The sequence below is a fragment of the Mesoterricola sp. MK458 genome (assembly GCF_055384935.1).
The window spans coordinates 3,712,732-3,768,485 of record NZ_AP045075.1 but is presented as its reverse complement, the minus strand read 5'-3'; the positions used below and the strand labels follow the sequence as shown (position 1 = coordinate 3,768,485).

Below are 55,754 nucleotides of genomic sequence, written 5' to 3'. Positions count from 1 at the left end.
GAAGCACTTCTATCTGGAAAACCAGGTGCTCTTCCCCAGGACGCGCTAGATGAACCAACCCCTGGACGGGAGGCTCCGGGAGTGCCATGCTTGGGCACTCCGGGTAGGGCCCGGTTTTATTTACTAACTCTTTATTTTATAGAGAATTATATGAACACGACATCGCCCCTGGCCCGGCCTACGGCCTTGGCCGGCGCCCATCCCGACCCCGAAACCCCCGTGCCCTACGCCTTCGAGCGGGTGCAGCGGGACAGCGACGGCGGGGAAGTGGCCCGCCTGGAGGCCCAGAACCTCCTGTTCGAGAAGGCCCGCCCCCTGGACCAGCTGCCGCCCACGCCCCGGGACGGGGCCATCCTGGACCTGGGTTCAGGCACCGGGTTCTGGACGGCGAGGCTGGCCGCCCGGGTTCCCGAGGGGACCCTCACCTGCCTGGATCGCTCCGAGGAACTCCTGGCCCTGGCCCGCACGCGCCTGGACGCGCCCGGGGGCCCCCGGGCCGCCTTCCTGCACCAGGACCTGCGGGCGCTGGACCTGCCGGAGCGGGCCTACGACCTGGTGTTCACCTCCATGACCCTCACCCACGTGCGGGAACTGGGGGAAGTGCTCGCCCGCCTCATCCGGGCCCTGAAGCCGGGCGGATGGATCGCCTGCTTCGAGCCCGTGCAGCAGGCCCGGCGGTTCAGCGACCTCCATCCGCCCTGCCCGAACCTGGAGTTCCTCATGGACCGCCTCCTGGACGTGGTGGAGGGGCGGGGCTCCGATCTTTCCGTGGGCCTGAAGATCGCCCACCACCTGGAGCGCCTGGGACTTCAGGACACCGAACTGCGCGACTACGGCTCGGCCATGCACGGGGAGGACGCCCGGGTTTGCATCCGCGAGGTCTTCCTGCCCCTGGCGTGGGCCTACCTGCGCCACCGGTGGGAACCGGGCCTCCTGGAGCGCCGCATGGAGGCCGCAGCCCGGGAAGTCCCCGCACCGCACCTGTGGCTGGACTTCAGGCGGGCCGTGGTGCTGGGGAGGCGCCCGGCGTGAACGGGATCGCCAACTCCCGGCTGGCCCGCGCCCGACCCGGGGCCGGGGTCTCCGGCAGGATGAGCACCGGGAGCCCGGCCCTTTCCGCGGCGGCCTTCTCCCGGGCCATGCCGGCGGTGAGCTCGGCGCCGCAGAGGATCAGCGCATCGCATCGCCGGAGCAGCGCCTCGCAGGCTTCCAGCACCCGGCTCCGCACGCCCAAGCCGCCGGGACCGGATTCGTCCACGAAGGCGAAGTTGGCGTGGGGGACCACCAGGACGGCCGATGGCAGCAGGTCCTGCACCAGCCGCGCCCGGGCCAGCATGCGCACCTGGTTCGCCCGGATGGCCTCGGGCGACCCGTCGCCGCGCAGGGGGCCGGCCAGGTATAGCACCCAGGCGCCCTGGCCGAAACGGGCCTGCAGCTCGCGCCAGGGGTCGCGCAGGGGGAAAGCGGGGATCGGGGGCATGGGGTCTCCTCGGACCCAGGATGGCGCGCACCGCGCGACAGTTCGTGTCCATCCGGCTTACACTGGGCCCATGCAGATGACCCGCCGCCGGTTCGAACATGTCGTTGTCCGCGCCCTCGCGCTCATCCCCGAGGCCTTCCAGCCCTACCTCGAAGGGCTGCAGGTGGTGGTGGAGGATGAACCTTCCCTGGAACTCCTGGACGCCATGGGCATTCCGGAGGATGAGACCCTCCTGGGACTTTTCAGCGGACCCGCCCTGGATGAAGAGATCCCGGGGTCCGGAGAACTCCCTGCCCGGATCACCGTCTACCGTCTCCCCCACCTGGAGGAAGCGGATAACGTCCTTGATTTGGAACGGGAAGTGGCCCGGACGGTCCTTCACGAGGTGGCCCACCGGTTCGGCATCGGCGAGGACCGGCTGCGGGATCTGGGCCTGGACTAGAACTTTCTAAAATATTTCCTTTGCATTGCCGACATCCGGACTTATTCTCAGCGGCGCCATCAAGTTCTTATAGCCTTTCCCTCCCTCCCTTCCCTCCATCCCAATCCCGGGCTGGAGGGATTTGACGTTCACTACCCTGAGGAGTCGCGCATGAGTGAACAGGCCGCCGCCCATCTGGACGCTCCGGAGGTATTCACGGACAAGGCCACCCTGCGAAGGGTGATCACGGCCTCGTCCCTGGGCACCCTTTTCGAGTGGTACGATTTCTACCTTTACGGAAGCCTCGCCGTGTTCTTCGGGAGCAAGTTCTTCCCGGCCCAGAACGAGACGGCGCAGCTGCTGGCCAGCCTCGCGACCTTCGGCGCGGGCTTCGGCGTGCGGCCCCTGGGCGCCCTGGTCTTCGGCCACATCGGCGACCTCATCGGGCGCAAGTACACATTCCTGGTGACCATGGCCACCATGGGCCTCTCCACGGCCCTGGTGGGCCTCCTGCCCACCTACGACCACATCGGCATCTGGGCCACCATCATCCTCGTGTTCCTGCGCCTCCTGCAGGGGCTGGCCCTGGGCGGCGAGTACGGCGGCGCGGCCACCTACGTCGCCGAGCACGTCCCCGACGAGCGCCGCGGCTACTACACCAGCTACATCCAGACCACCGCCACCCTGGGATTTTTCGCCAGCATGGCCATCATCGGCCTCACCCGGTGGGCCCTGGGCGAAGAGGGCTTCAAGACCGGCGCCGGCCACCTCATCGCGGGCTGGCGCATCCCCTTCCTCATCTCCTTCGTGCTGCTGGCCATCAGCCTCTACATCCGGGTGAAGATGCAGGAAAGCCCCCTGTTCACCAAGCTCAAGAAGGCCGGCTCCATCTCCAAGAACCCCCTTAAGGAGAGCTTCACGAACCCCGTGAACCTGCGCTACGTGCTCCTGGCCCTGTTCGGCGCCACCGCGGGCCAGGGCGTGGTGTGGTACACCGGGCAGTTCTACGCCCTCACCTTCCTCCAGGCCGTGCTCAAGGTGCACTGGCTCCCCGCCTACCTCATCATCTCGGTGGCGCTGCTCTTCGGGGCGCCGCTGTTCCTGTTCTTCGGCCACCTGTCGGACCGGGTGGGCCGCAAGAAGGTGATGCTCTGGGGCTGCCTGCTGGCCGCCCTTACCTACGTGCCCATCTACATGGCCATGCGCCACTTCGTGCCGGCGCTTCTTCCGGGCCAGAAGGTCGTGGAACTCGCCGCGCTGCCTGTGTTCAACCTGGTCATGCTCATGGTCCTGGTGTTCCTCCAGATCGTCTACGTGACCATGGTCTACGGTCCCATCGCCGCCTTCCTGGTGGAGCTGTTCCCCACCAACGTGCGCTACACGTCCATGTCCCTGCCCTACCACCTGGGCAACGGCTGGTTCGGCGGGTTCCTGCCCCTGATCGCCACGGCGCTCACCGCCTCGGGCATGGCGAAGGAAGCCTTCGGGAGCGGCGCCATCTACGCGGGCCTCATCTATCCCATCGGCATCGCCCTGCTGACCCTGGTGGTGGGGGCTCTGTTCATCAAGGAGACCCGGGGCCACAAGATCGACACCGCCATCCGGGTGGACGCCACCGTCCAGGAGCTCTTCGACTGGGTGGCCGTGCTCGCCGCCATGGCCATCGGGTTCATCCTGCTCCTGCAGTGGAACAGCGACTTCCTGGTGGACATCGCCGCCCACAAGGGCATCTTCCAGTCCCTGTGGAACAACCTGTGGTATCCCCTCATCGGCGCCATGGCGCTGTGGGCCCTGCCGGTGCTGTTCTTCCGGCTCGAGTTCAATCGGCTGCCCGCCCTGGGCATGGTCCTGGCCTGCCAGGCGCTCACGGCCCTCTTCTCCTACCGCCTCTACCTGGCCTTCACCAGCATGGGCGGCATGTGGAAGTTCTTCGCGTTCACCTTCGTGCTGGGCATCTACACGGCCGTCCTGGCGGGAGGCTACGCCTTCGGCAAGGGGCGGCCGAGAATGGCCTCCTGACCGGCGCGATGGTACACAAGAAGGGGCCGCGTTCGCGGCCCCTTTTTTTACGCCTCGGAGAAGAGTGGGTGGGTGAGGTAGCGCTCGCCGGTATCGCACACCACGGCGACCACGGTCTTGCCCGCTCCCAGTTCCTTCGCCACCTTCAGGGCGGTGAAGACGATGGCGCCGGTGCTGATGCCCGTGAAGATCCCTTCCTCGCGGGTGAGGCGGCGGGCGATGGTGATGGCGTCCTCGTAGCCCACGTCCTCCACCCGCTGGAAGGCGTCCCGGTTGAGGATCTTCGGCACGAAGTTGGCGCCCAGGCCCTGGAGCTTGTGGGGGCCGGCCTTGCCCTGGGTGAGGAGGGGGGAATCCACGGGCTCCACCGCCACCACGAGGGTGCCGGGCTTGCGCTTGGCCAGGATCTCGCCCACGCCGGTGATGGTGCCGCCGGTGCCGATGCCGGCCACGAAGGCGTCCAGCTCGGGCACCTGTTCCAGGATCTCCTCGGCGGTGGTGCGGCGGTGGACGTCGGGATTGGCGGGGTTGTCGAACTGGCGCACCACCCAGTACTTGGGATCGGCCGCGGCCAGTTCCTCGGCCTTGTCCACGGCGCCCTTCATGCCCAGGGGGCCCGGGGTCAGGATCAGGGTGGCCCCGTAGGCCTTGAGGATGGCCCGGCGCTCCAGGGTCATGGTCTCGGGCATGATCAGGGTGATGGGGTAGCCCTTGGCGGCGGCCACGAAGGCCAGGCCCACGCCCGTGTTGCCGCTGGTGGCTTCCAGCAGCTCCATGCCGGGCTTGAGGGTGCCGGTGCGCTCGGCATCCTCGATCATGCTGAGGGCGATGCGGTCCTTGACGCTGCCGCCGGGGTTGGCGCTCTCGAGCTTGAGGTAGATGGTGGCGCTGCCCTTTTCCGCGATGCGGTTCAGGCGGACCACGGGGGTGTTGCCGATGAGCTGGTAGGCGTAATCCACACGGTTGGGACGGGGCATGGGGCTCTCCTTTCGGGGTTGGGGGACCTGCGGAGTCCAAGGATGAAAGGTTCGAAATTAATTGTCAAGTTTTTCCATGGACAATAGGAAGAATACCCGGCTCCCCCTATACTGGAGCCTGGAGGCAAGCGATGAAGGTTTCCACCAAAGGTCGGTACGGGCTGCGGATCATGGTCGAACTGGCCGTGCAGCACGGGTCGGGCCCGGTCCAGGTGACCACCATCGCCCAGAACCAGGAGCTCCCGGGCAAATACATCCACGTGCTGGTGGGGGGCCTGAAGGCCGCGGGCCTGGTGACGGCCGTCCGCGGCCCCAATGGCGGGCTGGAGCTGGCGCGGGACCCCCGGACCATCACCCCCCTGGACGTGGTGGAGGCCCTGGAGGGACGCATCAGCGCCGCGGACTGCACCCAGGATCCCGCCCTCTGCCGCCGGGCGGCGGACTGCGTGACCCGCGACGTGTGGTGCGAGCTGGCCGCGGCCATGGAGGACGCCCTGCGCCGGCATACCCTGGCCGACCTGGCCGACCGCGTCAGAGCGGGCGGCGGTGCCGCCTACGTGATCTGACCGGCTAGGATGGAGACAACCCCCGGAGTCCCCATGGCAGAGCAGGTCTGGAAGCGCAGGATCCTGACCCCCCTGCAGGTGCTGCTCTCCCTGGCGCTGTTCGCCGAGGCGGCCCTTGTCCTCGGCCTGGCGGCCTTCCCCGCCATCAAGCTGGTGGTGTGGGCCCAGGGCCTGCCCCTTTCCGGCAACCTCCACGTGCTGGCCCTGGGCATCGCCCTGGGGGCGGCCTATTTCGTCTTCGGCATCACCCTCATGGTCCTGCTGCCCATCGCGCGGTGGGTCACCTTCGCCCAGGGCACCCCCGTGGGCACGTTCACCTACGTGTCCTGGGAGGGCTGGCGGTGGGCCAGCTACAACGCCCTCACCCTCTTCCTGCGCTTCTCCTTCGTGAACTGGGTCCGCCTCACCCCCTTCCTCCCCGCCTACCACCGCCTCATGGGCATGCGCATCGGCGCCCGGGTGCAGATCAACACCGCCGTGGTGTCCGACCAGAACCTCATCACCATCGGGGACGACACCGTCATCGGCGGCGACGTCACCCTGGTGGCCCACGTGGCCGAGCGGGGCCGCCTCCACGCCGCCCCCGTGGTCATCGGGCGCAACGTCACCGTGGGCCTCATGGCCGTGATCTTCCCCGGCTGCGTCATCGGCGATGGGGCCGTCCTGGCCGCGGGCTCGGTGCTGTCCAAGGGGAGCCGGGTGGGCGCCGGCGAGATCTGGAGCGGGGTGCCGGCGCGCAGGGTGGGAAGGCGGCACGGGGCCAGGCACTCATAGGCTGCGCTGGCCGGGCCTTCCCACGGGGTCGTCCTGCTCCGCCGTGCCGGTGACGAAGGTGGAAAAGGTGGCGAACCGGTTCCTGTCACTCCTGCCGCAGGGCCTCGGCCGGGTCCACCCGGGCGGCGCGCACGGCGGGCAGGGCGCAGGCCAGGAGCGCGGTGGGCACGAGGATGGCCAGGACGCCGATGTGGATGGCCGGGCCCGCCCCGGCCAGGCCGAAGAGCAGCGGCCCCAGGATCCTACCGGCCTGCCACCCGAACACGGTCCCCAGGCCGAGGCCCAACCCCACCGTCACGCCGGCGCCCGCCAGGATGCCCCCCACCACCTGGAGGCGGGTGGCGCCCAGGGACAGGCGGATGCCGATCTCGCGCCGCCGCTGGAGGGTAGTCTGGGCCAGGACCCCGTAGAGGCCCACGCCCGAGAGCAGCAGCGCCAGGAGCCCGAACACGGTGAACAGGATGCCCGCCATGGTGCGCACGGCCATGCTCTCCTTGAGCGCCTCGCGCAGGGGGCGGGGTTCGGGCAGCGCCAGGCCGGGATCCAGGGACCGGAGGACGGCCTTCACCTGGGCGCCGTACCGGGCGGGGTCGCCTTGCACATTCAGCGCCACCACGGGCCCTCCGAAGAGTTCGTGGAATTCGGCCGGCACGTAGATCTGGGGAGCCTCGGGCTGGTCGAGGCGATTCTCCGCGGTGTCTCCCACCACCCCGGCCACCCGCACCGGGGCGAGGCCGTCGGAGTACAGGGGCCTTCCCACGGCGTCCTGGCCCGGCCAGAGCTTTTCCGCCAGGCGCCTGCTGATCATGCAGGTTCCGGGGTCCGCCGGGGGAAAGGTTCCGCCCGCCAGAAGGGGGATTCCCATGGCCTTGAAATAACCGGAGGTCACGACATGGACGCGCACGTAGACTTCCGACCCCTGGGCCCGCCCGGGATCCGCGGTGACGCTGCCTCCATTGGTGGCCTTGACGAAGGGGAGGGTGTCGTTGACGCCGGCGCCCGCGACGCCCGGCAGGGCCGTCAGCGCGGGTTCCAGGCGCGCCAGGAACGCGCGCTGCGCCTTCAGGTCGTACCGCGCGGGCGGAAGGGGGACGTTCACCGTCAGCACGGGCCCGGCCTCGAAGCCGGGATGCACGCGCTGGAGGTTCACTAGGCTGTGGATCAGGAGGCCGGCCCCGGTGAGCAGCACCACCGACAGGGCCACCTCCGCCACCACCAGGCCCTTGAGCACGCGCCAGTGGCCGCGGGAGTGGCTGGCGCCGTACCCGGCCTTGAGCACCTCCACCAGGCGCGGGCCGCGGGCCATGAACCAGGACAGGAAGGCCAGGGCCAGGCCCGTGGCCAGGATCAGGACCAGGGCCGCCGCCAGCAGCGCGGGGTACACCGAGGGCGCCGGCATGGGGAGGAGGTCCTCCAACAGCCAGCGGAGCCCGCCCTGGATGAAGTAGCTCAGCACGATCCCCGCCGTGCCGCCCACGGCGGCGATCATCAGGCTCTCGACGAGGAAGAGCCGCCCCATGCGCCCCCGCCCCGCGCCCAGGGCCTGGCGGATGGCCAGGTCCCGCCCCCGGGACACGTCCCGCACCAGTTGGAGTCCGGCGACGTCGAAACAGGTGATGAGCAGCACCAGGGCCACCGCGCCCTGGAGGAGCAACAGCACGCGCCGGTAGTTGCTCACCGTCTCCTCCAGCAGGCTCGAGGCGCGCAGGTCGAACCGCGGGTTCTGCCGACGGGCATCCATGCCCGCGGCGAGGGTGCGCACCTGGGCCTGGGCCTGGGCGAGGGGAACGCCCGGGTTCAGCCGGCCGATGGCCAGGAAGGTGCCCATGCCGGGACTCCGCTTCCCGAACGGCGCCGCCTCCGGCACGAACACCTGGGAGTCGGAGATCCGGCGGTGGAACCGGAAGTCCGCGGGCAGCACCCCCACCACCTGCACGGCCTGACCGTCCAGATCCAGGGTGCGGCCCAGCACCCCGGGGTCACCGCCGAACCGCGCCATCCAGAAATCGTGCCGCAGCACCCCCACCGTGGCCGGCAGCACCTCCTCGTCGGGACGGAAGGCGACCCGCCCCAGGGCGGCCCGGACGCCCAGCACCTCGAAGAAGCCCGCCGTGACCATCCCAACGTCCACGCGCAGCGGCTCGGCCAGTCCCGTCAGGGTGCGCGTCCGCGCGGTGCAGGCCGCCAAGCCCTTGAACCCCCTGGCGTTGGCCTGGACCTCCAGGAAGTCGGGCATGGTCATGGGCCCGGTCTCCCCGGTCTGGGCGTCCGCGGGATCCACCTCCACCAGCCGGCCGCTGTCCGGGAAGGGCAGCGGCCTGAGGATGAGGCGGTCCACGTGGGAGATCACCGCCAGGTTCGCGCCGAGGCCCAGGGCCAGGCAGAGGGTCGCGGCGGCCAGGAAGCCCGGAGCGCGGAGAAGGCTCCGGAACGCCTGGCGGATGTCGATGAGAAGACCTGTCATGACGCTGCTCCGGGGAATCCGGTCCAGGTCAGCCAAAGGGGTGCCAAAATCAAGCCCTTGTATTCCTACCTCTTGGGTTCATGACGCAGGGCGAGGGCGTCCCGGAATCGGGATCCGGCGTCCCACCACCGGACATCACTTCCCTTCCGGGGCGGGACGGATGGCCCGGTTCCAATCCAGGCTGCGGGTCCCGAGCATCACGCCGGCCAGGAGCACGAAGAGCAGGATGGAGCCCAGCAGGAGCGCGTTGTCCTCGGACGCCAGGAGGCCGTACAGCGCCGCGTAGAGCAGGCCCAGCCCTCCCGTGAAGAGCAGGCCCTCCCGGCGGTTCCCGAGCGCGGCGCAGAGGTAGGCGCCCAGGAGCCCGAGGTTGGTGGCCGTGGCCAGCGCGTATGCGGCGGGGAAGCCCAGGTGTTCCGAAAGGCTCAGGAGCAGGAGAAAGAAGATCGCGATGGACAGGCCCACCAGGAGGTACTGCACCGGGTGCACCGGCAGGGACCGCAGCAGCTCCCGCAGGAGGAAGGCGGCGAAGGTGAGCAGGACGAAGAGGAAGCCATACTTCACGGCCCGCTCGGACTGCAGGTGGACGTTGACCGGATCGATGAAGGCCACGCCGAAGTCGAGGGCGGTCGACTTCGGGCCGCCGGCGAGCAGGGTGTCCAGGTCCCGGCTCAGGCTGGGAATCTTCCACAGGGCGGAAAAGCCCTTGGCGGACCAGGCCCGCTCCAGCGGCGCGAAGCCGCCTTCGAAGCTGGGGGCGGGCCAGGCCCCCTGGAGGCGGACCTGGGTCTCCTCCGCCACGGGGGCCACGCGGATGGCCCGGGTGCCCATCAGCTCCAGCGGGATCTCGAAGGCGAGGTTCCGGGCCCGGCCCAGGTCCAGGCCCGGGAGGTCGGCGTGGACGCCCGCGGCCGGGTAGTCGCGGCGCGTGCCGGGAAGGAATTCCTGGGTCCTGCCGTCAACGGCGAGCGTCATCCGGTTCAGGATGCCCCGGGTGTCGCTGATGCCCAGGACGACCCTGGGCGTGCCCAGCCGGAGGTTCCTGCCGGCGCGGATGCCCGCGTCGGCTTCCAGGGAGAAGTGGCCCTTCAGGGGGCCCGTGAGGCGGTAGACCTGGGTCCTGTAGAGCCCACGCCGCCGGGCTTCGATGCCGATCCCACCGTCGAGCTCAAGCTCCCTGGGGACGAGGCAGGTTTCTCCCTGGCGTTCCTCCCATACCTCGCGCAGTTCCCCGGTCTTCTCGCTTCTTTCGGTCCGCTTCTCGTCCACCGTGTATGGGATCACCAGGAGGGGCCCCACGAGTGTCTGGGGGGATGCGGTGAGGCGTGCCACCTCGGCCTCGGTCTCGCCTTGGCGCGCGTTGCGGGCCGCGACGAGCTCCCGTGTCCAGGAAAGAGGGATCAGCAGGAGCAGGGCCAGGCCGAGCACGGCCAGAATCTTCAGGACGAACGGGATCCTCATGGGGGCCTCCAGGGTTGATGCCTGGAGGATCCCCGGGTTCCGTGAAGTCCATGAGAAGCCCCGTGAAGCGGGTGTGATTCAGCGGGGCAAGGTGATGCGGGCCACGGCACCGCCTTCGGGATGGTTCTCCAGGGAGGCGGTCCCTCCGTGAAGCAGGGCCACCTCCTTGACGAAGCAGAGCCCCAGGCCCGTCCCCCGGGATCCGCCGGCGGGCCGGGGAAGGGAAAAGAAGGGCGTGAAGACCTTTTCCAGGGCGAAACCGGGAAGGCCGGGGCCCCGGTCCCGGACCGCCATCACGAGGGTGTCGGGTCCCGTCTCGAGGGTGACCTCCACGGCGCTGCCCCGGGGGGCGAAGGACAGGGCGTTGTCCAGGAGGTTTCCGAGGGCCTGCTCCAGCAGGAAGGCTTCCCCCGTGACGGGAGCGGGCCGGTCCGGTCCCACCCGGAGTTCCACACCCAGCCGCGCGGCCTCCTCCTGCCGGCTCGCGGCCACCTTCCGCGCGAGGGGGCCGGGCTCCACCGGCGCGGGGGTCTGGAGCTGCTGGCGGTGCCGGAGGCTGGCGAGGGTGAGCATGCGCTCCACCAGTTCCCGCATGCGCTTCTCCTGCTCCAGGATATTGCCCGTGAACCGGGCGCGGTCCGCCTCGGGGAGGTCCTCCGAGAGCAGTTCCGCGGCGCCCCGGATCGCCGAGAGGGGGCTCTTCATCTCGTGGGTGAGGGTGTGGATGTAGTGCTCCACATAGTCCCGGCCGTCGATGCGGGCGCGCATGGCCTCCAGGGCCGCACCCAGCTCCCGCAGCTCGGGGGCGCCCAGGGCCGGCAGCGGGGTCTTGCCGTCCACCCCCACATCGCGGGCGTAGGCCTGGAGACGGGTCACGTCCCGGGTGAGCCACCAGGTGAGGACCAGGCCGATGCCGAGGGAGGCCGCGACCAGGATGGCCCCGGCCACCCGGATCCGGTGCTCGCTGCGTTGAGCGAAGGGCTGCACGAGGGCCGTGGGGGCCACCACGGTCAGCACGCCCACGATCCGGCCCTCCCTGCGCACCGGGGCGGCCACGTGCATGGCCGCGGTCCCGGGGTTTCCCGGGTCCAGGCGCGTCACCCGGGCCCCGTACTGCCCCCGGAGGGTCAGGGCCACGTCGTTCCACCGGGAGTAGTCCTGGCCCACGGCGTCCCCGTCGCTGTCGAAGCGGACGATGCCCTCGGCGTCGGTAACGTAGAGGCGGAGCCCGGCGCCCGTCTTCGTCATCCACCCGATGCGGGCCCGGACGTCCCGGGCCTGGTAGTTCCGGAAGGCCTGGGCCAGCCTTCCCTGGACCAGGGTCCCCCGGGCCATGTCCTGGGCGGCGAGCTCGGCCAGCAGGTTCGCCGTGTCCACGAGGGCCACTTCCATGCCTTGCCGGACCCCGGGCTTGACCTCCCTGGAGAAGGTGGAAAGCCCAACGTAGGCCGCCATCCCCACGATGAGGAAGACGCCCAGCAGGAGCCGGAACCCGAGCCTCACGGGACGTCGGCGCTGTAGCCCACGCCCCGGTGGGTCTGGATGGGGTCGGCCGCGGGGTCCAGGGCGCGGATCTTGCCCCGCAGGGTCTTGATGTGGGTGTCCACGGTGCGGTCCCCGGTCTCCTCGGAGCCCGCCCAGACCGAGTCCATGAGCTCGGCCCGGGTGAAGACCCGGCCGGGCCGGGCCAGGAGGGTGCGCAGGAGCTCGTATTCATACCGGGTGAGGTCCAGCCACTGGCCGCGGAAGGCGATGCGGCGGGACCCGGGTTCCGCCAGGAAACCCGCGGGGACCGGCGCAGGCCGGGCGCGGCGGAGGATGGTCCGGATCCGCGCGGCCACCTCCCGGGGACTGAAGGGCTTGGTGACGTAGTCGTCCGCCCCGATCTCGAGTCCCACGATGCGGTCCACCTCCGCGTCCCGGGCCGTGAGGAACAGGACGGGCACCTCCGAGAAGGTGCGCAGGGTCCGGCAGACCTCGAAGCCGGACACGTCCGGCAGCCCGATGTCGAGGATCACCAGGGCCGGGGGAGCCCGCCGCACGGATTCGACCGCCTTCATGCCCAGGTCCACCCACTCGGGATCGAACCCTTCGGATTGAAGGACATACACCAAGGTGTCGGCGATGGCGCGTTCGTCCTCGACGATCAGGATCCGTTCGGGCATGGGAGGAGGGTCCGGCTTGGCAGGAAGTGGGAAACCAGAGGAGAGGCAGGCGCCCATGATACCCAACCCGGCGCGCCCCGGCGGAACGGGAAAGGCCCCGGGAGCGGGACTCCACGGGGCCTGTCGATGTGGGGCGGATGACCGGATTTGAACCGGCGACACCTGGAATCACAATCCAGTACTCTAACCAACTGAGCTACATCCGCCGTCGGGTCCATCAGAATAGCCGCAACCGGCTCCCCAGGGAAGCGCCATCTCCGGCTGGGGGGGCCGGGCGATAAACCCGCGGCTTTTTTCATCGTCTATACTAGATGCCGCAACGGGTTCCCGGCGCGGAACTAATTGATCTTTTACATCATATAGAATCCAGACTCACCACCTGGCCCGGGTCGGGCTTTTTTGACGAGGGAAAACCTATGAAACGTCAGATCAAGCAACTCTTCATGCTTTCCGCCTTCGCGGGCGTCTGCATGGCCGTGGGCATGGGGCTCAGCTACCGCTGGGTCGCAAGGGCCCAGGAGGAGCAGCCGGTCACCGTGGACGCCAGGGGTCTCGACCGCCTCCCGCCCATCGCGGACGTGGCGGAAAAGCTGAATCCCACGGTGGTGGCCATCACCAACACCAGCTTCGTGAAGAACCGGGGGCGCTTCGAGGGCGAGTCGCCCTTCGGCGACGACTTCTTCAACTGGTTCTTCGGGCCCCAGCGCCCGGGCACCCGCAAGCCCCAGGAGGAGGAGCAGCGGGTCCAGGCCGGCGGCAGCGGCGTCGTCATCTCGCCCGACGGCAAGATCCTCACCAACAACCACGTCATCGACGGCGTCCGGGGCGGCGACACCACCATCGAAGTGAAGATGGCCGACGGGCGCACCTTCAAGGCCACGATCCTGGGCAAGGACAAGGAGCTGGACATCGCCCTCATCAAGATCGACGCCAAGCACCTGCCCTACGCCAAGCTGGGCGACAGCGACGCGGCGCGCATCGGCGAGTGGGTGGTGGCCATCGGCAACCCGCTGGGCCTCGAGCACACCGTCACCCAGGGCATCGTCTCCGCCAAGGGTCGCCAGCTCACGGGCCCCGGCCTTGAGTCATTCATCCAGACCGACGCCGCCATCAACCGCGGCAACTCCGGCGGGCCCCTGCTCAACCTCCGGGGCGAGGTCATCGGCATCAACACCGCCATCCGCCCCGACGGCCAGAACATCGGCTTCGCGGTGCCCGTGAACATGATCAAGCGGGTCATCGCCGACCTCGAGAGCGGCAAGCCCGTGAGCCGCGGCTACCTGGGCGTGAGCACCCGCAACCTGGACAACGAGTTCCAGTCCAGCCTGGGCATCAAGGAAGGCGCCGTGGTCTCCAACGTGGACCGGGGCACCCCCGCGGACAAGGCCGGCATCCAGCGCCTGGACGTCATCACCGCCGTGGACGGCCAGAAGGTGCGCAGCGGCGACCAGCTGGTGGCCGCCATCGCGGGCCGCAGGGCCGGCGAGTCCGTCACCGTCACCGTGTGGCGTGACGGGGCCTTCAAGGACATCAAGGTGACCCTGGGCGACCGCAAGGAGCTGCAGAAGGGCGAGGCCCAGGACGGCGAGGAGGAGGATTCCGCGCCCAGGACCGACCCTGACAATCCCAAGCAGCTGAACCTCGAAAAGTCCTACGGCTTCTCCGTGGAGGGCCTTTCCGCCGCCAACCGCCACCAGTTCGGCGTCCCCGCCGACGTCAAGGGCGTGGTCATCACCTTCGTGGCCGCGCGGTCCGGCGCCGCGGAGAAGGGCCTCCAGCCCGGTCTGGTCATCACCGCGGTGGGCCCCAAGGACGTCGACGGACTCCAGTCCTTCCAGGCCGAGGTGAAGAAGGCCGGCGGCAAGAAGCCCCTGCTGCTCCTCGTCAGGCCCCCCAGGGGCAGCGCGCAGACCATCGCCATCCCGCCCCGCTAGGCGGCACGAGCACGAAGGCTGCCGGGATTCTTTCCCGGCAGCTTTTTTTCTGGGTTATCGTATAAGTCCATTTGCAAGGATCGAACATGGGCAAGCGTCTCCTCGTCGTGGACAGCGATCGGAGATTCATCCAGGACCACAAGTTCCCGCTGGAATCCGCCTTCGAAGTCGACTTCCTCTACACCACCGAGGGGGCCCTCACGCGCCTGGAGTCGGGGCAGTACGCCGGGATCCTCCTGTGCGTGGAGACCTCCGAGAACAAGGGCTACGCCCTGTGTTCGGCCATCCGCAGGGCCCCGACCCTCGGGGACCTGAAGATCGCCCTCATCAGCGCCAAGGCCTCGGAGGAGGAGTACGCGCGGCACCGCGGCACCAAGGGCAAGGCCGACCTGTACCTCCACAAGCCCATCAACACCACCGCCCTCATTCCGGCGCTGGCCGAGGTGGTGCCCATGAAGGAGGACGATCCCGACAACCCCCTGGGCGACCTGGCCGGAGCCGACCTGGGCGACGAATGGCTGGAGAGCCTGCGCACGGAGCTGGAGACCGAACCGGTCCCCGCCCCCCGGGCCCTCGCCCCCGTCGCGGGTTGGGCCGCGGAGCCCCTGCCCACCCCCGACAAGCCCGTTCGCAACCAGGGCGAGATCGAGCTCCTGGAATGGCGCGTGAAGGACCTGGAGCTCAAGCTTTCGGCGCAGCACGACGAGCTCGAGCGCAAGACCCGGGAGATCGAGGAGCTCATCCAGCGCAACGCCGCCGTCACCCGCAACCTGGACGAGGTCCAGCAAAGCCAAGGCGAGGCCGAGGCCCTGCGCCATTCGCTCCAGGAGCGCACCGCCACCGAGGACGGACTGAGGGGCGACCTCCAGGACGCCCTGGACGAGCAGAAGCGCCTGGTGGACCAGCTCGACCTGGTCAACGCCCTCCTTGCCGAGAAGAGCCAGCAGAACGCCGAGCTCCTGGAGTCGCACCAGCTGCTCCAGGCCCAGCTCGAGGAGGCCTGGGAGGCGGGAGGCCAGGTCAAGGGCCTGGAAGGCACCCTGTCGGAGACCCGTGAGACCCTGCGCACCGTCGAGGCCCAGGCGGCCCTGACCGAACAGCACCGCTCGGACCTCCTCCTGGAACTCGAAGGCGTGCGCGCCGACGCGGCCGTGAAGCAGGCCCGCATCCAGGAACTGGAAGGCGCCCAGGGCCGCATCGCGGAGCTGGAGGCCGAACGGGATTCGGCCCGGGAGCAGGTGGCCTTCCAGGAGGCGACCCTGCGCGACCTCGCCGAGGCGCGGGCCCGGCTCCAGGCCGAGTGCGCCGCCAAAGACGACGAGCTCACGGAGCAGGCCGGGGAGATCTTCGTGCTCCAGGAGAAGCTCAGCCTCCAGGAAGCCGCCGTCAAGGACCTGGGCGAGGAGCGGGACGCCCTGGGCGGGCTCAGGGAGCAGCTGGAGCGCGCCGCCAACGACCTCCAGGGGCGCCTGAACACCGCCGAGGCCGCGGGGGAGAGCCAGCGCCGGGAGTTCCTCGCCGGCATCGAGGAGCGGGAGGCCAACCTGGCCCGCCTGCAGGCGGACCTGGAAGCCGGGCAGGACCGCATCAGCCAGCTCAACCGTGAAAAGGCCGACCTCGCCGCCGACCTCCAGGGCCGCCAGGACCGTCTGGATACCCTCGGCGCCGTGCTGGCCGAGCTCGAGGACAAGGCGCGCCAGGCCCTGGACCTCGCCAAGGGCTGAGGATGCACACAAGCGCTCTGATCGCCACCCCGGCGCTCATCCTGGCCACGGGGTTCTTCGTCTGCGCCGAGTTCGCGGCGGTGCGGGTGCGCGGCACGCAGCTGGAGTCCCAGCTGGACGCCGACCCCCGCGCGGCCCAGGCCCTGGAGGTGCACCGCAACCTGGACCGCCACCTCTCCAGCATCCAGGTGGCCATCACGCTCCTCACCATCAGCCTGGGCGCGGTGGGGGAGGACGTCTTCGTCAAGGGGTTCCAGGCGCTGTTCGGGGCCACGCCCTGGCCGCGGGTGGGGCTCGTGCTGGGCTCGTTCCTGGGGATCATGGCGATCACCCTGCTGCAGGTGGTGCTGGCCGAGCTGCTGCCCCGGGGCGTGGCCCTGCGGTCGGCCGAGATGTGGGCGCTGCGCACCGCGGGGCCCCTCCTTTTCTGGTCCCGGGCCATCTCCCCCGTGACCCGGACGCTGACCGGCCTCACCCACGCGCTGGAGCGGGCCCTGGGCGTGCCCCCCGCCGTGGAGCACGCGCCCACGGAGGACGAGTTCCGGCGCATGCTCATGAAGAGCAAGCTGGAGATCTCCCGCAAGGACCTCATCGCCAACCTCTTCGATTTCTCCAAGCGCACCGTCAAGGAGATCGCGGTGCCCCGGGCCCAGGTGGTCCACTTCGACCTCCAGCGCACCGTCGAGGAGAACCTGGCCCTGGCGCGCACCTGCGTCAACACCCGCCTGCCCCTGTGCGACGGCGACCTGGACCACGTGGTGGGCGTCATCCACCTGCGCGACCTGCTTTGGGCCCTCAACGACCAGGGCCCGGACCTGGACTTCCGCAAGCTGGCCCGGGCCGCGTTCCTGGTGCCCGAGATGCGCCTGATCCAGGACCTGCTCCTGGACTTTCAGAAGCAGAAGCAGCACCTGGCCCTGGTGGTGAACGAGCACGGCGGGGTGGACGGCCTGGTGACCCTGGAGGACGTGCTGGAGGAGCTGGTGGGCGAGATCCAGGACGAGTTCGACCGGGAGGTCATCAACCTCCGCCGCACCCGGGGCGGGGCCTGGCTGGCCCAGGGCAACGTCACCCTGGAGGAGCTGGAGGACCACCTGGACCTGCACCTGGAGGTGGAGAAGGGCTCCGTGAGCCTGGGCGGGCTGTTCCAGGAACGGCTGGGGCGCATTCTCCGGACCGGGGACGAACTGCGCATCCAGGGCTGGCGGATCCGCGTGCTCGAGATGCGAGGCATGGCCCCGCGGAAGTTCCTTCTCAAGCCCGTGGCCACCGAGGAGCCCTGTGAGGATTGACGGGTTCATCCTAGCGGCGGGACTGGGAACGCGCATGGGACCCCTGTCCCGGGCGCTGCCCAAGCCGGCCTGGCCCTTCAATGGCCGTCCGCTCATAGCCCTGGCCGCCGACGGCCTTCGCCGGGCGGGCATCCAGAACCTGGCCTGCAACGCCCACGTCCTGCCGGACCGCATCCGGGAGGCCACCCGGGGCACCGGCATCGAGGTGTGCCCGGAACCCGTCCTGCTGGGCACCGCCGGCGGCCTGCGCCACGTGCGGGACCGGGCCTCGAGCGAACTGGCGGTATGGAACGGGGACATCCTGGCCGACCCGCCCTGGGCGACGTTCCGGGAGCGCCACCGGGCCCTGGGCTCGGACCTGAGCTGGCTGCTCATCCCCCACCCTGGCGGCCCCTGGAACCCGGTGTGGCTGGACCGCACGGGCCGCATCCTCCCCCCGGGCGAGACCGGCGAGGGGCCCTACCATTTCGTGGGCCCCGCCTTCTGGGGTCCCCGGGCCCTGGCGCTTCTGCCGGACGAGGGCCCAGCCGACGTGAAGGCCCACGTGCTGGCCAACCTGGACCGGGCCTTCGGCGTGGTGGTGGACCCCTTCCCCTTCTTCGAGATCGGATCGCCGGACCAGCTCATCGAGGCGGCCGCCCGGGTGGCGCCGGGGGCGGAAGGCCGGCTTCCCGGCTGCTATGTGCACCCCGACGCCCAGCCCGCCGGGTCCCTGGAGCGCTGCGTCCTGGGTCCCGGGGCCCGGCTCCACCCCGCCTTCCGGGACCGGGACGCGTTCTGGTTCGAGGAAGAGGGACACCTGGTGCGCCTGGCGCTATAGACTGGAGCGATGAGCACCCAACTCCAGACCGTCCTCGATCGCTGGGGCTGCAGGAACCCGGTCCTCCTGAACGGGGACGCCGGACTGCGGCAGTACTTCCGCGTGGAGCACCCGCACCTGGGCAGCGCCCTGGTGGTGCTCTACCCCAACGCCGATCCTTCGGGCGCCGACGATTCGTACTTCGAGTACCGCGCCCTCCAGGCCTACCTGGATCCCGTGGTGCGCGTGGCCACCATCATCCAATACGACGACGAGCTGCGGGCAATGCTGGTGGAGGACCTGGGCTCCACCACCCTGGAAACCCGCCTGATCGCCCACCCCGAGGAGGAGTTGGCCTGGGCGAAGGATGTGGGGGACCTCCTGGCCACCTGGCTGGGCCTGCTCACCGAGGGCGCCCCGCCCCGGGCCTTCTTCATGCTGCGCCGCTTCGACCACGCCAAGTTCCAGTTCGAGTGGGAATTCTGCAAGCAGCACTTCTTTGCGGACTTCCTTGGCAAGGAAGCGCCGCTCTGGCTGGACCGCATGATGGAGGACGTGCACAACGGCCTGGAATCGCGCACCCATTCGCTCGCCCACCGCGACTTCCACGTGCGCAACCTCATGGTGCACGGCGACCGCCTGGTGACCCTCGATTTCCAGGACGCCCGCAAGGGCGCCGCCACCTACGACCTGGCCTCCATCCTCTTCGACGGGTACTGGGACTGGTCCGCGGAAGCCCGCGCCATCATGGTCCGCAGCGTGGAGGAGGAGACCGGCTGGAGCGAGACCCTCCTGTGGGAGGAGCTCAACCTCAGCGGCATCCAGCGCAACCTCAAGACCCTGGGCACCTTCGGCAACCAGGTGGTGAACCGCGGCAAGGCCCATTTCGCCCCCGCCATCCCCCGCACCATCCGCCACCTCCTGGGCCACTTCCAGCGCATCCACCACGGCGAGGGCGTCCTGGCCGCGGAACACTGGCTGCGCCTGGCGGAAAAGCGCCTCCTGAAGGCCGCCGGGGACGTCGACTAGCATGCGCCTGCGCCCGGCCCGCGCGGAGGACGTGCAGTCCGTAATGGCGCTGGTGCGCCGCGCCGTGCCCCTCATGCGCCAGGCCGGAAACCTGCAGTGGGACGACACCTACCCCAATGCGGAGGTGTTCGCCGAGGACGTCGCCAGAGGCCAGCTGTGGATCGCCGAGGAGGACGGGCGCGTGGCCGGCGTGGCCGCCATCACCGAGGACCAGGAACCGGAATACGCCGACGCCGGGCTGGATCCCGCAGAACCCGCCATCGTGGTGCACCGCCTGGCCGTGGACCCCGCCTTCCGGGGCCGGGGCGTGGCGGCGGACCTCATGCGCCAGGCCGAGGCGGTGGCCCGCGCCCGGGGGATCAAGGCGCTGCGCCTCGACACCAACACCGAGAACGAGGCGACGCGGCGCCTGTTTCCCAAGCTCGGCTACGTCCTCGCCGGGGAGATCGGCCTGGCCTTCCGTCCGGGAAGGCGCTTCCTGTGCTACGAGAAGCGGCTCGATTAGGTTTCGGTTCCGATCCCATGCGTGATGCTCTGGTGGCTGAACGCCGCCCAGGCCAGGTCCCGGAAGCGCTCCGTGTGGCCCCAGTCCACGCCCTCCATCCACAGCTTGTAGTGGATGAGCTCGTGCTCCAGGATGCGGCGCACCACGTCCTCCGGGTTGCGGCAGTTGCAGCCGCAGACTTCCACGGGCCAGGGCCGGTCCCGGCGGCGCAGGAGGGGCGTCGACAGGCGGATCTCGGGGCGCCACACGCCGCGGCTGTCCTTCTCGATGACGAACAGACCCGCGCAGCGGCTCATGCGGGGGGACCACACGATGGGACAGGGCGCCAGGTCCCACCCGGCCTGCCGGAGGATGAGGGCGGCCTGCTGGCGGAGGGTGGTGGCGCGCGGGGGTAGGGGATCCGCGAAGCCTTCGGCGTCCATGGGCGTGCCCAGGACGCGGGCGGGAGGCGTTCGGTCTTCCATCCCTCCATTGTGCGGCATGCCGGGACCCTCCGCCGTGGCCCAATGCGGGGAGGGCTCCGGTTCTGGCTATCATCTCAACCAGGAGGCCGCCTTGGACGTGGCATGGTACTACTCGACCGGAGGACAGGACAGGACGGGCCCGGTGGCCTGGGCGGACATCGAGGCCGCCTACCGCAGCGGCGTCATCGGCCCCGCTAGCCTGCTGTGGGCCTCCCACCTCGCGGGCTGGGTCCCGGCCGGAACCCTCCTGGACGCCCCGGCACCGCCGCCCATCCCCGCCGCGCCCGCCACCGCGCCGGGGGCCCGGGCCGCCTTCCACTGCGGGCTCTGGTCCCTGTTCAGCATGTTCCTGTGCTTTCCGGTGGCCCTGGGGCTGGCGGTGGCGGCCATCGTCCAGAACCAGAAGGCCCACCGCCTGGCCCGGGAGAACCCCGGCGCCTACCGGAAGCCGGGCAGCAGCGGGCTGGTCATGGCCATCATCGCCCTGGCCATCCTCCCCCTGCTGGCGGTCCTGGGCATTGTCAGCGCCATCGCCATCCCCGCGTTCCTCGCCCAGCGCGAGCGGGCCCGGGCCAGGGGCGCCGTCGTCGCGGTGGATCCGGGACCCCGCGCGCCCTGGTCGGGGAGGGCCTGAGCGTCACCGGGGCAGGTCCTCGTGGCGGAAGGGCCGGGCTCCGGGCCCGGCGTAGTCCGCCACCACCTGGCCGGTGCCGTGCAGGAGGTACTTCACGGTGACCAGGCCCTGGATGCCCACGGGACCCCGGGCGTGGATGCGCGAGGTGCTGATGCCCACCTCGGCGCCGAACCCGTAGCGGTAGCCGTCGGCGAAGCGCGTGGAGGCGTTGTGGTAGACGCCGGCCGCGTCCACCTCCCGCAGGAACCGCCCGGCGGCCTCCGGGTCCTCCGTGACGATGGCCTCGGTGTGGCCGCTGCCGTGGGCCCGGATGTGGGCCAGGGCGGCGTCCAGGTCGTCCACGATCCGCAGGGCGAGGATGGGCGCGCCGTACTCCGCGTCCCAGTCGGCTTCGGAGGCGACGGCCAGCCCCGGCGCCAGGGCGAGGCAGTGCGGACACCCCCGCAGCTCGACCTCCGGCAGGCTCCGGACCAGGAGGGGCACAAGGGCGGGAGCGCAGGCCCGGTGCACCAGCACCGTCTCCACGGCGTTGCAGGCGGCGGGGTACTGGAGCTTGCCGTCCCGGGCCAGGGCCACCGCCATGGCGGGGTCCGCGGCGGCGTCGATGAAGAGGTGGCAGACGCCCTCCGCGTGGCCCAGCACGGGAATGCGGGTGCGGGCCTTGATGGAGCGCACCAGGGCCGAGGATCCCCGGGGGATGACCAGGTCCACGTCCCCGTCCAGGGCCAGAAGCCCGTCCACGTCGGCGCGGTCCCGCAGGAGCTTCAGGGCGTCGGCGGGAAGGCCCCCGGCCTCCAGGGCCCCGCGCAGGATCCCCACCAGCGCCCGCACCGACGCGTCGGCCTCGCGGCCGCCCTTGAGCAGGGCGGCGTTGCCGCTCTTGATGGCCAGGGCCCCGATCTGCACGGCCGCGTCGGGGCGGCTCTCGAAGATCACCGCGAGCACCCCCAGGGGCACGCTCACGCGCTCCAGGAGAAGGCCCTCGTCCAGGAGCCGGCGCAGGTCCACGCGGCCAAGGGGGTCCTCCAGCCCGGCCACTGCTTCCAGGCCCCGGGCCATCTCCTCCACCTTGGCTTCGTCCACTTTAAGACGCTGGAAGGCCGACGGGTCCAGTTCCCCCGCGGCCACCAGGGCCCGGGCCGCTTCCATGTCCAGGGCATTGGCCGCCAGGAGGGCCGGGGCCGCCGCCCGCAGGTCCCCGGCGGCGCGCCGCAGCGCCCCGTCCCGGGCCTGGACAGGAGCTGCGCCCAGGAGGTTCGAGGCGGCCCGGGCCCGCCGGGCCCATTCGCGCACGGGGGTCATGGCCGGTTCTCCTCGAGCCAAGGCCCCAGGGGATCGCCCTTGGGCCGGGGACCCGCCAGGAACCGGGTGCAGGGCGCTTCGCCCGAGACCACCCGCTCCAGGGTGCCGCAGCCTTCACCCCGGGCGATGACGACGGCCACGCCGGAGGCCATGCACAGGCGCGCCGATTCCAGCTTGGTGGCCATGCCGCCCCGGCCCCGGACGCCCGAGCCCTGGGCCCGGGCCAGGATCTCCGGGGTGATTTCCGCCACCTCCCGCAGGAGCGGCGCCCCGGGATCGTGGTGGGGGTTGCGCTCGTGGAGGCCGTCCACGTCCGACAGGATCAGCAGGAGGTCGGCGCCCAGGCCCGCGGCCACCAGGGCCCCCAGCCGGTCGTTGTCCCCGAAGACCTTCATGCGGCCCAGCTCCAGGGTCGCCACGGTGTCGTTCTCGTTGATGATGGGGATGACGCCCATCTTCAGGAGCTTTTCCAGCGTGGCCCGCAGGTTGGCGCGGCGCTCGGGGTCCGAGAAATCCTCCTGGGTGAGGAGCACCTGGGCGCAGACCGTGTCCAGGCGCCCGAAGGCGGACTGGTAGAGGGCCATGAGCTCCCCCTGCCCCACGGCCGCGCAGGCCTGCTGCAGGGAGAGCGTGCCGGGCTTGGGCGGCAGCCCCAGGCGCCGGGCCCCAGGCCCACCGCGCCCGAACTCACCAGGAGCACCTCCCGGCCCTGGCGGCGCAGGGACGCCAGGGACTCCACCAGCGCGAAGATCCGCCCCAGGGAAGGCAGACCGTCCTCCGCGAGCAGCACCTGGGTGCCGGCCTTGACCACGATGCGTCGGGGGGCCGCCTTCCTCATCGGCCCAGCCCGCTGGCCACCTGGGAGGCGCGTTCGACGCCCCGGGCCATGACGGAACGGATGCGCCCGTCCTCCAGGGCCAGGAGGCCGGCGATGGTGCACCCCGCGGGGGTGGTCACCTCGTCCTTGAGCGCGGCGGGGTGGCGCCCGGTCTGGAGAACCATGGACGCGGCGCCCACCGTCATGCGCGCCGCCAGTTCCACCGCCACGCCCCGGGGCAGGCCGCACTGCACGCCGCCTTCGGCCAGGGCCTCGAGGATCACGAAGATGAAGGCGGGACCGCTGGCCGAAAGCCCCGTCACGGCGTCGAAGTGGCGCTCCTCCAGGTCCAGCACGGCGCCCAGGGGCTCGAAGAAGGAACGGGCCGCGGCCAGGTGCGCCTCCCCCGCGTGGGCCCCGGCGGCCAGGACGACGGTGCCCATGCGGATGCCGCAGGGGGTGTTGGGCATGGCGCGGATGACCGGGGTGCCCGCGGGGACCCGGGCCTCCAGGAAGGCCAGGTCCGTGCCGGCGGCGATGGAGACCACCAGGGGCCGGTGGTCCAGGGCCCCGGCGGCGGCCAGCGCCTCCAGGAGCGGGCCCAGGTCCTTGGGCTTGACGCACAGCAGGACCGCCTCGGCCTGGCGCGCGGCCTCGGCGGCCGTGGCCGCCCAGCCCACGCCCAGGGCCTGGGCCCGCGCCTTGGCGCCCTTGCCCTTGCCGGCGGCGACGATCCCTTCCGGAGGGAAGCCGGCGGCCTCCACCAGGCCGCCCGTGATGGCCTGGCCCATGGTCCCGAACCCGATCACCGCCAAGGGGATCGTCATGTGTGCCTCCGGAAAGAAAAAGCCCCCGGATTCTCGGCCGGGGGCGGGTGGAAAGCGGGTGGGGTCGACGCTCAGCCGGCCCCAGGGCCATCACCCACCCCGGTAGGGCGCGGGCAAAGGGAAGCCTTGGTGGCGAGCGTCAACATGGACGGAAGTATGACCCGGGAAGTCATCCTTCGCAAGGGTCAGAGGCGGGTGGTCTCCACCTTGACCACTTCGCCGTCCAGCACCAGGGTGCTGGTGGAGGTGGGCGCGTTGGCCGTGAGGGTGCGCAGGGCGCCCAGGGGGGCCTGGTACTCGGCGGGCACGCTCTCGAAGAACATGACGCCGGCCTTCCACTGCTGGGCCTGCTCGATCTGGATGCGCAGGTCCTTGAGCTGGCGGGGGTCCACCGGCGCGGGGGCGCTGGTCATGAGGCAGCGGGCCTGGGCGGTCTTGGGGAAGGCGATGACCTCCCGGATGTTGGTGGCGCCCACCAGGAGCATCACCAGGCGGTCCAGGCCCAGGGCGATGCCGCCGTGGGGCGGGGCGCCGTAGGACAGGGCGTTGAGCAGGAAGCCGAACTGCTCCTGGGCCAGTTCGGGGCTCATGCCGATGGCCTTGAACATGCGGGCCTGGGTCTCGGCGTCGTGGATGCGGATGGAACCGCCGCCCAGTTCGAAGCCGTTGAGGATGACGTCGTAGGCCTGGGCCCGGCAGGCACCGGGGTCGGTGTCCAGGAGGTCCAGGTCCTCGGGGTGGGGGCTGGTGAAGGGGTGGTGGCAGGCAACGAAGCGGCCTGCCTCCGGGCTCCACTCGAGCAGGGGGAAGTCCACCACCCAAAGAAATTCAAACTTGGATTCGTCGATGAGCTCCAGGGCCCGGGCCAGGCGCAGGCGCACTTCGCCCAGGACCTTGGAGGTCTGGTCATCAGGCCCCACCGCGAACACCGCCAGGCCTTCGCCCTTGACCCCCAGGGCGGCCTTGAGGGCTTCCTCCTGGACGGGATCCACGAACTTCTTGAAGCTGGAGCCGAAGCCGTCCTTGCCCCACTTGGCGTAGGGGAGCCCGCCGGCGCCCAGGTGCTTGGCCACGTCCTGGAGCTCGTCCAGCTGCTTGCGGCTGTAGGCCCCCGCCTGGGGCCCCTCGAAGAAGAGCGCCCGCACGCGGCGCTGGCCGTTGCTCTCGGAGGCCGCCCGGAAGAGGTTGAAGCCGCTGTCCGCGAAGAGCGCCGTCACGTCCTGGATGCGCACCTTGCAGCGGGTGTCGGGCTTGTCGGACCCGTACCACTCCATGGCGTCCTTGTAGGGCAGCCGCGGGAAGGGGGCCTCCACCTTGCGGCCCACCAGGGCCGCCAGCTCCACCAGGAGCGGCTCCATGAGGTCCTGGATGTCCTGGGCCCGCACGAAGCTCATCTCCACGTCCACCTGGGTGAACTCAGGCTGGCGGTCGGCGCGCAGGTCCTCGTCGCGGAAGCAGCGGCAGATCTGGATGTAGCGCTCGAATCCCGCCACCTGCAGGAGCTGCTTGTAGAGCTGGGGGGACTGGGGAAGGGCGAAGAACTCGCCCTGGTGCACCCGGCTGGGCACCAGGTAGTCCCGGGCCCCTTCGGGGGTGGACTTGCCCAGGATGGGCGTCTCGAATTCCACGAAGTCCTTGGACCGGAAGTAGGACCGCACCAGGTGGGCCACCTCGCTGCGCAGCGTCAGGCTGCGCTGGAGGCTTTCCCGGCGCAGGTCCAGGAAGCGCCATTTCAGGCGCAGGTCCTCGTTGGCCTCGGCGGCGTCGTCCAGGGGGATGGGGGAGGTCTGGGCGGTGTTCAGGATGCGCAGGGCGGTGAGCCGCACCTCGATGTCGCCGGTGGGCATGTTGGGGTTCTTCTGCTCCCGTTCGGCCACCACGCCCTCGGCGGCCAGCACGTACTCGCTGCGCACTTCCTTGAGGCGGGCCAGGAGCTCGGGGGGCACCTCGGTCTCGTTGGCCACCAGCTGCACCAGGCCCCAGCGGTCCCGCAGGTCGAGAAACACCAGGGAGCCCAGGTTCCGCACCCGCTTGCACCACCCCAGGAGGCGCACCTCCCTGCCTGCGTCGGGGAGGCGCAGGTCGCCGTTGCGGTGGGTACGTTGGAAGTCGCCGAGCCGATCGAGTTTCATAGCCTACTAGAATCGCATCCGGGGTCCGGTTTCTCAAGGCTTGGGTACGCGCCCCGGGCCTTTGCCGCTGGCCCCGCCGAAGAAGGCCTCCCAGGAGACGAAGCCCGGGCTGGGCTTGAAGTCCGGCCAGGCCGCGGTGTCGAAGCCCGCCGCCAGGGCCGCCGGCGCCAGGCCGGGGTTGGCCTTCACATGGGCCTGGGCGGCCCGGAGGAAATCCCGCAGGCGCAGCAGGTCCTTCTTCCCCGCCACGGGGCCGTGGCCAGGGAGGACCTTCACCCCGTCCGGGAGCCAGGCGGCGAGGTCGTCCAGGGTCGTCACCAGGCCGCCCAGGCTGCCGCCGCTCTGGGTGTCGATGTAGGGCAGGAAGCCGTGGAAGAAGAGGTCCCCCATGGCCAGGACCAGCTCCTGGGGAAAGCCCACGAGGGTGTCCCCGTCCGTGTGGCCGGCGGCCACGTGGAGCAGGTGGTAGGCCGACCCGCCCAGGTGCAGATCCATGCGGGCGCGCACCGCCGGGTCCGCCTCGCCGTAGCAGATGGACGGCAGCCCCGCCTGCTGGGTTCGGGCCAGCCTCGCCCGCACGTTGGCGTGAGCCACCAGGACCAGGCCCTGCTTTTCCATCCACGCGTTGGCCCCCACGTGGTCCCGGTGGACGTGGGTGTTCACCAGGTACCGCAGAGGCTTGTCGGTGACCGAGCGAACGGCCTTGAGCAGCCCGGGCGCGCCGGCCTCGAAACGGCCGTCCACCAGCAAGGCCGCGTCGTCGGCCACGAAGAGGCCCACGTTGCCCCCTTCTCCGAAGATGGCGTAGGCGTGGTCCGAGAGCTTCTCCACCCGTTGGGGCGCAGGCTCGTTCGCCAGGATCGGAAGGAAGGCCAGGGCCACCAGGAGCGAACCAAAGGACAGGAATCGCATAACGCCTCCGGATCCGCCATTATAGGCCGGTCCGGAGGCGTTGGCGGCCCAGGGGGCCAGGAGGTTCTAGGAGACCGAGGGCAGCTTCCCGGCCGCGTCCGCGACGTGGGGGGGCCGGATGGGGACGCCGGGCAGGTCGGTGGCGACCATGGCGTCCAGGTTGCGCATGTACTTGCAAAGGAGGTCCCGCAGGGTGGTGGTCTCCTCCTCGGTCATGTTCTTTTCCGCCTGGCCCCGGAGCCCCTCGCCGATCTCCGCGAGGTTCTCGCACAGGGTGAGGCCGCCCGGGGTGAGGCGGATGCGGATGCGCCGACCGTGGTTGGGATCGGGGCCCACCGTGAGGTATCCCCGCTGGGTCATCTGCTGGACCATGCGGGAGACGGTGGGGTTGTCCATCCACATGGCCCGGGCCAACTCACCCAGGGACAGGGGCGCCGCCTTGGAAATGACCAGGAGCATCCAGAAGTGGTGCGGGGTCAGGTCGAGCGGCACCACCTTGCCCGCCACGAGCTGTCGGATGGAGCGCCGGGCCGCCACGATCAGCATTCCGATGTTCGAAATCGCCAGTCCAATTTCCGATGAGTTAGACATTTCCCAAACCTCCCATTGATGAGGGATCCAACGTCTTAAATTGTCTTCCCAAACGGACCCTTGTCAATGAAATTTTAATGGTAAATTTTACCCAGGCTCCAGGGAGAATTCATTTTTGAGATTCCGAACACCCTTAATCGAATTGAAATCGACAATGATTAACCCACTATCTCTGATTGCCTATTGCTAAATTGAGCCATCTTTGATTCATCATGAGTCTCATTCGAATTGCAATTTGTAGAATATTTCATCTTGCAACCGCGCCACGCGGTGCCGCGCCCGGGAGGTCGGGCCGGCTGAAATCGAGAATGAATTTTATATTATTATTAAGTGCTTATTTTATTGTTTTTAGGATCTCAACGGTCCCGTCCATCCAGGCCTTCGGCCGGCCCCATCGTGACAATTAACCTGCCATTTGTCAGAGGCGCCGGGCCCCCTTCAGCGGCGATCCAGGAGGCGCTGCTGGACGGTGTCCAGGGCCCAGGTCTCCTGGGTTCCCGCGGCCAGGTCCTTCACCGCCACCACGCCCTGCTCCAGCTCCCCGTCGCCGAGGATCAGCGCCAGGGGCGCGCCCTGGCGGTTGGCGGTGGTGAGGGCGTTCTTCAGCTTGGCGCCCCGGGTCTCCAGGACCACCTCCAGGCCTGCGGCCCACCAGGCCCGCGCCAGTTCCAGAGCCTTGAGGGTCGCCGCCGGGCCCAGCGGGATGAGGACAGGCGGGGCCTGCCGTGGGGCCTTGCCGTGCAGCTGCTGCATGAGCGTCACCAGGCGGTCCAGGCCGATGGACCAGCCGAAGGCGGCCACCTGGGGGCCGCCCAGCTGCTTCACCAGGCCGTCGTAACGCCCGCCCCCCAGGAGGGCCGACTGGGCCCCCAGGTCCGTGGAAAGGACCTCGAAGGCCGTGCGGGTGTAGTAGTCCAGGCCCCGAACCAGCCGCGGGTTCTCCTCGAAGGGCAGGCCCAGGGTGGTGAGGATCTCCTTCAGGCGCTCGTGGTGCTCCCGGGAGGCGGGGTCCAGGAAGTCCACCAGCACCGGGTGGCCCTCCAGGGCGGCCTGGCAGCGTGCGTTCTTGCAGTCCAGGACCCGCAGGGGGTTCTCCTCGATGCGGCGGTGGCAGTCCTCGCAGAACTCCGCCTCGCGGGCGGCGAAGAAGGCCCGGAAGGCCTCGTGGAAGGCCGGGCGGCACTCGGGGGTCCCCACGGAGTTGATGCTGAACGTGAGCTGGGTCAGGCCCAGCTCGCGCAGGAAGTCGTAGAGCATGACCAGGGATTCGGCCTCGGATTCCGGCGTGGAGACCTGGAAACTCTCGGCGCCGATCTGCCAGAACTGGCGGTATCTTCCCGCCTGCATGCGCTCGTAGCGGAACATGGGGCCGATGTAGTACAGGAGCTGGGGGTCGCTGGTGGCCAGCATCTGGTGCTGGATCACGGCCCTCACGACGCCGGCGGTGTTCTCGGGGCGCATGGCCACGTGGCGCTTGCCCTTGTCGAAGAAGTCGTACATCTCCTTGTGGACGATGTCGCTGCTTTCGCCGACGCTGCGCTTGAAGACCTCGATCTCCTCCAGGATGGGCGTGCGGATCTCGGAATAGCCGTGCCGGTGGAAGGCGCGCCTTACGGTATCCTCGATACGCTGGAACCAGTCCAGTTCGCCACCAAACAGATCACGAGTGCCTTTGACGGATTGAGCCATCTTGAAACTCCACGGAATCCTGCCGCTCCTGTTCCCTAGCCTACTGGCACTGGCCCAATCCCCCAAGCTTCCTTCCGGGGAGGGCCGCCTCCTGGTGTGCGTGGACCCGGGCCACGGCGGCGAGGACGTGGGCGCCAAGGGGGCCCGGGGACTCAAGGAGAAGGACGCAGTGCTGGACCTGGCCGCGGTCCTGGTGCGCGAACTGGAGCGCAGCGGCATGGAGGCCCGGCTCACCCGGAAGGACGACACCTTCGTGGGGCTCTGGGACCGGGCCCGCTTCGCCAACCAGGCCGGGGCCGACCTCTTCATCAGCCTCCACCTGAACGCGGCCCGGGCCCGCCAGGCCAAGGGCTCCGAAGTCTACTTCCTCACCCTGGGCGCCGGGGACGGGGCGGCGGCGGAGATCGCCGCCCAGGAGAACGGGCCCGAGGCCCGCGCCGGCCACGTGGACCCGGACCACGTGGTGGCCGGCATCCTGGATACCCTGAGCCAGGAAGCCTTCCTGCGGGACTCCGAACGCCTGGCCGTGGCCATCCAGGGCCAGCTCAACAAGCTGGGCGGCATCCGGCAGCGCGGGGTCAAGCAGGCCCCCTTCGTGGTCCTCAAGGGCGCCGCCATGCCCGCGGTGCTGGTGGAGACGGTCTTCATCTCGAATCCCCGGGAGGAGGTCAAGCTGAGGGACCCCGCCTTCCTGCGCAAGGTGGCCCAGGCCATCACCCAGGGCGTGCGGCACTACTTCGCGGGCGCCGAAGGCACACCGCGAAGGAAGGCCGTGGCCGAGGCCAGGCCGCCCCGGCCCTGAACCGGGGGTTCATTCGTACCTCAGGGCCTCGATGGGATCCTGCTTGGCGGCCTTGAGGGCCGGCCACATGCCGAAGCCCAGGCCGATGGCGGTGCTGATGCCGAAGCCCAGGACCACGCTCCACATGGGCGCGGCGGCGGGGAAGTCGAAGGTGAAGCGCACCAGGAAGGCCACGCCGAAGCCCACGGCGATGCCCAGCGCGCCCCCGCAACAGGTGAGCGTCACGGCCTCCACCAGGAACTGGGCGGCGATGTCCTTGCGGGTGGCGCCCAGGGCCTTGCGCACGCCGATCTCCCGGGTGCGCTCGGTGACGCTCACCAGCATGATGTTCATGATGCCCACCCCGCCCACCAGGAGCGCGATGCCGGCGATGAAGATCATGGCGACGGCGATGGAGCCCGTCACCTGCTGGAAGGTCTGCAGCGATTCCTCGCTGGTGAAGATGGCGAAGTCGTTGGGCTGGTGGGCCCGCAGGCCCCGGTGCTGGCGCAGGATGGCCACCTCCTGGTCGGTCATCTCGTGCACGAAGGCGGGGTCCTTGGGCACCGTGGCGATGTGGAGGGTGTCCCCGTTGCCGTTCTTCACCTCGGGGAACATCTCGTCGAAGACCGAAAGGGGGATGAGCAGGAAGTTGTCGGCGCTGCCCCCCATCTGGGAGCCCTTCTTCTCCAGCACGCCGATGACGTGCAGGGGCACGCCCTGGAGCAGCACCTCCCGGCCCACCGGATCCCGGCCGGGGAAGAGGGCCTTGACGACGTCGTAGCCGATCACGCAGGTGTGGGAGGCGTGGGAGACGTCGGTTTCCGAGAAGAACCGGCCGTCCTCCAGGGTGGAGTTGTTGGCCAGGAGGTAGTCCGGGACCACGCCTGCGATGGTGGGGCCGTTGGCCTCGGCGCCCTGGCGGTTCTTCACGGAGGTCGTGGCCGAGGAGGCGCCCAGGTAGCGCTCCGGGGACACCGCGGCGGCCAGCGTCGCCAGGCGCTTGAGGGCCGCGGCGTCGGTCAGCGTGAGGTTGCGCCTGCGGCGCTGCTCCTCCGGGATCAGTTCCGGGGGCCCGCCGAAGCGGGGCTCGAACTTCTGGAACTGCACCAGGGTGGTGCCGAAGGTCGAGAAGGCGCCGGTGATGGCCTCGTTGAAGCCCGCCACGAAGCTGACCATGGCGATGACGGTGGCCACGCCGGCCACGATGCCCAGGAGCGTCAGGAAGCTCCGCAGCTTCTGGGTGATGATGGCCCTGAAGGCGAAGAGCATGTTCTCCTTGCCCAGGGCATGGACGAAGGCGCTGTTCCGGATGAAGTCGAGCATGCGCCCCTCCTATTCGGCCCGGAGGGCGTCGATGACGGGCAGGTTCGAGGCGCGCCGCGCGGGCAGGAAGCCCGCGGCCAGGCCGATCAGGGTCGAAACCACGACGCTCGAGACCACGATGCCCGGGGTGATCTGGGCGGGGAACCCGCCCACGGTGCGCACGAGCCAGGCCACCAGGGCCCCGATCGTCACCCCCACGATGCCCCCGCACAGGCTGAGCAGCGACGCCTCCAGGAGGAACTGCCTCCAGATGTCCCGCTTGCGCGCGCCGATGGCCATGCGGATGCCGATCTCGGTGGTGCGCTCCACCACGCTCACCAGCATGATGTTCATGATCACGATGCCGCCCACCCCCAGGCTCACGGAGGACACCAGGAGCATGAGCACGAAAGCGGCCTGGCTAATCTGCTTCCACAATTCCTGAAGCGAATCCTGGGTCATGATGCCGAAGGGATCCGGGTCCCGGTAGGCGGTGTGGCGCATGGCCCGCAGGAGCGAGCGCACCTCGGAGACCGCGTCGTCCAGGCCCGCCACCCCGCCCCGGGCCTCCACCTGGATGTTCAGGGAGTCCTTGACGCCCATGAAGTTCTTCCGGAACACCTGGATGGGCATGCACACGATGTTGTCCCGGCTGAAGCCGAGGGAGCGTCCCTGGCGCGGGAACAGTCCGATAACGCGGAAGGGGAGGCCCCGGATGAGGACGGTCCGGCCCATGGGGTCGAGCCCGGGGAACAGTTCCTCCTTCACGTCCATGCCGATGACCGCCACGTTCGCGGCCAGGTCGTTCTCGTTCTCGTTGAAGTAGCGCCCCTCCTCGAACTCGAACTTGAAGAGCCCGGCGAAGTTCGCGGTGGAGCCCACCACCATCACGTTCTTCAGGTGCCGGGGCCCCGAATCCACCCGCAGCGACTTGACGGCGCGGGTGCTCACCCGGGACACGTTGGGCAGGTTGGCCCCCGAGATGCGCTCGAAGTCCGTCCAGGTGATCAGGGGCCGCTTGAAGGCCAGGAGGAAGTCATGGCGGGACTGGATGATCCCGAACCGGTCCACCATGAAGACGTCGGGCGCCAGGCGGATCACCTTCTCCTTCACGTAGGTGTCCAGGCCGGAAATGACCGCCACCACCCCCACGATGGTGGTCACCCCGATGATGACCCCCAGGAGGGTGAGGAAGCTCCGCAACTTGTGGGCCCGCAGGGCCCGGAGGGCGGAAAGGAACAGCTCGCCGAGCTGCATTCAGCTTTCCTTCTTGTCGGTCTTCTTTTTCTTCTTCTCGACGCGGATGTCCTCGCCGCCCTTGAGCTCGCGCAGGGCCTTGAAGGGACCGATGACCAGGCTCTCCCCGCCCTTGAGGCCCGAGAGCACCTCCACGTTGAGTTCACCCATGAGCCCGGTCTTGAGGGCCCGGAAGGCGGCCTTGCCGCCCTCCATGACGTAGACGCCCTCCTCCTCGCGCGGGGTGCCGGGGGCGAGGGTCTCGCCCTTCTTGGGCTTGATGTCATGCATGACCAGGGCCTGCAGGGGGATGGCCAGCACCTGCTCCCGGCTGCCGGTGAAGATGTCGGCCTGGTTGGAAAGGCCGGGCTTGATGGTGGAGGGCGGATTCTTGATCATCACCTTCACCTTGAACTTGATGGCCTCGTTGACGTTGGTCTGCACGATGGGGGATCCGCCCACCTCGGTGACCACCCCGTCGAAGACCTGGTTGGGATAGGCGTCGATGCGCACCTGGGCGGCCTGGCCGGTCTTGACGGTGGGGATGGAGGCTTCGTCCACCTCCATCTCTGCCTCCACCCGGCTCATGTCCGAGATGGTGACCAGGACGGTGCCGGGCTGGTTCTGCAGGCCGATGACGGCCGTCTCGCCCAGCTCGATGCGCTTGGCGGTGACCACACCGTCCATGGGCGCGAGGATCCGCGTCTTGTTGAGGGCGTCCTGGCCGCCGGCGAGGTCGGCCCGGGACTGGGCCACGCGCTGCTGGGCGCTTTCGAAGGCGGTCTGGGCGGTGCGCAGCGCGGTGGTGGCCTGGTCGAAGTCGCTCTGGGAGGTGATGCCGGCCTTGTGGTTGGCCGAGGCCCGGGTGAAGTCCTTGCGGGCCTGCTCCAGGCGGGCCTTGGCGGTCTCGAAGTCGTGGGCCATGGCCTGGGATGCCGAGCGCAGGCTCTCCACGGCGGCCTTGGAGCGGACGTTGTCGATCTCCAGGATCAGGTCCCCCTTCTTGACGTGGTCCCCTTCCTTGACCTTGAGGGCGGTGACCTGGCCCATGGTGTTGGCCGTGAGGTCCACCTTGACCACGGCCTGGATCTTGCCGTTGGCGCTGACCTTGGCCTGGATGTTCTCCCGGGCCACGGTGGCCACCTGCACCGGAACGCCCTTGTCGCCGCGGCTCGCCGCGATTCCCAAGGCCACGATGACGGCCAGCCCCCCGCCCAGGATCCACATCTGCTTCGGCTTCATGTATACGTCCTCCTGGACCTGGGCCCACCTGAAGGTAACGCCCGGACCGAACCTTTCGTTTAGTTAATCATGCTCCAGGTTACATCCGCCGGGGGATCCCCTGAAATATCGCGGTTCTGGAACCTCCGTCACTCTATAATTTATGAATCGCCGCCTGGAGCATCATGTCCCGCCTTTCCGAGTCCCTGCGCAGCCTGGGGTTCCGCAATTTCCGTCTGTTCTTCACCGGGCAGCTGGTTTCCCTGGTGGGCACCTGGATGCAGAGCGTGGCCCTGTCGTGGCTGGTTTACCGGCTCACGGGCCAGGCGACGCTGCTGGGGCTGGTGGCCTTCGCCAGCCAGGCCCCCATCTTCTTCCTGGGGAGCTTCGGCGGGGTGCTGGCGGACCGGGTGGATCCCCGGCGCATCCTCGTCCTCACCCAGGCCCTCCAGATGGCCCAGGCCTTCCTCCTGGCCGCGCTGACCCTGGCCGGCTGGATCCGGCCCTGGGAGATCATCGTCCTGGCCACGGCCCTGGGGGTCGTCAATGCCTTCGACCTGCCTGCCCGCCAGGTCCTGGTGGCCAGCACCGTGGACCGGGAGCACCTGCCCAACGCCATCGCCCTTAATTCCTCCATCTTCCATGGCTCGCGGGTGATCGGGCCCGCGGTGGCCGGCCTGATGGTCGCCGCCATCGGCGAAGGGTGGTGCTTCCTGGTGAACGGGGTGAGCTTCCTGGCGGCCATCACCGGCCTCCTGAGGATGGACCTGCCCCCCTGGATCTCCCGCAAGGACCATCCGCCCGTGCTGGACCACATCCTGGAGGGCATCCGGTACGTCCACGGGCACCGGGAGCTGCGCCTCCTCTTCTTCCTGCTGGGCGTCGTGTGCTTCGTGGGCATGCCCTATGCGGTGCTGATGCCCATCTTCGCCGACGGGATCCTCCACGGGGGCCCCAAGGCCCTGGGGCTGCTCATGGGCGGGTCGGGCGTGGGCGCCGTCCTGGGCGCCACCCTGCTGGCCGGGCGCCGGCAGATCCACGGCCTGGAGCGGGTCGCCTACCTGGGCGCCACCGCCACGGGGATCGCCCTGGCCGCCTTCGCCTACTCCAAGGTCCTGTGGCTGTCCCTCGTCCTCATCGTCCCCGTGGGCGGCGCCATGGTGGCCCACATGACCAGCAACAACACCCTGGTCCAGGTGCTGATCCCCGATGAGATGCGGGGGCGCGTCATGGCCTTCCACGCCATGGTCTTCACCGCCGCCATGCCCATCGGGGCGCTGGTGGAAGGGCTCCTGGCCACCCACATCGGCGCCCCCGCCACGGTGGCGCTGGGGGGCTTCGGGTGCGTGGTGGGGGCGTGGTTCTTCGCGGTCCGGTTCCCGGCGGGGAAGTTCGAAGGCAGGGCCTGAGGCCCAGCCGGATCTACCGGTCCAGCTCTCCCGCGATGATGTTCATCGCCCCGAGGATGGACACCGCGTCCGCGATGAGCCTCCCCTTCACCTGCTCGTCGAAGCTGCTGAAGATGGGGAAGCAGGGCGGCCGCACATGGATGCGGTACGGCGCCTTGGTGCCGTCCGAAACCAGGTAGAACCCCAGCTCGCCGTTGGCGGCCTCGGTGGCGCTGTACACCTCGCCCACGGGCATGTCGATGCCGTGCATGATGAGCTTGAAGTGGTGGATCAGGCTCTCCATGTGGGTGTAGACCTTCTCCTTGGGGGGCAGGGCGATCTTGTAGTCGTCGATGATGACGGGCCCCGGGCCGATCTCCTTGAGCTTGTCCAGGCACTGGCGGACGATGCGCAGGGACTGACGCATCTCCTCGGTGCGCACCAGGTAGCGGTCGTACACGTCGCCGGTGGTGCCCACGGGCACGTCGAAATCGTAGGTTTCGTAGTCCAGGTAGGGCTGGGCCACCCGCAGGTCCTGGGCGACGCCGGCGGCGCGCAGGCAGGGCCCGGTGTACCCCCAGTTGATGGCGTTCTCGGGGGTGATGGCGCCGACGCCCTTGGTGCGGTCGGCCCAGATGGGGTTGTGGGTGAGCAGGCGCTCCATCTCGTCCACGGCCCGGGGGCAGCTCTCCAGGAACTGCTCGCACAGGGGCACGAACTCGGCCGGGATGTCCCGGAAGAGGCCTCCGATGCGGGTGAAGCTGGAATGCAGGCGCTGGCCGGCCATCATCTCGAACAGGTCGTAGATGGTCTCCCGCTCCTTGAAGAGGTAGAGGAACGCCGTGAAGGCCCCGATGTCCACGGCGTTGATGCCGATGCACACCAGGTGGTCCCCGATGCGGGCCAGCTCGGAGCACAGCACGCGCAGGACCCGGCTCCGGGGCGGATCCTGGATGCCCAGGAGCTTCTCCACCGCGAGGGTGTAGCCCACGTTGTTCATGAGTGAACTGCAGTAGTTCAGGCGGTCCGTGAGGGGGATGAACTGCTGGTAGGTGAGGTTCTCCCCCAGCTTCTCCACGCCGCGGTGCAGGTAGCCGATCTGGGGGGTCGCCTTGACGACGATCTCGCCCTCCAGTTCCAGGACGATGTGCAGGGTGCCGTGGGTCACCGGGTGGGAGGGGCCCATATTGACGATCATGCGATCGGCGTCGGAGGTGCGGGGGGTTTCCACGTTCAGCTCAGCCATTGAGGGATCTCGCGTCGGGGGCGTAGGAGACGCCGATGTCCTGGCTGCAGAAGGCGTCGCCTCCGTCCAGGGGGTAGTCCTTGCGCAGGGGGTGCCCGGGGTAGTCCTCCCACATGATCAGGCGCCGGGGGTCGGGATGGCCGTCGAAGGGGATTCCGAAGAGGTCCGCCACCTCCCGCTCGGACCAGTCGGCCGACTTGAACCGGCCCGTGAGGCTGGGCACGGATTCCTGGTCGGCCACGCGCACCTTGAGGCGCAGGCGCTCCTGGCTCGTGAGGTTCAGGAAGTGGTAGACCACGTCGAAACGGGGATCCCGCTGCCCGCCGTCCACGGCCGTGACGTCCATGAGCTGCTGGAAGCCTTCCCGGTAGATGAAGTCCACCACCCCCAGGAGGGCGGTCCTGTCCACCACGATGGTCTGGTCGCCCCGGAAGGCGTGCCGGTCAAGGATGGCTCCGGGGAGCTGTTCGTCGATGCGTTCAATCACCATGCGCTCACCAGATCTTCTGTTCGCCGTTCTCGCCGGCCGCCAGCACCATCTCCCGGACGACCTGGTAGTTGGTCAGTCCCCGTTCCAGCTGGAGCTTCTCCTGCCGGTCCATGGACGCGTAGAACTGCTCGATGTGCTCCCGGCGAGCCATGAGCGTCTCCTTCTCGATCTTCTTCTGCAGCTGCATGGCGCCGAAGATGATGGACTCGGGCCGGGGCGGGCAGCCCGGCACGTACACGTCCACGGGAACCACCCGGTCGATGCCCTGGAGGGTCGCGTAGGTGCGGTACATCCCCCCCGAGGAGGCGCACACGCCCACCGAGACCACCCACTTGGGTTCGGCCATCTGGGCGTAGACCTGGCGGAGGATGGGGGCCTGCTTGTTGGTGATGGTGCCCAGCACCAGGAGCATGTCGGACTGGCGGGGGGAGAAGCGCAGGGCCTCGGCCCCGAACCGGGAGAAGTCGTAGCGGGAGGCCATCATGGACATGAACTCGATGGCGCAGCAGGCCGTGCCGAAGGGCAGCGGCCACAGGCTGTTCTTGCGGGCCCAGTTCACCACCGCGTCCAGGCGCGTGGTCATCACCGAATCGTCGAGGTTGATCGCGGCCATGTCAGCGCTCCCAATCCAGGGCGCCCTTGCCCCAGGCGTAGACGAACCCCACCAGGAGGGTCGCCACGAAGCTCACCCCGGCCCAGAAGGTCCAGAGGTGCGCCTTGAACTGGACGGCCCAGGGCAGCAGGAAGGCGGCTTCCACGTCGAACAGGATGAAGAGCATGGCCACCAGATAGAACTTGACGCTGTAGCGGTGCCGGGCCCCGGCCTGGAGAGGGGGCGCCCCGCATTCGTAAGGGGTGAGCTTGTGGGTCTTGGGATTCAGGGGTTTCATCAGCCCGGGCAGGATCCAGCCCGACACCACGAGGATCGCCGCCCCCACGATGGCCGAGAGGATGAGCAGGAGCAGGATCGGCAGGAAATACGATACGGGTTCGGTCATGGTGGGTTCCGGGGCGGCGTGGCGCCTCAGAGATCATAGCGTCATCCTCCGGATATTGGCTCCGGTACTCGTTATAATCCCCCCCATGGCCTCCCGCGATTCCCAGACCGTCGTTTTGAGCCGCCAAGCCATCCTCCTGGTGACTGCGGTGGGCGTGGGCCTCCTGACCCTCTGCTACGTGCTGGGCGTCCAGGTGGGCAAGCAGAGCGCGGCCCTGCGCCGGTCCCTGTCCCGGGACACCGGGGAGGAACTGGAGGAGCTCCCCGCCACCATGGCCGAGCAGCTCAAGGCCCTGGAGCAGTCCGGCTCCGGCGCCGGCTTCGAGAAGCCCCAGGAGGCCAAGGCGCCCGAGCCGCCCAAACCGGAAGCCCCCAGGCCCGAGCCCCCCAAGGCCGCGGCGAAGGCCCCCGAACCCGAGGCGAAAAAGCCCGACCCCGCAAAGAAGGATGAAGGACGCTGGACCGTCCAGCTGATCTCCACCCCCGACGCCGCGGAGGCCAAGGCCATGGCGGCAAAGGCCAGGGCCGCCGGCTTCCGCACGGACACCCTCGCCGAGAAGGGCCTCTTCAAGGTGCGCCTGGCCTCCCCCACCCCCCGGGAGGCCGCCGACGCGTCCATGCAGAAGCTGAAGACCCACGGATTCAAGCCCTTCCCCATCAAGGTGGACTGATGAAGAACGTCATCCCCTCCCTGCTCCCCGTTCCGCGCTTCATCGAACTGGGGGAGCAGGTCCGGCTCCCCCATGCCCGGATGGTCTTCCCGCTGCGGAACATCCACTTCCGGGACGTGCGGGCGGTGGGTTTCGACATGGACTACACCCTGAGCCACTACAAGTCCCCGGAGATCGAGGAACTGGCCTACTGCCATTCCGTCCGGCTCCTGGTGGCGGAGAAGGGCTACCCCGCCCGGCTCCTGGACACCCACTTCGATCCCGACTTCGCCATCCGCGGCCTGCTGCTGGACGGGGCCCGGGGCAACCTCCTGAAGCTGGACAGCTCCCGGCAGGTGGTGCGCGCCAGCCACGGCAGCCGTCCCCTATCCCGGGAGGAGGTGGACGCCATCTACGGCCGGAGGCGGCTGGTGTCCCGGGCCGGGGCCTTTCGCAGCATCGACACGCTTTTCGAGATCCCCGAGGCCCACCTGTACGCGACCCTGGTGGACGCCCTGGACGGGGGCGAACTCCCGGGCCTGGACTTCCTTCAGGTCTTCCACGACGTGCGCTGGGCCATCGACTCCGCCCACCGCAACGGGAAGATGAAGGCGGAGATCCTGGCGAACCGCGACCTGTACATCCTCCGCGACCCGGACCTGGCCACGGCCCTGGACCGGTGGAAGCGGGCCGGCAAGAAGCTGTTCGTGGTCAGCAACAGCGAATGGACCTTCACCGAGGGGGTGCTCAGCTTCCTCCTGGACGGCCAGGACCCGGCCCGCCCCCTGTGGACCGACTACTTCGACCTGGTCGTCGTGAGTTCGCGGAAGCCCGCTTTTTTCCTGGAAAGGCCACCGGCCGAGCCGCTTCCCGGGCAAAAGGCGGCCTTTTCGGGCGGTAATGCGCTTTGGATGGAGGAATTGCTGGACGCCAGAGGGGAGGAGATCCTCTACGTGGGCGACCATATCTACGGCGATATCCTCCGGTCCAAGAAGAATGTTTCCTGGCATACCATGCTGCTCATCCCCGAATTGGCCTGGCAGTTGGAGCAACTGGAAGAACAGGCAACCGAATTGCAGGATTTTCTTCGTCTGGAGTCCGCCCGGCGTAAATCGGAGATCCGGGCCTCCCTCCTCGAGAACTTATATAAAAGAAACAGGGAACATCGGCACCTCCTCGCCCCCCGGCTCTCCCCTGAGGCTCTACAAGCCTTGGACTTGGAAGCTAGGGCAATGAAAAGCGAAATTGACGCTTCACGAACCACCACCCAGATCCAGGCCCTGGAAATTGCGAGCCTGGATGCCCGGCTGGAATCCACCTTCAACACCCGATGGGGGTCTATTTTCCGCGATGGGTATGAACAAACCCGTTTCGCAGATCAAATTCAAACGTATGCTTGCGCTTATACCGGGCGAATCAGTAATCTGTACCTGGTAGATCCCTCCACCGCTCTTTATGCACCGGTGCCGACACTCCCGCATGAACGGATCTGACTAGTTTTTCACAGGGACGTTCTTGCCGGCCTTGGAACAAAGCATCATCTCTTTTCATCAAAGGGGAGTGCCGTTGCATAATGTGGGGCATTTAAGTCAATCTTAGGACGACAGATAGGAGTGATCAAATTGAAGCGATTCGATTCCAATTCCGACGCCCCACTCTCCGTCTCCTCGCTCGGAGACCGTATCAAGGCCGTGCGTCTCACCTGGCGATGGTCCCAGGAAGAGATGGCCGAGGCCCTGCGCGTGGACCAGGCCTCGATCTCCTTCTGGGAACGGGACAAGATCAAGCCCTCCGGATCGGCCATCGTGGCCCTGGCCTCGTTGTTCCGCACCAGCACCGAGGCGCTGGAGGAGGGAACGGGATTCCGCATCCCCGACCCCCCATCCCATCCCGAATCCGCCAAGGTGGACCGGGAGTTCCCCCGGAGCGTCAGCCTGCCCGCGGGCAGCGAGGACGTGGTGATGGTCGTGGACCTGGCCGACGGGTCCTCCAAGGGCAAGCAGCTTTCCGAGGCCATGATGAGCCTCGTCCAGGGCGTCAAGGACAGCCGGCGCGTATGGGTGGTCCTGGAATAGCCCCTACTTCATCTCGGCCTTGAATTCCCCCAGCAGCCTCGGGAGCCAGCGTTCGATTTGCCGGCGGAACTGATTCACCATGCCCTCCGGGGAATCCCCCTGGACGATGACGATGGGCACGGTGCGGGTCAGGGGCGCGCCGCCCCCTTCCGCGAGGGTCAACCGGGCCTCCATGCGATAGGTCACGCCACTGTAGACGTCCATGTGGCTGAAGATGAACTCGGGTCCCCGGGCGCCTCCGGAGAAGGCCAGGTCCAGCACCATGTCCGGGTCCAGTTCCCGGGCGATGAGGCCGCAGACGGTGACCTGGGACTTCAGGTAGGACGCCACGCCCGGCGGCAGGTCCACGTTGGAGCGGATGGACATGGCCATCTTCGAGAAATCCACCGGGGGAAGGTCCGCCCGGTTCACCTGGTCCAGGCGGAGATCGACGGCCGCACGCTCGGACTGGAGGGTGGCCCGGAGGTCCGCCCCGACGCCGGTCACGGCCAGCAGGGCGATGGATTCGTCCAGCCGGTCCAGGTCCAGGGTCAGCTTCCGGAGCTTCCACAGGACCTTGCGGCTCGGCTCCGGCCCCAGGCGGGTGCGGACCTCCCGGACGCGCTCCAGACGGCTGGCCAGGCTGGTGCGGGCCTGGGCGAGGTCCAGGTAGGCCAGGGCATACACGGTGCGGGCGCCGGCATCGGTGAAGGTCTGCTCCACCACGAGGCCGGGAAGGTCCTCCGCCCGGGCGCCCACGGTCACCTCCTCCCGCACCACCCGCTCCCCTGAGCCCGCCGCCTGGCCCTCCCGCGTCACCTCCGCGGTGCGGGTGGCGACGCGGGTCCGGCCCTGGACCGTGGCCCGGAGGCGGGTCACCACCTCCAGGCGCGCCCGGTCCGAGGCCCGGGCGATGGCCTGGCCCTCCGGGACCGCCAGGTCCGCGGTGCCAAGGGCATACAGGCGGCCTGACGTTTCCGGGAGGCGTTCCACCCAGGCGGGCCGGGTGGGAGGAGCGGGCTGGAGAACCAGGGAGGCGGCGAGAAGGAGGGCGGCGTGCATGACCATCTCCCCTTATGTGCGCTAATGCGTCAGGACGTGCCGGATGGCCGCCACCACCTGGTCCTGGTCCGCCTCGGTGAGGCCGGGCCACAGGGGCAGGCTCATGAGCCGCTCCCCGCTCCACTCGGTGTGGGGCAGGCCGTCGGCGGGCAGGGCCCCGGGGTGCTCCCGGTAGAAGTCCCGGTAGAAGCTGTGCACGTGGGCGGGCCGGTAGTGGATGCCGGTGCCGATGTTCTCCTCCTTGAGCCGGGCCACGAATTCGTCCCGGTCCATGCCGGCCACTTCGGGCCGGATGCGCGCGACGAAAAGGTGGAAGCAGTGCTGGTGGACGTCGTCGCCGGGCACGGGGAGGACGAGGGCCTCCACGTCGCCGAGCAGGTCCAGGTACCGGCGGAAGAGCTCCCCCCGGCGCCGGTTGAAGCCGTCCAGCTTCTTGATCTGGTGAATCCCCATGGCGGCCTGCAGGTCCATGAAGTTGGCCTTGCGGGCGGGTTCGGTCACGTCGAAGTGGGGGCTGCCCTCCTTGGACTGGCGCTTCCAGGCGTCGCGCTCGATGCCGTGGAACCGCAGGCGCTTGATGCGGGCCTCGAAGGATCCGTCGTGGAAGGCGATGCCGCCGCCCTCGCCGGTGGTCATGTTCTTGTTGGGGTGGAAGCTGTAGACGGAGAAGACCGAGCGGGGGTCGGAGCCGATCTTGCGGCCCCGGTAGCTGGCGCCCATGGCCTGCGCCGCGTCCTCCACCACCCAGAGACCGTGGGCCTGGGCGATGCGCCACACCTCGTCCATGGGAGCCGGCAGGCCCGTGAGGTGCACCGGGATGATGCCCCGGGTGCGCGGGGTGATGGCCGCCTCCAGTTTCGAGGGATCCAGGTTCAGGGTGACCGGGTCGATGTCCACCAGCACCGGCACGCCCCCCTGCAGGAGGACCGTGCTCAGGGTGGACACCCACGTGAGGGCCGTGGTGATGACCTCGTCCCCGGGCCGGATGCCCAGGCACTGCATGGTGATCTCCTGGGCGGTGGTGGCGCTGTTCATGACCAGGCAGTGCGGCACCCCGTTGTAGGCCTGGAGGGCCTCCTCGAACCGGCCCGACTTGGGCCCGGTGGTGATCCACCCGGACTCGATGGAATCGATGATCTCGGCGATCTCCTCCTGGCCCACCATGGGCCGGGTGAAGGGGAGGAACGCCTCCCGTCGGACGTAGGACATGGTTGCTCCGTGAGGTGAGGACTGATTCTAGCGGGCCTGGCAGGCCTGCAGGGTGTTGGCCATGAGGCCGGCGATGGTCAGGGGCCCGACCCCCCCGGGCACCGGCGTGATGGCGCCGGCCAGGGCGGCGGCCTCGGCGAAGCGCACGTCCCCGCAGAGCACGCCGCCCTTCTCCCGCAGGGTCCTGAGCTTGCCGGGGTCCGAAGCGAAGATGACCTCGCCCAGGGCCGGGTCCTCCACGCGGTTGATGCCCACGTCCAGCACCACGGCGCCTGGCTTGATCCAGGACCCCTCGACCATGCCCGGGCGGCCCACGGCGGCCACCAGCAGGTCCGCCTCCCGGCACAGGCCCGGCAGGTCCCGGGTGCGGCTGTGGGCGATGGTGACCGTGGCGTGCTGCTCCAGGAGCATGAGGGCCATGGGCTTGCCCACGATCTCGCTGCGGCCCAGGACCACCGCCCGGATCCCCTTGAGCTCGATCCCGTAGGCCCCGAGCATGCTCATGCAGGCCGAGGGCGTGCACGGGCGAAGGCCCGGAAGGCCTTCCAGCAGGAGGCCCTGGTTCACGGGGTGGAACCCGTCCACGTCCTTGGAGGGGTCGATGCCGTGGAGGGCGCGCTTGGAATCCAGGCCCGGCGGCAGGGGGAGCTGCACCAGGATGCCGTCCACCCCGGGATCGGCGTTGAGCCCGGCGATGACCTCGTCCAGTTCGGCCTGGGGCGTGTGCGCCGGCAGGCGGCGCTCCACGGACCGGATGCCGGTGCGGGCGCAGGCGGCCACCTTGCCCCTCACGTACACGTGGCTGGCCGGGTCGTCGCCCACGATCACCACCGCCAGACAGGGGGCACGCAGGCCGAGGGCCGCGCGGGCCTCCACGGCCCGGGTCACTTCGTCCAGCATGCGTTCCGCATGGGCCTTCCCGTCGAGAATCGTGGTCATGGCGGCGCTCCCGGACTCCATGGTGCCCTCAATCGGCGACCTTGTCTTGGGGCCGGGATGGTTTGTGCCTCAAGGATATTTCGCTTGTTATGCGGCCCAAAGAGCGATATTCTTCTCCGTTGAATTCGGCCTGGATTTTTCCGGGCTCCAGGGCAATCGGTGGAACCCGGCCGCTGCACCCAGAGCTTCGGAAAGCCTTGTCGGGTGGGTTCAGCCCGCCCCAACAGCTTTTAAGGTCACCCCCCATGGATCTGAAGAAACTCAAGGACCCCCTCGAACGGCAGCTGGCGCTGCTGGGCTTCGAGCTGGTGTGCCTGGAGACCGCCAAGGAGGGCCGGGACGACATCCTGCGCCTCTACATCGACCACCTGGACCGGGGACCCGAAGGCGACCGGGCCATCACGCTCGACGACTGCGTGGCCGCCAACGACGGCCTCGTCACCTGGCTGGACGTGGAATTCCCCAGCCTCCGGGAGACCATGAACCTGGAGATCTCCAGCCCGGGCCTCGAGCGTCCCCTCACCAAGCCCGACCACTTCCGCCGGTTCCTGGGCAGGCTCTGCCGCGTGCAGACCGTGAGCCCCATCAACGGCCAGAAGCGCTTCAAGGGATGGATCACCGGCGTCTCGGAGGAGGCCGTCGTCCTTGAGGAGGACAACGCCCTCAAGACCGTGCCCCTCGAATCCATCCAGAAGGCCCGCCTCGCTCCCTTCGACGAGGACAAGGCCCCCCGCCCCCGGCACGCGCCGGAACAACCGACAGCTGCCCGCGTAGAGAAAAGCGCCGGCAAGGAGACCGCATGGCACTCGTAGCAACCAGTTTCTTCGATTCCGTGAAGATGATCGCCGCCGAGAAGGGCATCCCCGAGGAGGACGTGTTCAAGGCGGTGGAGGAGTCCCTCGTCAAGGCCGCGGAGAAGTACTTCCAGGGCTTCGACTTCTACGGCAACTTCCAGGCCCAGATGGACCGGGAGACCGGCGAGTTCCACGTGTACGCCCTCAAGATGGTCGTGCCCGTCGTGGAGGAGGAGGACCTGGAGATCAGCCTCGAGGAGGCCCAGGCCCTGAACCCCGACGCCGCCGAGGGTGACACCCTCTGGCTGCCCCAGGACACCAGCCAGCTGGGACGCATCGCGGCCCAGGCCGCCAAGCAGGTCCTGGTGCAGAAGGTGCGCGAGGCCGAGCGCGACCGCATCTTCACCGACTTCGCCGACCGCATCGGCGAGGTGGTGGTGGGCGAGGTCAAGCGCTTCGAGAAGAGCGCCATCATCCTCGAAGTGGACCGGGTGGAGGCCATGCTCCGGCGCTCCGAGGCCCTTCGCGGCGACCGCTTCGACAAGGGCCAGCGCATCAAGGTGGTCATCTCCGCCGTGGACAAGTCCGCCAAGGACCCCCAGGTGCAGGTGAGCCGCACCGATCCCCGGCTCCTCATCAAGCTCTTCGACCAGGAGGTCCCCGAGATCCACGACGGCACGGTGGTCATCCGCTCCTGCGTGCGGGAAGCCGGTGACCGCGCCAAGGTCGCCGTGCACTCCCTGGACCCCGATGTGGATCCCGTGGGCGCCTGCGTGGGCCTCAAGGGCAGCCGCGTCCAGGCCATCATCCGCGAGCTGAAGAACGAGAAGATCGACATCGTCCGCTTCGACGAGGACAGCAGCCGCTTCATCGCCAATGCCCTCAATCCTGCCAAGGCCCTGCGGGTCACGGTAACCGACCTGGAGCACCGCCGGGTGGAAGTGGTGGTGGACGACGAGCAGCTCTCCATCGCCATCGGCAAGCGGGGCCAGAACGTGCGCCTCGCCGCCAAGCTCACCGGCTGGAACATCGACGTGCGGAGCGAGGCCGAGAAGCGCCGCGACACCGAAGCCGCCATGGGCCAGGCCCTCTCCGAGGCCCCTTCCGTGGAAGAGGCGCCCAAGTCCAAGATCCTTGAGGAGTTGGGACCCATCGAAGGGCTGACCGAAGCCATCGTTGAAAACCTCGCGGCCGCCGGCCATCTGGATATCAAATCCCTGTACACTATGACCGTAGAGCAGCTGCTCGCCATCGAAGGCATGGATCAGGACTTGGCCTTCCGTCTCATCGACGCCGTGCACGCCCGGTTCGGAGAGTAGATCCTGGGCTCCTTCCCGTCATCTCCTCCGCCCCTTCCACCTATCGAGGTAAGCCCCTTCATGTTGCGCATCAACCAATTAGCAAAAGAGCTCGGCGTGAGTAATCACGAAGTGATCGACGCCCTCGAAAAGCGCCTGAACATCCAGGGCAAGAGCCACAGCTCGAACCTAACGGACGACCAGGTGCAGTCGGTGCGCCGCGTCATCGAGAACAAGCCCCGGGCCCACGAGGAGCCCCCGGTCCAGTCGCGCCCCGCGGTCCAGGCGCCCGTGCGCGTGGTGAAGTCCGTCGCCCCGGCCCCCGCCCCCGTGCCGCCCCCTCCGGCCCCAGCCGTGCTCATCAAGAAGGCCGAGCCCGTCGCCCCCGTGGCCGAGCCCGCCGCGCCCGTGGCCGTTCAGCCGCCGCCCCCCCCGGCTCCGGTGGAAGTCCCCGCCCAGGCCCCCGTTCCCGTGGAGGTGCGCGCCGCCGAACCCGTGGCCGAGCCCGTGAAGGCCCCCGCCCAGGAGACCTTCAGCCGTCTGCGCGTCTCCCAGGCCCCCGCCCCCGTGGCCAAGCCCCAGGAGCCCGCCCGCTACATCCAGCTGCCCCAGCCCCCGCCGGCCCGCATCCGGCCGGAAGCCGGCGCCCGGCCCGTGATCCAGCGCCCCGGGCAGCAGCCCCAGGTGCAGCGGTCCGGCCAGCCCCAGCCCGAGAAGACCGTGCTGCCCATGGCCACCAACACCGGCAAGGGCGAGATCCGCCACGAGCCCTCGGCTCCCGCGCCCTCCCGCCGCCCCTTCATCCCGCCCTCCATCACGGAGCTCCGGCCCGAGGGCGGCTTCACCCGCATCAAGATGTCCGACACCCCGGCCCCGGCCCCCAAGCCCGCGGAACCGGCCCGCTACATCCAGCTGCCGCAGGCGCGTCCCGCGGGCGGCTCCCGCCCCGGCGGTCCCGGCGCCCGCCCCGGTGGCCCCTCCCGGCCCGGCATGGGCGGCCCGTCCCGCCCCGGCATGGGCGGACCCTCCCGCCCCGGCGGTCCCGGCGCCCGCCCCGGCGGCCCCGGCGGCCCCCGGCCTGGAGGCCCCGGAAGGCCCGGCGGCCCCGGCCGCGGCCCCTCCCTGCCCACCACCACCACCATCGACCCCAACGCCCAGAAGGGCCCGGGCCGCGGCGGCCACTTCACCGGCAAGAAGAAGGACGACAAGCGCAGCAAGGCCGAGCGCCTCGCCGAGGAGCTCGAGCTCAAGCTCAGGCAGCCCCGCAGCCGCGCCCAGCAGATCGCCACGGAATACGTGAACGACGAGATCGGCATCGTGATGCTCTCCGAGGGCGTGTCCGTGAAGGAACTGGCCGAGAAGTGCAACCGCCCCGCCAAGGACGTGGTGGCCAAGCTCCTGCACCGCGGGATCTTCGCGACCATCAACCAGCCCCTGGACACGGAGCTGGCCAAGGAGATCGCCCGGGAGTTCGGGTACCTGGCCGACATCGTCTCCTTCGAGGAGGACGTGCAGATCGCCGCCGAAGAGGGCAGCGACGTGCAGGGCGAGAAGATGCCCCGGCCTCCCGTCGTCACCATCATGGGCCACGTGGACCACGGCAAGACCTCCCTGCTCGACGCCATCCGCAAGAGCAAGGTCGCCGCGGGTGAAGCCGGAGGCATCACCCAGGCCATCGGCGCCTACCACGTCAACGTCAAGGACGGCACCGAAGGGGCCCGCCGCCAGGTGGTCTTCATCGACACGCCCGGTCACGAGGCCTTCACCAAGATGCGCGCCCGGGGCGCCAAGGTCACCGACATCGTCATCCTCGTGGTGGCCGCGGACGACGGCGTGATGCCCCAGACCATCGAGGCCATCAACCACACCAAGGCCGCCGACGTGCCCATGGTCGTGGCCATCAACAAGATCGACAAGCCCGGCGCCAACCCCGACAAGGTCGAGCAGATGCTCCTGCAGTACGGCATCCAGACCGAGGCCTACGGTGGCGACGTGCCCTGCGTGCGCGTGAGCGCCAAGAGCAAGGAAGGCCTGGACCTCCTCCTGGAGACCCTCCTCCTGGTGGCCGACCTCAAGGACCTGAAGGCCGTCTACGAATGCGCCGCGGCCGGCTCCATCCTGGAAGCCCGCCTCGACCGCGGGCGGGGCCCGGTGGCCACCGTCCTGGTTCAGCAGGGCACGCTCCACGCCGGCGAGATCTTCGTGGCGGGCGCCACCATGGGCCGCGTGCGGGCCATGTTCAACGACCGCGGCGACAAGGTGACCGAGGCCACCCCCTCCATGGCCGTGCAGATCCTGGGCTTCGAGGCGGTTCCCGTTTCGGGGGACAACCTCCAGGTGGTCGACGACGAGGCCAAGGCCCGCAGCATCGTCTCCTTCCGCCAGGAGAAGGCCAAGGCCGCCGCGCAGATCAAGCAGCGCGTCACCCTCGAGAACCTCTTCTCCACCCTCAAGGATGGCCAGATCAAGGAACTGCCCCTCATCATCAAGGCCGATACCTCGGGCTCCGTGGAATCCCTGGTGGGCAGCCTCGAACGCCTCTCCACCGAGAAGGTGCGGGTGCGGATCATCCACGCCGCCGCGGGCACCGTCACCGAGAACGACATCCTGCTGGCCGAAGCCTCCAAGGCCACGGTCATCGCCTTCTCCGTGAAGGCCGAGCGCAAGACCGAGGAACTCGCCCAGGAAGAGGGCGTGGACATCCGGTTCCACGACATCATCTACAAGGTCACGGAGGAAATCACCGCGGCCATGATGGGCCTGCTGGACGCCGAGGAGCGCGAGACCATCCAGGGCCTCGCCGAGGTCCGGCAGATCTTCAAGGTCGGCAAGTCGGTCATCGCCGGCTCCTTCGTCACCGAAGGCAAGGTCCAGAAGCCCTTCAAGGTCCGCGTCAAGCGCGGCCCGGACACCCTCTGGGAAGGCGGCATCAAGACCCTCAAGCGCTTCAAGGACGACGTCCACGAGGTGAAGAACGGCCTGGACTGCGGCATCGACCTGGATGGCTACACGGGCCTGAAGGAAGGCGACCTCCTGGAGTTCTTCACCCGGGAAAAGTTTGCCGCCACCAGCCTGGGGTAAGATTGTCCTGAACCTGGATGCCGCTCGGCGCACACTCCTGGTAGGGTCCATCCATGCGAAAACAGCGCGGCTTCACGCTACTTGAACTCCTCACCGTGATGACCATCCTGGCCATGTTGGCCACGGTGGGCATCGTGGGGTACCGCAGGCACACCAAGGCAGCCAAGGAAGCCGTCCTGAAGGAGGACCTCTTCCAGCTCAACCACTGCCTGGAGCAGTACCGGGCGGACAAGGGCAAGTACCCCACGTCCATTGATATGCTGCGCACCCAGGGCTACATCCGGGATATCCCGGTGGACCCCATGACCCAGTCCAAGGACACCTGGCAGACGGAATTCGAGACCCCCGACACCGACAGCCCCGACGCGGAGGTGGGCATCTTCCGCATCCGCAGCGGGTCCCAGGACCTGGGCGACAACCAGATCCCCTACAACGAATGGTGAACATGAAGCCCCTGGCCCGCACCGACGCCGCAGCCGCCGGCATTCTCGTCCTCTGGACCGGCATGGTCCTGGGCTTCGCGTTCCTGGTGGCCCCCCTGCTCTTTTCCACCCTCCCCAGCCGGGACGTGGCCGGGGGCATTGCCGGCAGGGTGGTGACCCGCCTGGACTGGATGGCCTGGGCCGCCTTCGGCGCCGCCGGCGCCCTCGCGCTCTTCCCCCGCTGGGTGAAGGAGATCCGCGAGGACCAGCCCGTGGGCCCCCTGCGCCTCTGGGCCGCCACCCTCCTGGTGACCTTCCTCATGGGCTTCACCAGCCAGTTCATCGTCAGCCCCGGCCTGGCGCGCATCAAGGCCCGCATGAACGGCCCCGTGGAGGCCCTGGCCCTGGAGCACCCGGACCGGGTGGCCTACCAGAAGGCGCACGGGATCTCCCGGCAGCTGATGTTCATCCGTCTCCTCCTGGCCCTGGGCCTGGCGGCCGGCGTGGCCTGGCTGCCCCGGGAAAAGGCTGCAGACTAGAGCTTGAACCGGCTCACGAGGTTCTTGAGCCCTTCGGCCACCGACGCCAGGTCGTCCGACGTTCGCGCCACCTCCTGGACGGCGGTGGACAGCTGATGGGCGGCGGTGGCGTTCTGGTCCAGCTGCCGGGCCGTGGTGTCCATGAGCTGGCCCACCCGGCCGCTGGTCTCCGCCTGTTCGCGGCTCAGGGCGCCGATGGTCCCGATGCGTCCGGCGATGCCGGAAATGCGGGCGCGCACCGCTTCCAGGTGCTCCAGGGTCACGTTCACGCTGGCGCCGCCGCCGGCCACGGCCTCCTCCGTGAGGTGGAGGATGTCCTCGATCTCCCGCGCGGTGTGGGCGCTGCGTTCGGCCAGCTTGCGCACCTCCTCGGCCACCACGGCGAAGCCCTTGCCGGCGTTGCCCGCCTTGGCGGCTTCGATGGCGGCGTTCAGGGAAAGCAGGTTGGTCTGGCGGGCGATGCCCTGGATCGCCCGGACGGCGGTCACGATTCGGGTGGTGGCCTCCCGGATGGCCTGCATCCCCTCGGCGGTGCCCCGCCCCTCCTGGGCCCCCTTGTCCGTGTCCTCCACGGCGACCCCCGCCTCCGTGCCGGTGTGGCTGGAATGGGCGGCCATGGTCTCGGCGTTGGCGTCCAGCTGGCGCAGGGCCTCCTGCACCCCGCGGCCGGCGTCCCGAAGGCCCGCGCTCACGTGGGCCACCTCCCCCACGGACTGGGTCATCTGCTCGGCGCTGGCCGCCAGTTCCATGCTCCCGGAAGCCACCCGCTGGGAGGCCAGGTTCACATCCTGGAGGGCCCGGTTCAGCTCCGCGGCCATGCCGTTGAAGGCCCCGGCCAACTGGCCGATCTCGTCTTTTGCGCGCACCTCCGTGCGGACGGTGAGGTCCCCCTGGGCCATGCGCCCGAAGGAGGCCGAAAGGCCCAGGAGCGGGGTCAGCACATGGCGGCGCACGGAGAGGGTGACCAGCCAGCTCACGACCCCCAGGAGCACCAGGCCCGCGGCGGCCGCCGCCAGGCGGGTGCGGGCCACCTGCCGCTCCAGGTCCCCGGTGGGCACCGACACGCCGAAGGCCCCCACCAGGTCCCCGGGCTTGCGGTCCTTGAACGCGGTCATGCCCACGGCGCCGTGGCACAGGATGCACTCCTCCTTCAGGCGCGCGGGGGCCAGGGTGTACTTGAAGGCGTCGTTGCCCTCCTTCAGGTTCCCCTTGCGCAGGTCCAGGGCGGGGTCGGCGGCGAAGGCCTCCATGGAGGCCCGCTCGAATTCGCCCGTGGCGCCGGGGGCGTAGCGCCCCGGCTCCACCCGGTGGTAGACCATGCCGCGGGAGGCGCAGTAGGCTTCCGCGGAGGCGTGGAACATGTTCCGGGAGGCCACGGACATGGTGGTGAGGTTGTCGTCGAAGGCCGCCTCCATGAGACCCGATTCCCGCGACCCCACCAGCCAGGCCGCCACCAGGATCACGGCCGCCAGGACCACGCCCACGGACAGGAAGATCTTGAAGGACAACCTCGTGCTGTTCATGGCCGGAACTCCCCTGGGACCTGTTTCCTGATCGGTCCCGAGTGAATGAAAGTTGACTATTGGACTACGGAATTGCCGCAGGCCGATAGCCCTTTTCGTCCGGGGGCGTTTCCTAGAGTTCCCACGCCTCCGGCGTGCGGGGCCGGGGCGGTCCGGGAATCAGTTCCCGCAGCCACTGCCGGATCTCCTCCACCCCGTCCCGGGTGAGGGCGCAGGTGAGCACGGCCTCGGGGTGGGCGCGCTTGAGGTCCAGGCGCCGGGGGCGGGTGAGCCGATCGGCCTGGTTCAGCACCAGCAGGCGCGCGTGGTCCTCGCAGCCGATCTCCTTGAGGGTGGCGCCCACGACCTTCAGGTGGTCCTCCAGGTCCGGGCTGGAGGCGTCGGCCACCACCAGGAGGGCCTCGGCGGTGCGCACCTCGCCCAGGGTGGAGCGGAAGGCGGCCACCAGCTGGTGGGGCAGCTTGCGGATGAAGCCCACCGTGTCCGACACCAGGGCCTGCCGGGGCTCGCCGGTGGTCTCGTCCACGCCCAGCCAGGCCTTGCGGGTGGTGGTGTCCAGGGTGGCGAAGAGCATGTCCCGGGGTTCCCCCTCCCCGGTGAGGGCCTTCAGGATGCTGGTCTTCCCGGCGTTGGTGTAGCCCACCAGGGCCACCCGGGGGACCTTCGGGCTGCGGCCCTGGCCCTGCGTCTTCCGCACCCGCTGCAGGTGCTCCAGCTCCTTCTTGAGCTGGCTGATGCGGAGGCGGGTCATGCGCCGGTCCACCTCGATCTGGGTCTCGCCGGCGCCGCCCCGGACGCCCACGCCGCCCACCTGGCGCTCCAGGTGGGTCCAGGCCCCCTTGAGGCGGGGCAGTTCGTACTCGTACCGGGCCAGCTCCACCTGGGCCTTGGCCTCCCGGGTCTGGGCCCGGCTTTCGAAGATGGCCAGGATCACCCCGGTGCGGTCCAGGCAGGTCATCCCGGTGGCCTTCTCGAGGTTCCGGATCTGGCTGCCGGAAAGTTCGTTGTCGCACAGGAGGAGGGTGGCGCCCAGGTTGCGGGCCTTCTGGGCCACCGTCTCGATCTGGCCCTTGCCGTAGAAGGTGCGGGACTCGACGGTGGCCCGCTTCAGGCGCTCCCGGCCCGCGGGTTCCATGTCGCAGGCCCGGGCCAGCTCTTCCAGCTCGGCCAGATGCACTTCGATATCATTGTCCCGGTCCTGGGGTCCTTGGTGGGCGATCAGGAAACATCGGGGAATGAGCTCTGGCATAGGGAACGAGGTTACCATCAAATCCTAGGTTCACTTCAGTTCAAGGACAGGTTCCGGCCGGCCGATGCTAGCATCAGGAAACCGTGAGGTCATATGGCCATTTTCGGCTTCGGAAAGGACAAGAAAGACGGCGGGGGTTCCCAGGACCAGGTCCTGGCCTACCTGGAGGACGCCCAGCGCGTGCGGGCGGCATTCACCCTTTCCGGGCCCCGCAAGACCGAGGTGCCCGCCTTCCTCCAGGGCCTGGACGAATCCGAAGGCACGGCCACCTTCCAGATCACCGGGCCCCTCATCGCGGAGAAGGGCAACACCGTCGAACTGCTCTTCATCCAGGAAGGCCTGCGCATCGGAGGGTCGGCCCGTCTCCTGGAGACCCGCAGCGGCGTGGCCGTCCTTGAGCTGCCCGACGCCCTGGAGCTGAAGGAGCGCCGCGGCGCGCCCCGGGCCCGCCTCAACCCCAAGGAAGGGGCCACGATCACGGCCCTCACGGGGCTCTTCGAGGGCGTGGGCATCACGGGCGTCATCGAGAACATCTCCGAGTCCGGCGCCCGGGTGCGGGTGGAGAAGGGCATGGCCATCAAGGGCGAGAAGCGGCTGCCCCTGGGCACGGGCCTGGTGCCGGTGGGCCAGCCCTTCATGCTCATCAAGCTCAACAAGCTCCCCAAATGCCCCGCCGTCATGGAGCTGGAAGGCAAGGCCGCCTACCTGGACAGCAGCGGCGGCGGCCTGACGATGGGATTCGCCTTCTCGCGGCCCAAGGCGGATGTGGCCGCGGCCCTGCGGGGGCTGGTGGCTTCCCGCACCTCCGCCATTCCCGCGTCCCTGCCCTCCAAGGCCAGGCGCAAGCCCGAGGCGGCGTCCCCGGGCTCCTTCGCGGACGAGCCCCTGGCGCGCCCCAGGCCCGTGGAGGAACCCCGGTCAAAGCCGGTGGAGCCCAAGCCGGTGGAAGCCAAGGTGGAGGCTCCCCGGGCCCCTGAACCCCCGCCCCCGGAGGAGGAGGCCCAGCCCGCCTCCAGGAGCGACAGCCTCGTGCGCCTGAAGAAGCGCAGCCGGGCGGTGGTGGCCCTTTCCCGCACCGCGGCCTTCGACGACATCCTCAGGAGCTTCCTCCAGGAGGACGGCTTCGGGCGGGTGCTCACCACGACGTTCTCCGAGGAGATCCCCGAGCTCCTGCGCCAGCCCAACCTGGGCGTCCTTTTCCTGGACGGGAGCATGACGGTCGTGGAGACCCTGGAGTTCGTCCGGCACCTCCAGGAGACCTGCGAGGACCTGCCTCCCATCGTGGTGGCGGCGGAGGACATCTCGGCCGCCATCGTCCTGGCGGCGCGCAGGCACGGCGTGGCGCAGCTGGTGGTGAGGCCCTACGAGCTGGACGCCACCTTCGCCGCCCTCCTCAGCGAACAGGTCACCCTGAGATAGAGGAGCCTCCATGCCCCCGCGCCTCCTGGCCGCGCTCCTCGCCGCGCTCCTCCCCCTCCAGGCCCAGGAGACGCCCCACCCCAACCGCCTGGCCTGGCTGACGATCTTCCCGGAGCCCCTGCCCGAGGGGGTCACCCAGTTCTCCCTGGAAGCCACCAACCAGTTCCTGAGATCCGACCGCCGGGACATCACGAACAACGGCGTCACCCACGCCCATCTCCAGGGCGAGGAGTGGCAGCTCACCTCCGACCTGGCCTGGGCCCTGGGCCCGGGCCGCCTCAACGTGCGGACCCGCCTGGCCTACCGCTCCTCGGGCATCGCCTCCCGGGCCATCATGAACTGGCACGACATCCTCGGGGTGGAGCAGGGCGGCCGGGACCAGGACCCCACCTTCGACGAACGCTACCACCTGGAGCGCAACGGCGTCACGGTCTTCGACCTGGACAAGCCCCGGCTCCAGGTCCAGGGCGTGGATCTGGGCTGGGTGCTGCCCTGGGGGGACCGCCGGCAGGGGGCGCGCGCGGGCATCACCGCCCAGTTGCCCACCGGGCATGCCATGGAGCTCCAGAGCAGCGGAGGCACCAACTTCCTGGCGGGCGGGGCGGCCTGGACGTCCTTCGGGGCCTTCCGCGCCTGGGCCCAGGGCGAGGAGATCTGGATCAGCCTGCCCCGGCACAGCCCCCTGCGCACGGTGGTGACCCGCGGCCAGTTCTGGCGCGCGTGGGCGGGCCTGGCCTGGCAGGGCCCGGGCGGCTCCTTCTGGAAAGGCTTCGGCCTGGACCTCTCCTTCGCCTACAACGAGACCCCCTATCGCACGCACCTCACGCGCGTGGACAAGTACGGCCTCCAGCAGACCTGGGTCTTCAGCCACGAGCGGCTGCCCCGGTGGCGCTTCGGTTTCACGGAAAAGGGCGGGACGTTCGCCACCCCGGAGATCACGGGGTTCGTGACCTTCAGGCCTTAGGAGGCTGTCCACGTATTACTCGGCCTCGCGAGTAATACGTGGACAGCCTCCTCCAGGGAACCCGCTTCGCCGAACCCCCACCTTCAGGCACGGAGGTGCGTGATGAGGTGGGCGGCCGCATGGGTGATCCTGGCCGGCGTGCCGGTCCCGGGGCAGGTGCAGGTGACGCCGCCGGAGGTGGTGCTGGGATCCGGCCAGGTCTGCGCCTTCCAGGCCGTCCTCGCCATGGCCCCCGGCGCCGACCCGTCCAGGCCCCCCTCCTGGGCCCGGGGCTCCGCGGACCCGTCCCTGTGGCTCTGGACCGTCCCGGATGGGGGCCCCGGCACGGTGGACGCCAAGGGCGTCTTCACGGCGCCCGCCGAAGGTCCGCCGAGCCGGACGCGGGTCCGCGCCACCCTCGCGGCCTCCCCCGACGTGTGGGGGGAGGCCGTGGTGACGGCCCTCGCCCTGCCCGACGTCCCCGTGGCCCTGGTGGGCCAGGTGCTGGGCCCGGACTGGGCCACCCCCCAAACCGCCGCCCTGCCCTTCTCGGAAAGAAATCACGAGTGGAACCCGGCGATCGTGGGGCGGAGACCCCGCCAGGCCCCTCCCCTGGAGGTTGGCTTCGGGCTGCCCGCGCAGCTCGCCTGGACCCTCCAGCCCCGCGCGGCCGGCGCGCGGCTCACGTACCGCGAGGGCGCCCAGACCGTTCACCGGGACGTCTCCGGCCAGGACCGGGCGGTGGTCACCCTGAGGGGCTGGACGCGGCGTTGCCGGGTGGAATCCCTCCTCCCGGTCGGCCCCGGAACCTGGTTCAGCTGCGTGGAAACCCGCACCTTGCACCCGCGGGGTCTCTTCCCGTTCCCCCGAAGGGGCGCGGAGGGTCCCACGCCGGCGATCTCCTGCGGGGCGCCATCCTGCATGGTCGAA

51 protein-coding genes, 1 tRNA gene and 1 pseudogene (2 of these 53 only partly in view) are annotated in these 55,754 nt (G+C 69.3%); 26 read left to right on the top strand and 27 right to left on the bottom strand.

Annotation, left to right across the window (positions count from 1 at the left end; genetic code table 11):
- Both ACZ5LB_RS16550 and ACZ5LB_RS16545 read left to right on the top strand, forming a co-directional pair.
- Positions 1–49, top strand: partial view of a hemerythrin domain-containing protein gene (locus tag ACZ5LB_RS16550; RefSeq protein WP_464603305.1) — the 3' end only. 464 nt of this gene lie to the left of the window's left edge; 49 of the gene's 513 nt are visible here — the last part of the coding sequence; its start codon lies off the left edge, out of view; the stop codon is at positions 47–49.
- A 101-nt stretch (positions 50–150) separates the two neighbouring features.
- Entirely contained in the window at positions 151–1,032 is an 882-nt protein-coding gene (locus ACZ5LB_RS16545) for a class I SAM-dependent methyltransferase (protein WP_464603304.1), read from the top strand.
- Here the strand turns inward: ACZ5LB_RS16545 and ACZ5LB_RS16540 are convergent.
- A complete protein-coding gene (locus tag ACZ5LB_RS16540; RefSeq protein WP_464603303.1) occupies positions 995–1,480 on the bottom strand; it encodes a DUF7768 domain-containing protein in 486 nt (161 codons plus the stop codon). The two genes, ACZ5LB_RS16545 and ACZ5LB_RS16540, sit on opposite strands and share 38 nt — an antisense overlap.
- A 70-nt stretch (positions 1,481–1,550) precedes the next feature.
- Between ACZ5LB_RS16540 and ACZ5LB_RS16535 the strand changes: the two genes are divergently transcribed.
- Both ACZ5LB_RS16535 and ACZ5LB_RS16530 read left to right on the top strand, forming a co-directional pair.
- A complete protein-coding gene (locus tag ACZ5LB_RS16535; protein ID WP_464603302.1) occupies positions 1,551–1,922 on the top strand; it encodes a metallopeptidase family protein in 372 nt (123 codons plus the stop codon).
- Positions 1,923–2,072: 150 nt separating this feature from the next.
- Positions 2,073–3,473, top strand: a pseudogene (locus ACZ5LB_RS16530) (MFS transporter); the annotation flags it as partial.
- Between the two features lie 494 nt (positions 3,474–3,967).
- Here ACZ5LB_RS16530 and cysK read toward each other — a convergent pair.
- Positions 3,968–4,897, bottom strand: coding sequence for a cysteine synthase A (gene cysK / locus ACZ5LB_RS16525; protein ID WP_464603301.1), 930 nt, complete (start codon positions 4,895–4,897; stop codon positions 3,968–3,970).
- Between the two features lie 131 nt (positions 4,898–5,028).
- On the opposite strand from cysK, the gene ACZ5LB_RS16520 reads away from it, so the two are divergent.
- Together ACZ5LB_RS16520 and ACZ5LB_RS16515 are read left to right on the top strand one after the other, a co-directional pair.
- A complete protein-coding gene (locus ACZ5LB_RS16520) occupies positions 5,029–5,463 on the top strand; it encodes an RrF2 family transcriptional regulator (protein WP_464603300.1) in 435 nt (144 codons plus the stop codon).
- Between the two features lie 33 nt (positions 5,464–5,496).
- A complete protein-coding gene (locus ACZ5LB_RS16515) occupies positions 5,497–6,237 on the top strand; it encodes an acyltransferase (RefSeq protein WP_464603299.1) in 741 nt (246 codons plus the stop codon).
- Positions 6,238–6,322: 85 nt separating this feature from the next.
- Here the strand turns inward: ACZ5LB_RS16515 and ACZ5LB_RS16510 are convergent, their stop codons facing one another.
- From ACZ5LB_RS16510 to ACZ5LB_RS16490, 5 genes are all read right to left on the bottom strand, one after another.
- The gene (locus ACZ5LB_RS16510; RefSeq protein ID WP_464603298.1) at positions 6,323–8,701 is read right to left on the bottom strand and encodes an ABC transporter permease; all 2,379 of its coding nucleotides are present in this window, start codon (positions 8,699–8,701) and stop codon (positions 6,323–6,325) included.
- A 135-nt stretch (positions 8,702–8,836) separates the two neighbouring features.
- Entirely contained in the window at positions 8,837–10,162 is a 1,326-nt protein-coding gene (gene creD, locus ACZ5LB_RS16505) for a cell envelope integrity protein CreD (RefSeq protein ID WP_464603297.1), read from the bottom strand.
- 78 nt (positions 10,163–10,240) lie between these two features.
- Positions 10,241–11,665 carry a two-component system sensor histidine kinase CreC gene (creC, locus tag ACZ5LB_RS16500; RefSeq protein ID WP_464603296.1) on the bottom strand — a complete coding sequence of 475 codons (1,425 nt, stop codon included), beginning with the start codon at positions 11,663–11,665 and terminating at the stop codon, positions 10,241–10,243.
- Positions 11,662–12,327: a two-component system response regulator CreB gene (gene creB, locus ACZ5LB_RS16495; RefSeq protein WP_464603295.1), complete on the bottom strand. Its 666-nt coding sequence runs from the start codon at positions 12,325–12,327 to the stop codon at positions 11,662–11,664. Before creB ends, creC begins: the two co-directional genes overlap by 4 nt.
- 129 nt (positions 12,328–12,456) lie before the next feature.
- Positions 12,457–12,533, bottom strand: a tRNA-His gene (locus tag ACZ5LB_RS16490).
- 210 nt (positions 12,534–12,743) lie between these two features.
- Between ACZ5LB_RS16490 and ACZ5LB_RS16485 the strand changes: the two genes are divergently transcribed.
- The 6 genes from ACZ5LB_RS16485 to ACZ5LB_RS16460 all read left to right on the top strand — a co-directional run bounded on the left by ACZ5LB_RS16485 (position 12,744) and on the right by ACZ5LB_RS16460 (position 19,610).
- Positions 12,744–14,261: a Do family serine endopeptidase gene (locus tag ACZ5LB_RS16485; protein WP_464603294.1), complete on the top strand. Its 1,518-nt coding sequence runs from the start codon at positions 12,744–12,746 to the stop codon at positions 14,259–14,261.
- Positions 14,262–14,347: 86 nt separating this feature from the next.
- On the top strand, positions 14,348–15,985 hold the full coding sequence (locus ACZ5LB_RS16480; protein ID WP_464603293.1) for a response regulator: 1,638 nt from the start codon (positions 14,348–14,350) through the stop codon (positions 15,983–15,985).
- A gap of 2 nt (positions 15,986–15,987) precedes the next feature.
- On the top strand, positions 15,988–17,277 hold the full coding sequence (locus ACZ5LB_RS16475; RefSeq protein WP_464603292.1) for a hemolysin family protein: 1,290 nt from the start codon (positions 15,988–15,990) through the stop codon (positions 17,275–17,277).
- A gap of 34 nt (positions 17,278–17,311) precedes the next feature.
- A complete protein-coding gene (locus ACZ5LB_RS16470) occupies positions 17,312–18,097 on the top strand; it encodes a glycosyltransferase family protein (RefSeq protein ID WP_464603291.1) in 786 nt (261 codons plus the stop codon).
- A gap of 9 nt (positions 18,098–18,106) precedes the next feature.
- Positions 18,107–19,105, top strand: coding sequence for a phosphotransferase (locus tag ACZ5LB_RS16465; RefSeq protein WP_464603290.1), 999 nt, complete (start codon positions 18,107–18,109; stop codon positions 19,103–19,105).
- Between the two features lies 1 nt (position 19,106).
- Positions 19,107–19,610, top strand: a complete 504-nt coding sequence (locus ACZ5LB_RS16460) for a GNAT family N-acetyltransferase (RefSeq protein ID WP_464603289.1) — start codon at positions 19,107–19,109, stop codon at positions 19,608–19,610.
- Here the strand turns inward: ACZ5LB_RS16460 and ACZ5LB_RS16455 are convergent.
- On the bottom strand, positions 19,607–20,074 hold the full coding sequence (locus tag ACZ5LB_RS16455) for a SprT family zinc-dependent metalloprotease (RefSeq protein WP_464603288.1): 468 nt from the start codon (positions 20,072–20,074) through the stop codon (positions 19,607–19,609). The genes ACZ5LB_RS16460 and ACZ5LB_RS16455 overlap by 4 nt on opposite strands.
- A 97-nt stretch (positions 20,075–20,171) precedes the next feature.
- On the opposite strand from ACZ5LB_RS16455, the gene ACZ5LB_RS16450 reads away from it, so the two are divergent.
- Positions 20,172–20,708, top strand: a complete 537-nt coding sequence (locus ACZ5LB_RS16450; protein ID WP_464606330.1) for a DUF4339 domain-containing protein — start codon at positions 20,172–20,174, stop codon at positions 20,706–20,708.
- A 3-nt stretch (positions 20,709–20,711) separates the two neighbouring features.
- Here ACZ5LB_RS16450 and ACZ5LB_RS16445 read toward each other — a convergent pair whose 3' ends face one another.
- From ACZ5LB_RS16445 to hisS, 7 genes are all read right to left on the bottom strand, one after another.
- A complete protein-coding gene (locus ACZ5LB_RS16445) occupies positions 20,712–22,010 on the bottom strand; it encodes a glutamate-5-semialdehyde dehydrogenase (protein ID WP_464603287.1) in 1,299 nt (432 codons plus the stop codon).
- Complete coding sequence (gene proB, locus ACZ5LB_RS16440; protein WP_464606328.1) at positions 22,007–22,633, bottom strand: glutamate 5-kinase; 627 nt, start codon at positions 22,631–22,633, stop codon at positions 22,007–22,009. Before proB ends, ACZ5LB_RS16445 begins: the two co-directional genes overlap by 4 nt.
- 211 nt (positions 22,634–22,844) lie before the next feature.
- Complete coding sequence (gene proC / locus ACZ5LB_RS16435) at positions 22,845–23,654, bottom strand: pyrroline-5-carboxylate reductase (protein ID WP_464603286.1); 810 nt, start codon at positions 23,652–23,654, stop codon at positions 22,845–22,847.
- Positions 23,655–23,839: 185 nt separating this feature from the next.
- Positions 23,840–25,786, bottom strand: a complete 1,947-nt coding sequence (gene aspS / locus ACZ5LB_RS16430) for an aspartate--tRNA ligase (RefSeq protein WP_464603285.1) — start codon at positions 25,784–25,786, stop codon at positions 23,840–23,842.
- Between the two features lie 33 nt (positions 25,787–25,819).
- Positions 25,820–26,698 (bottom strand): MBL fold metallo-hydrolase, encoded by an 879-nt coding sequence (locus ACZ5LB_RS16425; protein WP_464603284.1) that lies wholly within the window; start codon positions 26,696–26,698, stop codon positions 25,820–25,822.
- 66 nt (positions 26,699–26,764) lie between these two features.
- Entirely contained in the window at positions 26,765–27,244 is a 480-nt protein-coding gene (locus tag ACZ5LB_RS16420) for a MarR family winged helix-turn-helix transcriptional regulator (RefSeq protein ID WP_464603283.1), read from the bottom strand.
- Positions 27,245–27,727: 483 nt separating this feature from the next.
- A complete protein-coding gene (gene hisS, locus ACZ5LB_RS16415) occupies positions 27,728–28,978 on the bottom strand; it encodes a histidine--tRNA ligase (protein ID WP_464603282.1) in 1,251 nt (416 codons plus the stop codon).
- A gap of 1 nt (position 28,979) precedes the next feature.
- Between hisS and ACZ5LB_RS16410 the strand changes: the two genes are divergently transcribed.
- Positions 28,980–29,780 (top strand): N-acetylmuramoyl-L-alanine amidase family protein, encoded by an 801-nt coding sequence (locus ACZ5LB_RS16410; protein WP_464603281.1) that lies wholly within the window; start codon positions 28,980–28,982, stop codon positions 29,778–29,780.
- Between the two features lie 9 nt (positions 29,781–29,789).
- Here the strand turns inward: ACZ5LB_RS16410 and ACZ5LB_RS16405 are convergent, their stop codons facing one another.
- From ACZ5LB_RS16405 to ACZ5LB_RS16395, 3 genes are read right to left on the bottom strand one after another with little or no spacing between them, the layout of a single operon-like run.
- Positions 29,790–31,085, bottom strand: coding sequence for an ABC transporter permease (locus ACZ5LB_RS16405; RefSeq protein ID WP_464603280.1), 1,296 nt, complete (start codon positions 31,083–31,085; stop codon positions 29,790–29,792).
- Between the two features lie 9 nt (positions 31,086–31,094).
- Positions 31,095–32,321: an ABC transporter permease gene (locus ACZ5LB_RS16400; RefSeq protein WP_464603279.1), complete on the bottom strand. Its 1,227-nt coding sequence runs from the start codon at positions 32,319–32,321 to the stop codon at positions 31,095–31,097.
- Complete coding sequence (locus ACZ5LB_RS16395) at positions 32,322–33,542, bottom strand: efflux RND transporter periplasmic adaptor subunit (protein WP_464603278.1); 1,221 nt, start codon at positions 33,540–33,542, stop codon at positions 32,322–32,324.
- A 164-nt stretch (positions 33,543–33,706) separates the two neighbouring features.
- On the opposite strand from ACZ5LB_RS16395, the gene ACZ5LB_RS16390 reads away from it, so the two are divergent.
- Positions 33,707–34,930 (top strand): MFS transporter, encoded by a 1,224-nt coding sequence (locus ACZ5LB_RS16390; protein WP_464603277.1) that lies wholly within the window; start codon positions 33,707–33,709, stop codon positions 34,928–34,930.
- Between the two features lie 13 nt (positions 34,931–34,943).
- On the opposite strand, the gene nuoD is transcribed toward ACZ5LB_RS16390, so the two are convergent.
- The 4 genes from nuoD to ACZ5LB_RS16370 are packed head-to-tail and all read right to left on the bottom strand — an operon-like array spanning position 34,944 to position 37,643.
- Entirely contained in the window at positions 34,944–36,155 is a 1,212-nt protein-coding gene (gene nuoD / locus ACZ5LB_RS16385; protein WP_464603276.1) for an NADH dehydrogenase (quinone) subunit D, read from the bottom strand.
- Positions 36,148–36,645, bottom strand: coding sequence for an NADH-quinone oxidoreductase subunit C (locus tag ACZ5LB_RS16380; protein ID WP_464603275.1), 498 nt, complete (start codon positions 36,643–36,645; stop codon positions 36,148–36,150). The genes nuoD and ACZ5LB_RS16380 overlap by 8 nt, the downstream gene beginning before the upstream one ends.
- A gap of 4 nt (positions 36,646–36,649) precedes the next feature.
- Positions 36,650–37,258 (bottom strand): NADH-quinone oxidoreductase subunit B, encoded by a 609-nt coding sequence (locus ACZ5LB_RS16375; RefSeq protein ID WP_464603274.1) that lies wholly within the window; start codon positions 37,256–37,258, stop codon positions 36,650–36,652.
- A 1-nt stretch (position 37,259) separates the two neighbouring features.
- A complete protein-coding gene (locus ACZ5LB_RS16370; protein ID WP_464603273.1) occupies positions 37,260–37,643 on the bottom strand; it encodes an NADH-quinone oxidoreductase subunit A in 384 nt (127 codons plus the stop codon).
- 85 nt (positions 37,644–37,728) lie between these two features.
- Here ACZ5LB_RS16370 and ACZ5LB_RS16365 point away from each other — a divergent pair, with 85 nt between their 5' ends.
- The 3 genes from ACZ5LB_RS16365 (at position 37,729) to ACZ5LB_RS16355 (ending at position 40,367) form a co-directional block, all read left to right on the top strand.
- Positions 37,729–38,313 (top strand): SPOR domain-containing protein, encoded by a 585-nt coding sequence (locus tag ACZ5LB_RS16365; RefSeq protein ID WP_464603272.1) that lies wholly within the window; start codon positions 37,729–37,731, stop codon positions 38,311–38,313.
- Positions 38,313–39,785, top strand: coding sequence for an HAD-IG family 5'-nucleotidase (locus ACZ5LB_RS16360; RefSeq protein ID WP_464603271.1), 1,473 nt, complete (start codon positions 38,313–38,315; stop codon positions 39,783–39,785). Before ACZ5LB_RS16365 ends, ACZ5LB_RS16360 begins: the two co-directional genes overlap by 1 nt.
- 198 nt (positions 39,786–39,983) lie before the next feature.
- Positions 39,984–40,367, top strand: coding sequence for a helix-turn-helix domain-containing protein (locus ACZ5LB_RS16355; RefSeq protein WP_464603270.1), 384 nt, complete (start codon positions 39,984–39,986; stop codon positions 40,365–40,367).
- 3 nt (positions 40,368–40,370) lie between these two features.
- On the opposite strand, the gene ACZ5LB_RS16350 is transcribed toward ACZ5LB_RS16355, so the two are convergent.
- Genes ACZ5LB_RS16350 through folD form a run of 3 tightly spaced genes read right to left on the bottom strand, consistent with a single transcriptional unit; the run spans position 40,371 to position 43,556 of the window.
- Complete coding sequence (locus tag ACZ5LB_RS16350; RefSeq protein WP_464603269.1) at positions 40,371–41,408, bottom strand: hypothetical protein; 1,038 nt, start codon at positions 41,406–41,408, stop codon at positions 40,371–40,373.
- Positions 41,409–41,429: 21 nt separating this feature from the next.
- Positions 41,430–42,617: a DegT/DnrJ/EryC1/StrS family aminotransferase gene (locus ACZ5LB_RS16345; RefSeq protein ID WP_464603268.1), complete on the bottom strand. Its 1,188-nt coding sequence runs from the start codon at positions 42,615–42,617 to the stop codon at positions 41,430–41,432.
- 27 nt (positions 42,618–42,644) lie between these two features.
- Positions 42,645–43,556, bottom strand: a complete 912-nt coding sequence (folD, locus tag ACZ5LB_RS16340; protein WP_464603267.1) for a bifunctional methylenetetrahydrofolate dehydrogenase/methenyltetrahydrofolate cyclohydrolase FolD — start codon at positions 43,554–43,556, stop codon at positions 42,645–42,647.
- A 245-nt stretch (positions 43,557–43,801) separates the two neighbouring features.
- On the opposite strand from folD, the gene ACZ5LB_RS16335 reads away from it, so the two are divergent.
- From ACZ5LB_RS16335 to ACZ5LB_RS16315, 5 genes are all read left to right on the top strand, one after another.
- On the top strand, positions 43,802–44,368 hold the full coding sequence (locus ACZ5LB_RS16335; RefSeq protein WP_464603266.1) for a ribosome maturation factor RimP: 567 nt from the start codon (positions 43,802–43,804) through the stop codon (positions 44,366–44,368).
- The gene (nusA, locus tag ACZ5LB_RS16330) at positions 44,356–45,669 is read left to right on the top strand and encodes a transcription termination factor NusA (protein ID WP_464603265.1); all 1,314 of its coding nucleotides are present in this window, start codon (positions 44,356–44,358) and stop codon (positions 45,667–45,669) included. Before ACZ5LB_RS16335 ends, nusA begins: the two co-directional genes overlap by 13 nt.
- Before the next feature lie 96 nt (positions 45,670–45,765).
- Positions 45,766–48,729, top strand: coding sequence for a translation initiation factor IF-2 (infB, locus tag ACZ5LB_RS16325; protein WP_464603264.1), 2,964 nt, complete (start codon positions 45,766–45,768; stop codon positions 48,727–48,729).
- A 53-nt stretch (positions 48,730–48,782) separates the two neighbouring features.
- A complete protein-coding gene (locus ACZ5LB_RS16320) occupies positions 48,783–49,172 on the top strand; it encodes a type II secretion system protein (protein WP_464603263.1) in 390 nt (129 codons plus the stop codon).
- Between the two features lie 2 nt (positions 49,173–49,174).
- Positions 49,175–49,690: a DUF4149 domain-containing protein gene (locus ACZ5LB_RS16315; RefSeq protein ID WP_464603262.1), complete on the top strand. Its 516-nt coding sequence runs from the start codon at positions 49,175–49,177 to the stop codon at positions 49,688–49,690.
- On the opposite strand, the gene ACZ5LB_RS16310 is transcribed toward ACZ5LB_RS16315, so the two are convergent.
- Both ACZ5LB_RS16310 and hflX read right to left on the bottom strand, forming a co-directional pair.
- Entirely contained in the window at positions 49,687–51,213 is a 1,527-nt protein-coding gene (locus ACZ5LB_RS16310; protein WP_464603261.1) for a methyl-accepting chemotaxis protein, read from the bottom strand. The two genes, ACZ5LB_RS16315 and ACZ5LB_RS16310, sit on opposite strands and share 4 nt — an antisense overlap.
- Positions 51,214–51,325: 112 nt before the next feature.
- Positions 51,326–52,390, bottom strand: a complete 1,065-nt coding sequence (hflX, locus tag ACZ5LB_RS16305) for a GTPase HflX (RefSeq protein WP_464603260.1) — start codon at positions 52,388–52,390, stop codon at positions 51,326–51,328.
- Between the two features lie 165 nt (positions 52,391–52,555).
- Between hflX and ACZ5LB_RS16300 the strand changes: the two genes are divergently transcribed.
- The 3 genes from ACZ5LB_RS16300 to ACZ5LB_RS16290 all read left to right on the top strand — a co-directional run.
- Entirely contained in the window at positions 52,556–53,881 is a 1,326-nt protein-coding gene (locus ACZ5LB_RS16300) for an ANTAR domain-containing protein (RefSeq protein ID WP_464603259.1), read from the top strand.
- Between the two features lie 10 nt (positions 53,882–53,891).
- Positions 53,892–54,845 carry a DUF3187 family protein gene (locus ACZ5LB_RS16295; protein WP_464603258.1) on the top strand — a complete coding sequence of 318 codons (954 nt, stop codon included), beginning with the start codon at positions 53,892–53,894 and terminating at the stop codon, positions 54,843–54,845.
- 102 nt (positions 54,846–54,947) lie between these two features.
- A protein-coding gene (locus ACZ5LB_RS16290; protein WP_464603257.1) for an NHL repeat-containing protein crosses the window boundary here: on the top strand, positions 54,948–55,754 show its 5' end (the start). 1,335 nt of this gene lie beyond the right edge of the window; 807 of the gene's 2,142 nt are visible here — the first part of the coding sequence; its start codon is at positions 54,948–54,950; its stop codon lies off the right edge, out of view.

Coding starts and splice junctions, on each gene's coding strand:
- ACZ5LB_RS16545 (WP_464603304.1), top strand. CDS start 151: ATGAACACGACATCGCCCCTGGCCCGGCCTACGGCCTTGGCCGGCGCC.
- ACZ5LB_RS16540 (WP_464603303.1), bottom strand. CDS start 1,480: ATGCCCCCGATCCCCGCTTTCCCCCTGCGCGACCCCTGGCGCGAGCTG.
- ACZ5LB_RS16535 (WP_464603302.1), top strand. CDS start 1,551: ATGCAGATGACCCGCCGCCGGTTCGAACATGTCGTTGTCCGCGCCCTC.
- cysK (WP_464603301.1), bottom strand. CDS start 4,897: ATGCCCCGTCCCAACCGTGTGGATTACGCCTACCAGCTCATCGGCAAC.
- ACZ5LB_RS16520 (WP_464603300.1), top strand. CDS start 5,029: ATGAAGGTTTCCACCAAAGGTCGGTACGGGCTGCGGATCATGGTCGAA.
- ACZ5LB_RS16515 (WP_464603299.1), top strand. CDS start 5,497: ATGGCAGAGCAGGTCTGGAAGCGCAGGATCCTGACCCCCCTGCAGGTG.
- ACZ5LB_RS16510 (WP_464603298.1), bottom strand. CDS start 8,701: ATGACAGGTCTTCTCATCGACATCCGCCAGGCGTTCCGGAGCCTTCTC.
- creD (WP_464603297.1), bottom strand. CDS start 10,162: ATGAGGATCCCGTTCGTCCTGAAGATTCTGGCCGTGCTCGGCCTGGCC.
- creB (WP_464603295.1), bottom strand. CDS start 12,327: ATGCCCGAACGGATCCTGATCGTCGAGGACGAACGCGCCATCGCCGAC.
- ACZ5LB_RS16485 (WP_464603294.1), top strand. CDS start 12,744: ATGAAACGTCAGATCAAGCAACTCTTCATGCTTTCCGCCTTCGCGGGC.
- ACZ5LB_RS16480 (WP_464603293.1), top strand. CDS start 14,348: ATGGGCAAGCGTCTCCTCGTCGTGGACAGCGATCGGAGATTCATCCAG.
- ACZ5LB_RS16475 (WP_464603292.1), top strand. CDS start 15,988: ATGCACACAAGCGCTCTGATCGCCACCCCGGCGCTCATCCTGGCCACG.
- ACZ5LB_RS16470 (WP_464603291.1), top strand. CDS start 17,312: ATGGGACCCCTGTCCCGGGCGCTGCCCAAGCCGGCCTGGCCCTTCAAT.
- ACZ5LB_RS16465 (WP_464603290.1), top strand. CDS start 18,107: ATGAGCACCCAACTCCAGACCGTCCTCGATCGCTGGGGCTGCAGGAAC.
- ACZ5LB_RS16460 (WP_464603289.1), top strand. CDS start 19,107: ATGCGCCTGCGCCCGGCCCGCGCGGAGGACGTGCAGTCCGTAATGGCG.
- ACZ5LB_RS16455 (WP_464603288.1), bottom strand. CDS start 20,074: ATGGAAGACCGAACGCCTCCCGCCCGCGTCCTGGGCACGCCCATGGAC.
- ACZ5LB_RS16445 (WP_464603287.1), bottom strand. CDS start 22,010: ATGACCCCCGTGCGCGAATGGGCCCGGCGGGCCCGGGCCGCCTCGAAC.
- proC (WP_464603286.1), bottom strand. CDS start 23,654: ATGACGATCCCCTTGGCGGTGATCGGGTTCGGGACCATGGGCCAGGCC.
- aspS (WP_464603285.1), bottom strand. CDS start 25,786: ATGAAACTCGATCGGCTCGGCGACTTCCAACGTACCCACCGCAACGGC.
- ACZ5LB_RS16425 (WP_464603284.1), bottom strand. CDS start 26,698: ATGCGATTCCTGTCCTTTGGTTCGCTCCTGGTGGCCCTGGCCTTCCTT.
- ACZ5LB_RS16420 (WP_464603283.1), bottom strand. CDS start 27,244: ATGCTGATCGTGGCGGCCCGGCGCTCCATCCGACAGCTCGTGGCGGGC.
- hisS (WP_464603282.1), bottom strand. CDS start 28,978: ATGGCTCAATCCGTCAAAGGCACTCGTGATCTGTTTGGTGGCGAACTG.
- ACZ5LB_RS16405 (WP_464603280.1), bottom strand. CDS start 31,085: ATGCTCGACTTCATCCGGAACAGCGCCTTCGTCCATGCCCTGGGCAAG.
- ACZ5LB_RS16400 (WP_464603279.1), bottom strand. CDS start 32,321: ATGCAGCTCGGCGAGCTGTTCCTTTCCGCCCTCCGGGCCCTGCGGGCC.
- ACZ5LB_RS16395 (WP_464603278.1), bottom strand. CDS start 33,542: ATGAAGCCGAAGCAGATGTGGATCCTGGGCGGGGGGCTGGCCGTCATC.
- ACZ5LB_RS16390 (WP_464603277.1), top strand. CDS start 33,707: ATGTCCCGCCTTTCCGAGTCCCTGCGCAGCCTGGGGTTCCGCAATTTC.
- nuoD (WP_464603276.1), bottom strand. CDS start 36,155: ATGGCTGAGCTGAACGTGGAAACCCCCCGCACCTCCGACGCCGATCGC.
- ACZ5LB_RS16380 (WP_464603275.1), bottom strand. CDS start 36,645: ATGGTGATTGAACGCATCGACGAACAGCTCCCCGGAGCCATCCTTGAC.
- ACZ5LB_RS16375 (WP_464603274.1), bottom strand. CDS start 37,258: ATGGCCGCGATCAACCTCGACGATTCGGTGATGACCACGCGCCTGGAC.
- ACZ5LB_RS16370 (WP_464603273.1), bottom strand. CDS start 37,643: ATGACCGAACCCGTATCGTATTTCCTGCCGATCCTGCTCCTGCTCATC.
- ACZ5LB_RS16365 (WP_464603272.1), top strand. CDS start 37,729: ATGGCCTCCCGCGATTCCCAGACCGTCGTTTTGAGCCGCCAAGCCATC.
- ACZ5LB_RS16360 (WP_464603271.1), top strand. CDS start 38,313: ATGAAGAACGTCATCCCCTCCCTGCTCCCCGTTCCGCGCTTCATCGAA.
- ACZ5LB_RS16350 (WP_464603269.1), bottom strand. CDS start 41,408: ATGCACGCCGCCCTCCTTCTCGCCGCCTCCCTGGTTCTCCAGCCCGCT.
- ACZ5LB_RS16345 (WP_464603268.1), bottom strand. CDS start 42,617: ATGTCCTACGTCCGACGGGAGGCGTTCCTCCCCTTCACCCGGCCCATG.
- folD (WP_464603267.1), bottom strand. CDS start 43,556: ATGACCACGATTCTCGACGGGAAGGCCCATGCGGAACGCATGCTGGAC.
- ACZ5LB_RS16335 (WP_464603266.1), top strand. CDS start 43,802: ATGGATCTGAAGAAACTCAAGGACCCCCTCGAACGGCAGCTGGCGCTG.
- nusA (WP_464603265.1), top strand. CDS start 44,356: ATGGCACTCGTAGCAACCAGTTTCTTCGATTCCGTGAAGATGATCGCC.
- ACZ5LB_RS16320 (WP_464603263.1), top strand. CDS start 48,783: ATGCGAAAACAGCGCGGCTTCACGCTACTTGAACTCCTCACCGTGATG.
- ACZ5LB_RS16315 (WP_464603262.1), top strand. CDS start 49,175: ATGAAGCCCCTGGCCCGCACCGACGCCGCAGCCGCCGGCATTCTCGTC.
- ACZ5LB_RS16310 (WP_464603261.1), bottom strand. CDS start 51,213: ATGAACAGCACGAGGTTGTCCTTCAAGATCTTCCTGTCCGTGGGCGTG.
- ACZ5LB_RS16300 (WP_464603259.1), top strand. CDS start 52,556: ATGGCCATTTTCGGCTTCGGAAAGGACAAGAAAGACGGCGGGGGTTCC.
- ACZ5LB_RS16295 (WP_464603258.1), top strand. CDS start 53,892: ATGCCCCCGCGCCTCCTGGCCGCGCTCCTCGCCGCGCTCCTCCCCCTC.